The sequence below is a fragment of the Microbispora catharanthi genome (assembly GCF_006334915.2).
GTDB classification, from domain to species: domain Bacteria; phylum Actinomycetota; class Actinomycetes; order Streptosporangiales; family Streptosporangiaceae; genus Microbispora; species Microbispora catharanthi.
This window is the reverse complement of the sequence record NZ_VDMA02000003.1, coordinates 458,257-514,973: the sequence shown is the minus strand read 5'-3', so window position 1 is coordinate 514,973 and position 56,717 is coordinate 458,257. Positions and strand designations below refer to the sequence as shown.

Annotated in this window: 55 protein-coding genes (2 of these 55 only partly in view); 28 read left to right on the top strand and 27 right to left on the bottom strand. The window is 72.2% G+C overall.

Annotation, left to right across the window (positions count from 1 at the left end; all coding sequences use genetic code 11):
- The 3 genes from FH610_RS08045 to coaA all read right to left on the bottom strand — a co-directional run.
- Positions 1–631 carry the 5' portion of an ABC transporter ATP-binding protein gene (locus tag FH610_RS08045; protein ID WP_139573637.1) on the bottom strand. It extends 296 nt beyond the left edge of the window, so 631 of the gene's 927 nt are visible here — the first part of the coding sequence; it begins with the start codon at positions 629–631; the stop codon falls past the left edge of the window.
- A gap of 64 nt (positions 632–695) precedes the next feature.
- Positions 696–1,646, bottom strand: coding sequence for a DUF389 domain-containing protein (locus FH610_RS08040; RefSeq protein ID WP_139573636.1), 951 nt, complete (start codon positions 1,644–1,646; stop codon positions 696–698).
- Between the two features lie 29 nt (positions 1,647–1,675).
- The gene (gene coaA / locus FH610_RS08035) at positions 1,676–2,617 is read right to left on the bottom strand and encodes a type I pantothenate kinase (RefSeq protein WP_139573635.1); all 942 of its coding nucleotides are present in this window, start codon (positions 2,615–2,617) and stop codon (positions 1,676–1,678) included.
- Positions 2,618–2,740: 123 nt separating this feature from the next.
- On the opposite strand from coaA, the gene FH610_RS08030 reads away from it, so the two are divergent.
- Positions 2,741–3,091, top strand: coding sequence for a holo-ACP synthase (locus FH610_RS08030; protein WP_139573634.1), 351 nt, complete (start codon positions 2,741–2,743; stop codon positions 3,089–3,091).
- A gap of 30 nt (positions 3,092–3,121) precedes the next feature.
- Here the strand turns inward: FH610_RS08030 and FH610_RS08025 are convergent, their stop codons facing one another.
- Positions 3,122–3,619: a MarR family winged helix-turn-helix transcriptional regulator gene (locus tag FH610_RS08025; protein WP_240808824.1), complete on the bottom strand. Its 498-nt coding sequence runs from the start codon at positions 3,617–3,619 to the stop codon at positions 3,122–3,124.
- Between the two features lie 93 nt (positions 3,620–3,712).
- Here FH610_RS08025 and FH610_RS08020 point away from each other — a divergent pair, with 93 nt between their 5' ends.
- From FH610_RS08020 to tsaD, 10 genes are all read left to right on the top strand, one after another.
- A complete protein-coding gene (locus FH610_RS08020) occupies positions 3,713–4,567 on the top strand; it encodes a haloalkane dehalogenase (protein WP_139573633.1) in 855 nt (284 codons plus the stop codon).
- 121 nt (positions 4,568–4,688) lie between these two features.
- On the top strand, positions 4,689–6,191 hold the full coding sequence (locus FH610_RS08015) for an NAD(P)H-hydrate dehydratase (protein WP_139573632.1): 1,503 nt from the start codon (positions 4,689–4,691) through the stop codon (positions 6,189–6,191).
- Positions 6,192–6,245: 54 nt separating this feature from the next.
- On the top strand, positions 6,246–7,391 hold the full coding sequence (alr, locus tag FH610_RS08010; protein WP_139573631.1) for an alanine racemase: 1,146 nt from the start codon (positions 6,246–6,248) through the stop codon (positions 7,389–7,391).
- A gap of 24 nt (positions 7,392–7,415) precedes the next feature.
- Entirely contained in the window at positions 7,416–8,468 is a 1,053-nt protein-coding gene (locus tag FH610_RS08005; RefSeq protein WP_139573630.1) for an alpha/beta fold hydrolase, read from the top strand.
- On the top strand, positions 8,465–8,926 hold the full coding sequence (gene tsaE, locus FH610_RS08000; RefSeq protein ID WP_139573629.1) for a tRNA (adenosine(37)-N6)-threonylcarbamoyltransferase complex ATPase subunit type 1 TsaE: 462 nt from the start codon (positions 8,465–8,467) through the stop codon (positions 8,924–8,926). The genes FH610_RS08005 and tsaE overlap by 4 nt, the downstream gene beginning before the upstream one ends.
- 237 nt (positions 8,927–9,163) lie before the next feature.
- Positions 9,164–9,802, top strand: coding sequence for a hypothetical protein (locus FH610_RS07995; RefSeq protein WP_139573628.1), 639 nt, complete (start codon positions 9,164–9,166; stop codon positions 9,800–9,802).
- A gap of 2 nt (positions 9,803–9,804) precedes the next feature.
- Entirely contained in the window at positions 9,805–10,359 is a 555-nt protein-coding gene (locus FH610_RS07990) for a class F sortase (protein WP_139573627.1), read from the top strand.
- Positions 10,360–10,469: 110 nt separating this feature from the next.
- The gene (gene tsaB, locus FH610_RS07985; RefSeq protein WP_139573626.1) at positions 10,470–11,192 is read left to right on the top strand and encodes a tRNA (adenosine(37)-N6)-threonylcarbamoyltransferase complex dimerization subunit type 1 TsaB; all 723 of its coding nucleotides are present in this window, start codon (positions 10,470–10,472) and stop codon (positions 11,190–11,192) included.
- 19 nt (positions 11,193–11,211) lie between these two features.
- Positions 11,212–11,700: a ribosomal protein S18-alanine N-acetyltransferase gene (gene rimI / locus FH610_RS07980; protein WP_338104521.1), complete on the top strand. Its 489-nt coding sequence runs from the start codon at positions 11,212–11,214 to the stop codon at positions 11,698–11,700.
- 103 nt (positions 11,701–11,803) lie between these two features.
- On the top strand, positions 11,804–12,841 hold the full coding sequence (gene tsaD / locus FH610_RS07975) for a tRNA (adenosine(37)-N6)-threonylcarbamoyltransferase complex transferase subunit TsaD (RefSeq protein ID WP_139573625.1): 1,038 nt from the start codon (positions 11,804–11,806) through the stop codon (positions 12,839–12,841).
- 27 nt (positions 12,842–12,868) lie between these two features.
- Here tsaD and FH610_RS42775 read toward each other — a convergent pair whose 3' ends face one another.
- The 3 genes from FH610_RS42775 to FH610_RS07960 all read right to left on the bottom strand — a co-directional run bounded on the left by FH610_RS42775 (position 12,869) and on the right by FH610_RS07960 (position 15,670).
- Complete coding sequence (locus FH610_RS42775; protein ID WP_161627944.1) at positions 12,869–13,717, bottom strand: hypothetical protein; 849 nt, start codon at positions 13,715–13,717, stop codon at positions 12,869–12,871.
- Between the two features lie 155 nt (positions 13,718–13,872).
- Positions 13,873–15,081: a class I SAM-dependent methyltransferase gene (locus tag FH610_RS07965; protein ID WP_139573624.1), complete on the bottom strand. Its 1,209-nt coding sequence runs from the start codon at positions 15,079–15,081 to the stop codon at positions 13,873–13,875.
- A gap of 28 nt (positions 15,082–15,109) precedes the next feature.
- Positions 15,110–15,670, bottom strand: a complete 561-nt coding sequence (locus tag FH610_RS07960) for a MarR family winged helix-turn-helix transcriptional regulator (RefSeq protein ID WP_139573623.1) — start codon at positions 15,668–15,670, stop codon at positions 15,110–15,112.
- 140 nt (positions 15,671–15,810) lie between these two features.
- On the opposite strand from FH610_RS07960, the gene FH610_RS07955 reads away from it, so the two are divergent.
- The 5 genes from FH610_RS07955 (at position 15,811) to FH610_RS07935 (ending at position 20,085) form a co-directional block, all read left to right on the top strand.
- The gene (locus tag FH610_RS07955; protein ID WP_139573622.1) at positions 15,811–16,653 is read left to right on the top strand and encodes an NAD-dependent epimerase/dehydratase family protein; all 843 of its coding nucleotides are present in this window, start codon (positions 15,811–15,813) and stop codon (positions 16,651–16,653) included.
- 269 nt (positions 16,654–16,922) lie between these two features.
- A complete protein-coding gene (groES, locus tag FH610_RS07950) occupies positions 16,923–17,234 on the top strand; it encodes a co-chaperone GroES (RefSeq protein ID WP_030508383.1) in 312 nt (103 codons plus the stop codon).
- Between the two features lie 70 nt (positions 17,235–17,304).
- Positions 17,305–18,930 carry a chaperonin GroEL gene (gene groL / locus FH610_RS07945; protein ID WP_139573621.1) on the top strand — a complete coding sequence of 542 codons (1,626 nt, stop codon included), beginning with the start codon at positions 17,305–17,307 and terminating at the stop codon, positions 18,928–18,930.
- Positions 18,931–19,246: 316 nt separating this feature from the next.
- Positions 19,247–19,873 carry a sigma-70 family RNA polymerase sigma factor gene (locus FH610_RS07940; RefSeq protein ID WP_139573620.1) on the top strand — a complete coding sequence of 209 codons (627 nt, stop codon included), beginning with the start codon at positions 19,247–19,249 and terminating at the stop codon, positions 19,871–19,873.
- On the top strand, positions 19,870–20,085 hold the full coding sequence (locus tag FH610_RS07935; protein WP_139573619.1) for an anti-sigma-D factor RsdA: 216 nt from the start codon (positions 19,870–19,872) through the stop codon (positions 20,083–20,085). Before FH610_RS07940 ends, FH610_RS07935 begins: the two co-directional genes overlap by 4 nt.
- Here FH610_RS07935 and FH610_RS07930 read toward each other — a convergent pair.
- Positions 20,046–20,423 (bottom strand): DUF5319 domain-containing protein, encoded by a 378-nt coding sequence (locus FH610_RS07930; RefSeq protein ID WP_139573618.1) that lies wholly within the window; start codon positions 20,421–20,423, stop codon positions 20,046–20,048. The genes FH610_RS07935 and FH610_RS07930 overlap by 40 nt on opposite strands.
- 84 nt (positions 20,424–20,507) lie before the next feature.
- Positions 20,508–21,512, bottom strand: a complete 1,005-nt coding sequence (locus FH610_RS07925) for a helix-turn-helix transcriptional regulator (protein ID WP_139573617.1) — start codon at positions 21,510–21,512, stop codon at positions 20,508–20,510.
- A 590-nt stretch (positions 21,513–22,102) separates the two neighbouring features.
- Here FH610_RS07925 and guaB point away from each other — a divergent pair.
- Together guaB and FH610_RS07915 are read left to right on the top strand one after the other, a co-directional pair.
- Positions 22,103–23,584, top strand: coding sequence for an IMP dehydrogenase (guaB, locus tag FH610_RS07920; protein ID WP_139573616.1), 1,482 nt, complete (start codon positions 22,103–22,105; stop codon positions 23,582–23,584).
- Between the two features lie 33 nt (positions 23,585–23,617).
- The gene (locus FH610_RS07915) at positions 23,618–24,736 is read left to right on the top strand and encodes a GuaB3 family IMP dehydrogenase-related protein (protein WP_182898521.1); all 1,119 of its coding nucleotides are present in this window, start codon (positions 23,618–23,620) and stop codon (positions 24,734–24,736) included.
- Positions 24,737–24,794: 58 nt separating this feature from the next.
- On the opposite strand, the gene nagA is transcribed toward FH610_RS07915, so the two are convergent.
- Entirely contained in the window at positions 24,795–25,940 is a 1,146-nt protein-coding gene (nagA, locus tag FH610_RS07910) for an N-acetylglucosamine-6-phosphate deacetylase (protein WP_139573615.1), read from the bottom strand.
- A gap of 315 nt (positions 25,941–26,255) precedes the next feature.
- Between nagA and FH610_RS07905 the strand changes: the two genes are divergently transcribed.
- On the top strand, positions 26,256–26,984 hold the full coding sequence (locus FH610_RS07905) for a class I SAM-dependent methyltransferase (protein WP_139573614.1): 729 nt from the start codon (positions 26,256–26,258) through the stop codon (positions 26,982–26,984).
- Positions 26,985–26,986: 2 nt separating this feature from the next.
- Here FH610_RS07905 and FH610_RS07900 read toward each other — a convergent pair whose 3' ends face one another.
- The 10 genes from FH610_RS07900 to FH610_RS42765 all read right to left on the bottom strand — a co-directional run bounded on the left by FH610_RS07900 (position 26,987) and on the right by FH610_RS42765 (position 36,232).
- Positions 26,987–28,024 (bottom strand): alpha/beta hydrolase, encoded by a 1,038-nt coding sequence (locus tag FH610_RS07900; RefSeq protein ID WP_139573613.1) that lies wholly within the window; start codon positions 28,022–28,024, stop codon positions 26,987–26,989.
- Between the two features lie 8 nt (positions 28,025–28,032).
- Entirely contained in the window at positions 28,033–29,082 is a 1,050-nt protein-coding gene (locus FH610_RS07895; protein WP_139573612.1) for an LLM class flavin-dependent oxidoreductase, read from the bottom strand.
- A gap of 37 nt (positions 29,083–29,119) precedes the next feature.
- The gene (locus FH610_RS07890) at positions 29,120–29,983 is read right to left on the bottom strand and encodes a CPBP family intramembrane glutamic endopeptidase (RefSeq protein ID WP_139573611.1); all 864 of its coding nucleotides are present in this window, start codon (positions 29,981–29,983) and stop codon (positions 29,120–29,122) included.
- A complete protein-coding gene (locus FH610_RS07885) occupies positions 29,980–30,816 on the bottom strand; it encodes a CPBP family glutamic-type intramembrane protease (RefSeq protein WP_139573610.1) in 837 nt (278 codons plus the stop codon). The genes FH610_RS07890 and FH610_RS07885 overlap by 4 nt, the downstream gene beginning before the upstream one ends.
- Positions 30,794–32,128, bottom strand: a complete 1,335-nt coding sequence (locus tag FH610_RS07880) for a YcaO-like family protein (RefSeq protein ID WP_161627943.1) — start codon at positions 32,126–32,128, stop codon at positions 30,794–30,796. The genes FH610_RS07885 and FH610_RS07880 overlap by 23 nt, the downstream gene beginning before the upstream one ends.
- A gap of 55 nt (positions 32,129–32,183) precedes the next feature.
- On the bottom strand, positions 32,184–33,209 hold the full coding sequence (locus FH610_RS07875) for a TOMM precursor leader peptide-binding protein (protein WP_161627942.1): 1,026 nt from the start codon (positions 33,207–33,209) through the stop codon (positions 32,184–32,186).
- Between the two features lie 44 nt (positions 33,210–33,253).
- Positions 33,254–34,498, bottom strand: a complete 1,245-nt coding sequence (locus tag FH610_RS07870; protein ID WP_139573607.1) for a coproporphyrinogen-III oxidase family protein — start codon at positions 34,496–34,498, stop codon at positions 33,254–33,256.
- Positions 34,486–35,403 (bottom strand): SagB/ThcOx family dehydrogenase, encoded by a 918-nt coding sequence (locus FH610_RS07865; protein ID WP_139573606.1) that lies wholly within the window; start codon positions 35,401–35,403, stop codon positions 34,486–34,488. Before FH610_RS07865 ends, FH610_RS07870 begins: the two co-directional genes overlap by 13 nt.
- Positions 35,404–35,405: 2 nt before the next feature.
- Positions 35,406–35,984 (bottom strand): VOC family protein, encoded by a 579-nt coding sequence (locus FH610_RS42770; RefSeq protein ID WP_240808834.1) that lies wholly within the window; start codon positions 35,982–35,984, stop codon positions 35,406–35,408.
- Between the two features lie 86 nt (positions 35,985–36,070).
- Complete coding sequence (locus tag FH610_RS42765; RefSeq protein ID WP_157099475.1) at positions 36,071–36,232, bottom strand: hypothetical protein; 162 nt, start codon at positions 36,230–36,232, stop codon at positions 36,071–36,073.
- A 330-nt stretch (positions 36,233–36,562) separates the two neighbouring features.
- On the opposite strand from FH610_RS42765, the gene FH610_RS07855 reads away from it, so the two are divergent.
- Both FH610_RS07855 and FH610_RS07850 read left to right on the top strand, forming a co-directional pair.
- Positions 36,563–37,435 carry an ABC transporter ATP-binding protein gene (locus FH610_RS07855; protein ID WP_205825616.1) on the top strand — a complete coding sequence of 291 codons (873 nt, stop codon included), beginning with the start codon at positions 36,563–36,565 and terminating at the stop codon, positions 37,433–37,435.
- Positions 37,432–38,172 carry an ABC transporter permease gene (locus tag FH610_RS07850; RefSeq protein WP_139573603.1) on the top strand — a complete coding sequence of 247 codons (741 nt, stop codon included), beginning with the start codon at positions 37,432–37,434 and terminating at the stop codon, positions 38,170–38,172. Before FH610_RS07855 ends, FH610_RS07850 begins: the two co-directional genes overlap by 4 nt.
- 1 nt (position 38,173) lies before the next feature.
- On the opposite strand, the gene FH610_RS07845 is transcribed toward FH610_RS07850, so the two are convergent.
- Together FH610_RS07845 and FH610_RS07840 are read right to left on the bottom strand one after the other, a co-directional pair.
- Positions 38,174–38,818: a response regulator transcription factor gene (locus FH610_RS07845; RefSeq protein WP_139573602.1), complete on the bottom strand. Its 645-nt coding sequence runs from the start codon at positions 38,816–38,818 to the stop codon at positions 38,174–38,176.
- Positions 38,811–39,971, bottom strand: coding sequence for a sensor histidine kinase (locus FH610_RS07840; protein WP_139573601.1), 1,161 nt, complete (start codon positions 39,969–39,971; stop codon positions 38,811–38,813). The genes FH610_RS07845 and FH610_RS07840 overlap by 8 nt, the downstream gene beginning before the upstream one ends.
- A gap of 436 nt (positions 39,972–40,407) precedes the next feature.
- On the opposite strand from FH610_RS07840, the gene FH610_RS07835 reads away from it, so the two are divergent.
- Positions 40,408–42,168 (top strand): glycerol-3-phosphate dehydrogenase/oxidase, encoded by a 1,761-nt coding sequence (locus FH610_RS07835; protein WP_139573600.1) that lies wholly within the window; start codon positions 40,408–40,410, stop codon positions 42,166–42,168.
- Here FH610_RS07835 and FH610_RS07830 read toward each other — a convergent pair.
- Complete coding sequence (locus FH610_RS07830) at positions 42,161–44,134, bottom strand: beta-propeller domain-containing protein (protein ID WP_139573599.1); 1,974 nt, start codon at positions 44,132–44,134, stop codon at positions 42,161–42,163. The genes FH610_RS07835 and FH610_RS07830 overlap by 8 nt on opposite strands.
- A 45-nt stretch (positions 44,135–44,179) precedes the next feature.
- On the bottom strand, positions 44,180–46,315 hold the full coding sequence (locus tag FH610_RS07825) for a serine/threonine protein kinase (protein ID WP_139573598.1): 2,136 nt from the start codon (positions 46,313–46,315) through the stop codon (positions 44,180–44,182).
- A gap of 120 nt (positions 46,316–46,435) precedes the next feature.
- Between FH610_RS07825 and FH610_RS07820 the strand changes: the two genes are divergently transcribed.
- Together FH610_RS07820 and FH610_RS07815 are read left to right on the top strand one after the other, a co-directional pair.
- Positions 46,436–47,992 carry a succinic semialdehyde dehydrogenase gene (locus FH610_RS07820; RefSeq protein ID WP_139573597.1) on the top strand — a complete coding sequence of 519 codons (1,557 nt, stop codon included), beginning with the start codon at positions 46,436–46,438 and terminating at the stop codon, positions 47,990–47,992.
- Positions 47,993–48,005: 13 nt separating this feature from the next.
- Complete coding sequence (locus FH610_RS07815; RefSeq protein WP_139573596.1) at positions 48,006–49,733, top strand: GMC oxidoreductase; 1,728 nt, start codon at positions 48,006–48,008, stop codon at positions 49,731–49,733.
- Here FH610_RS07815 and FH610_RS07810 read toward each other — a convergent pair.
- Entirely contained in the window at positions 49,669–51,690 is a 2,022-nt protein-coding gene (locus tag FH610_RS07810) for a HelD family protein (protein WP_139573595.1), read from the bottom strand. The genes FH610_RS07815 and FH610_RS07810 overlap by 65 nt on opposite strands.
- A 101-nt stretch (positions 51,691–51,791) precedes the next feature.
- Between FH610_RS07810 and FH610_RS07805 the strand changes: the two genes are divergently transcribed.
- Both FH610_RS07805 and FH610_RS07800 read left to right on the top strand, forming a co-directional pair.
- The gene (locus tag FH610_RS07805) at positions 51,792–52,457 is read left to right on the top strand and encodes a TetR/AcrR family transcriptional regulator (protein ID WP_139573594.1); all 666 of its coding nucleotides are present in this window, start codon (positions 51,792–51,794) and stop codon (positions 52,455–52,457) included.
- A 39-nt stretch (positions 52,458–52,496) separates the two neighbouring features.
- Entirely contained in the window at positions 52,497–53,354 is an 858-nt protein-coding gene (locus FH610_RS07800) for a class I SAM-dependent methyltransferase (RefSeq protein ID WP_139573593.1), read from the top strand.
- 4 nt (positions 53,355–53,358) lie between these two features.
- On the opposite strand, the gene FH610_RS07795 is transcribed toward FH610_RS07800, so the two are convergent.
- Complete coding sequence (locus FH610_RS07795; RefSeq protein WP_139573592.1) at positions 53,359–53,616, bottom strand: helix-turn-helix domain-containing protein; 258 nt, start codon at positions 53,614–53,616, stop codon at positions 53,359–53,361.
- A gap of 53 nt (positions 53,617–53,669) precedes the next feature.
- On the opposite strand from FH610_RS07795, the gene guaA reads away from it, so the two are divergent.
- Both guaA and FH610_RS07785 read left to right on the top strand, forming a co-directional pair.
- Positions 53,670–55,217: a glutamine-hydrolyzing GMP synthase gene (gene guaA / locus FH610_RS07790; protein WP_139573591.1), complete on the top strand. Its 1,548-nt coding sequence runs from the start codon at positions 53,670–53,672 to the stop codon at positions 55,215–55,217.
- 107 nt (positions 55,218–55,324) lie between these two features.
- Entirely contained in the window at positions 55,325–56,545 is a 1,221-nt protein-coding gene (locus FH610_RS07785; protein WP_240808823.1) for an acyltransferase family protein, read from the top strand.
- Here FH610_RS07785 and FH610_RS07780 read toward each other — a convergent pair.
- Positions 56,484–56,717: the final stretch of a polysaccharide deacetylase family protein gene (locus FH610_RS07780; RefSeq protein ID WP_139573590.1), read on the bottom strand. It continues 504 nt past the right edge of the window; 234 of the gene's 738 nt are visible here — the last part of the coding sequence; its start codon lies off the right edge, out of view — the gene reads right to left on this strand; its stop codon occupies positions 56,484–56,486. The two genes, FH610_RS07785 and FH610_RS07780, sit on opposite strands and share 62 nt — an antisense overlap.

Sequence of the window (56,717 nt, the reverse complement as noted above, 5' to 3'; positions counted from 1 at the left end):
CGATGACGTGGTCGCACACCCGCTCGAGCTCGCCGAGCAGGTGGGAGGTGACCAGCACGCTGATGCCGAACTCGGTGCCGACGCGCCGGATCAGCGCGAGCATGTCGTCGCGGCCCTGCGGGTCGAGCCCGTTGGTGGGCTCGTCGAGGAAGACCAGTCGCGGGTCGTGGACGAGGGCCTGGGCGAGCTTGACCCGCTGCCGCATGCCGGTGGAGTAGCCGCCCATCGGGCGGTAGCGCTCCTCGTCGAGCCCGACGTGGCGCAGGGTGTCGGCGGCGCGCTCGCGGGCGGCCGTACGCGGCAGCCCGGACATCTGGGCCATGTGCACCACGAACTCGGTCGCCGATATGTCCGGGGGCAGGCAGTCGTGCTCGGGCATGTAGCCGACCACGCGCCGGATCTCCAGGCCCTGAGTGGCCGTGTCCAAACCGAGCACCGAGGCACGCCCGGAGGTCGGGGGGAGCAGGCCGAGCAGGATCTTGATCAACGTCGACTTGCCCGCGCCGTTGGCGCCCACCAGGCCGGTCACGCCGGTTCCGGCGGCGACCGTGAGGTCGTCGAGCGCCGTGACGCGGGGGAAGCGCTTGGTCAGCCCCTCGGTCGCGAAGCATGGGGTCGCGCTCGCTGTCATGATCCGACCCTACTGGGCGTGACGTCCGCCGGGCCTCCATCTGATGGAGGAACCCGCCTACGCCTCAGGTATGCCTCGTCGCGCCCGTCGCCCGACCGCCGCCATACCGGGACCACAGCGCACGCTGGAGGAACAGCGTCAGCGTGCCGGCGACGACCATCCCGGCGATGTTGACGAGAAGCTGCAGCGCCGAGCCGCCGACCTCGTCCCAGCGCCACAGCGCCAGGGCCACGGCCATGTAGCCGGCCGCGGGGACGGTGGTGACGGAGATGAAGACGCCCACCAGCGCGGAGGACTTGCCCGCCGTGATCGACAGCACCCCGGCCGCGCCGGCGAGCAGCGCCACGATGAACGACCACCGGTCGGGCGTCACGATGAAGCGCACCTCGTCGTGGTGCCGCAGGCTGTCGGGAGAGATCCAGCCGAGGCCCCGCGAGACGAGGGCACAGGCCAGGGTGACGGCGATCGCGGCCGCGAAGCCCAGGGCGAGCGTGCGGGCCGCAGTGCCGACGAGCCGCCACCGGCGGCGGAGCAGGCCGAACGAGACGGCCGCCACCGCGCCGAACTCCGGCCCGAGGACCATCGCGCCGACGATCAGGATCTGCGAGGGGATGAGGACGCCGATCGCGGCGATCTGCGTGGCGATGGCGAGGAACGCCAGGAACGCCCACGTGATGCGGCTGTCGAGGGCCACACGCTGCTCGAAGTGGTCCCACACGACCGCGTCGTCGCCCTCGCCGGGCGCCCGCTCCTCCGCCTCGGCCGCGCCCCGGGAGATCGACAGCTCGATTTCCTCGGCCGTGATCGAGCCGTCCCGCTCGAGGCCGAGCGCCTTGAGCCGGCCGATGACCGTGTTGGCGGCCTCCCTGGCGACGTCGGCGAGCACGACGTCGCCCTCCGGTTTCCTGGCCGCCTTGGCCAGGAGCACGACGTTCGTGACTCCCGGCGTACGGTCGAACACCTCGACGACCTGGTCGGTCCGCTGGAACGGGGAGATGACCCGCAGATGCAGCACGGCTGCATCCTAGGAGTGTCTGACACGACTTAGGTTCTGCGCAGCCGCACCCGTCTGACGGAGTGGCCGGAGCCCTTGTGCAGGATCAGGCCGGCCCGGCGGCGGGTCGGGGCGATGTTCTCCACCAGGTTGCGTTCGTTGATCTCCCGCCAGACGTTCTCGGCGAACGTCGTCGCCTCCTCGTGCGACAGCGCCGCGATGTGGCGGAAGTAGGACTTCGGGTCGGAGAAGGCGGTGCGGCGCAGCTTGTGGAAGCGCTCCACATACCAGGTGCGGATGTCCTCCATCCGGGCGTCCACGTAGATGGAGAAGTCGAAGTAGTCGTAGACCGCCAGGGCGTCCGGCGGAGCGGGCTGCAGGACGTTGAGCCCCTCGACGATGAGGATGTCCGGCCGGTCCACCGTCTGCGCGGCGCCGGGCACGATGTCGTATTCCAGGTGGCTGTAGACCGGCGCCTCCACCGAGGGACGGCCCGCCTTCACGTCGGCCACGAAGCTCACCAGCGCCCGCCGGTCGTAGCTCTCCGGGAAGCCCTTGCGGTGCATGATGCCGCGCTCTTCGAGCACCTTGTTGGGGTAGAGGAAGCTGTCGGTGGTGATCAGGTCGACCCGGGGGTGCTCCGGCCAGCGGGCGAGCAGCGTGTGCAGCAGCCGCGCCGTGGTCGACTTGCCGACCGCGACGCTGCCCGCGATGCCCAGCACGTACGGCGGAGGCGCGTCCTGCTCGCCGAGGAACGCGCCGACGGCCGCGCCGCGCTGCCGCGAACCGGTGAAGTGCAGGTTCAGCAGCCGGGTGAGCGGCAGGTAGATGTCGGTGACCTCGGACAGGTCGATCGGGTCGTGGACGCCGCGCAGTTCCTCCAGCTCCGCCTCGGTGAGCGTGAGCGGTGTGTTCTTGCGCAGGTCACGCCACTGCTCCCGGCTCAGCTCGACGTACGCGTCCCCATCTGCCACGACGGCAAGCGTAGCCATGGCGTTTCCGTGCCCCCACCCGGGGTCGTGCACAGCCTGTGGACAAAAATCGATGGATTACTTCGGTGCGCGGCGGGGAAGAACGTTCACTTCATGTCACTGGTCGCGCCGTACGCTGGCGCTGTGATCGTGGGCATCGGGGTGGACGTGGTCGAGGTGGCGCGACTGGGCGCGGCCCTGGAGCGCACGCCGGCGCTGCGGAGGCGGCTGTTCACCGATGCCGAGGGCGCGCTGCCGCTGGAGTCGCTGGCCGTGCGGTTCGCCGCCAAGGAGGCGGTGGCCAAGGCCCTCGGGGTTCCGCCGGGCCTGCGGCACCTGGACGCGGAGGTCGTGCGCGGCGGACACGGCCGGCCCGAGCTGAGGATCACGGGCCGGGCGGCCGAGGTGGCCCGCGACCTCGGCGTGCGCAGATGGCACGTCTCCCTGTCGCACGACGGCGGCATGGCGGTCGCCTACGTCGTCGCCGAGTCCTGAGCGGGAACGCCGGGCGAGGGTCCCGGGGAGTCAGCCGTCCCGGTGCGCGTGGTGGTCCACGATGCGGGTGAGCAGCTGGGCGAGCTGGTCGCGCTCGGCCGGGCCGAGCGGCGCGAGCACCTCGTCTTCCAGCTCGGTGAGCAGTTCGTCGAGCCGGGCGAAGCGAGCGCGCCCCCGCTCGGTCATCGTGATGACGTTGCGGCGCCGGTCCGCGGGGTCCGGCGCGCGCTCCACCAGGCCCCGATCGGTCAGCTCGTTGATGACGGAGACCAGGTCGCTGCGGTAGATGCCGGTGCGGCGGCTCAGTTCCGCCTGGCTGGCGGGGCCCGACTCCATCAGCGTCGCGAGCACCGCGTAGTGCCACTTGCGGGCGTCGGCGGCGGCGAGCCCTTCGTTGACGAGGCGGTCGGAGTGCGTCGCCGCCAGTGACAGAAGCCGGGTCGGCAGGCTCCGCAACCGGGCCGCTCCCGTCCTCCCGTCCATGCGGGGGGCCGTGGGAGGGGCCGTGTCGGGCTCGCTGCTGCTCATGCCTCCATCCTACCGATTGCGTTAGTCCGACTAACGATCTAATCTGTTCGTGCCACTAACGTTAGTCAGACAAACGAACTGTGAGGACCTCCCATGCCTTCGACCGACGTGCTCGACTCGGCCATGTACCACGAGGAGACCGGCAGCGGTGCTCCCTTCGTCTTCCTGCACGGCAACCCCGCCTCGTCCCACCTGTGGCGCAAGGTCCTGCCCGGGATCCGCGCCGGCGCCCGCCTGCTCGCCCCCGACCTCATCGGCATGGGCCGCTCGGGCAAGCCCGATGTGCCGTACCGATTCGCCGATCACGCCCGTTACCTCGACGCCTGGTTCGACCGGCTGGGGCTGGAGGACGTGGTGCTCGTCGGACACGACTGGGGCGGGGCGCTCGCCTTCGACTGGGCGGCCCGCCATCCCGGCCGGGTCCGCGGCGTCGCCTTCTTCGAGACGATTGTCCGCACGATGTCGTGGAGCGAGCTGGGCGAGGCGCCGCGCGCCCGCGCGCAGGCCATCCGAAGCCCCGAGGGGGAGCCGCTCGTGCTCGACCGGAACTTCATGGTGGAGACCGCCTTCACCGGAGGGGTGCTGACGCCGCTCGGCGAGGAGGAGATGCGGCCCTACCTGGAGCCGTATCCCACGCGCGAGAGTCGCCGCCCGCTGCTGGAGTGGGCGCGTTCGATGCCGCTCGACGGTGAGCCCGCCGACGTCGCCGAGCGCGTCCGCACGTACGGCGGGTGGCTCGCGAGCAGCCACGACGTTCCCAAACTGCTGCTCACCTTCGACTCCTCGCCGACCCTGCTCATCGGGCCGGAGATGGCCGCCTGGTGCGCGGCCAACATCGCGGGGCTGGAGGTCGAGCACTGCGGACCGGCAGGCCACCACGCGCCGGAGGACCGGCCGGAGGCCATCGCCGCGGCGATCAACGCGTGGACGGAGCGGCACGGGCTGTAGGCCCGGCGGCATGGCCTGGCCGCGCTGGAAAGACCGCCGTTTGTGCCGCGGCGGCATTTCCCCGATGATGCCCGGCGTACGGTGATCGCCATCGCCGACCCGGCAGGCTACCGTCGGACGCATGCGGACCGCCTACACCTCCGACCAGATCCGCTCCGCCGAGCTCGCGCTGATGGCGAGGCTCCCCGAGGGGACGCTGATGGACAGGGCCGCCGCCGGGCTCGCCGCGGTCTGCGCGCACCTGCTCGCCGGCTCCTGCGGCCGGGTGTACGGCTCCCGCGTGACGCTGCTGATCGGCAGCGGCGACAACGGCGGCGACGCCCTCTACGCCGGAGCCCGGCTGGCCCGCCGGGGGGCGCGGGTGGAGGCGGTCCTCGCCGGCTCGCGCACCCACGAGGGCGGCCTGGCCGCGTTGCGGGAGGCGGGCGGCCGGGCGCGTCCCTACGACGCCGCGCGGGCGCGCGAGCTGCTGGCCGGCGCCGACCTCGTCATGGACGGCCTCGTCGGCATCGGGGGCAGCGGGGCGTTGCGGGAGCCGTACGGCACGCTCGCGGAGCTGACCGCCGAGGCCGGCGGCCTGGTCGTCGCGGTCGACGTGCCGAGCGGGGTGGACGCGAGCAGCGGACGGGTCGAGGGACCGGCGGTCCGCGCGCACCTGACGGTGACGTTCGGCGCGTACAAGGCCGGTCTGCTGGTCGATCCCGGCGCCGCCCACGCGGGCGCGGTCGAGCCGGTGGACATCGGCCTGGGGCCCTTCCTGCCGGATCCCGAGGTGGCGGCGCTGACCGCCGACGACGTGGCCGACCTGCTGCCCCGCCCGGGCGCGGAGAGCGACAAGTACCGGCGGGGCGTCGTCGGGATCGCCGCGGGCAGCGACAGGTACACCGGGGCCGCCGTGCTCTCGGTCGCCGGCGCGGTGCGCGCCGGCGCGGGGATGGTCCGCTTCGCGAGTTCCGCCGAGCCGGTGCGGCTGGTCAGGGCCCGCTGGCCGGAGGCCGTCACGACCGTGCTCGATCCGTCGCTGGTGCTGAAGAGCTCGCTGGACGAGGTCGGCCGGGTGCAGGCGTGGGTGCTCGGCCCCGGGCTCGGGACGGGCTCAGAGGCGCACGCGGTGGCCCGCGCCGTGCTGTCCACCGGGGTGCCCGTGCTGGTGGACGCCGACGGGCTGACGCTGGTCGCCAAGGACCGCACGCTGCTGCGCCGGGCCGCCCCCACCGTGCTCACGCCGCACGCGGGGGAGCTGTCGCGGCTGCTCGGCGTGCCGCGCGAGCGCATCGAGGCCGGGCGGCTCGAACACGTGCGCAGGGCCGCCGCGGAGTTGGGGGCGACGGTGCTGCTCAAGGGCTCGACCACGCTCGTCGCGGAGGAGCACAGGCCGGTGCGGGTCAACACCACGGGGACGCCCTGGCTGGCGACGGGCGGCACGGGCGACGTCCTGTCGGGCATCGCGGGCGCCCTGCTCGCCGCCGGGCTGACGGGCTACGACGCGGCCTCGTGCGCGGCGTACGTCCATGGGCTGGCGGCGCGGACGGCCGCCGGAGGCGGGGTCGCGGGAGGCGGACAGGCCCCGATCGCCGCCCTCGACGTCGCCCAGGCGCTGCCCGAGGCCCTGCGTACGCTCTGACGTGCGGTGTCAGGATGGGCGCATCCACCCAGGTCCACCTGACACACTGGAAAAATGAGCTTCTCAACGGTGCGCTCCGCAACCCCGGCCGAGGCACGCGTGGACCTGTCCGCCATCACGCACAACGTGCGGCTGCTCGCCGAGTCGGCCGCCGGTGCCGAGATGATGGCCGTCGTCAAGGCCGACGCGTACGGCCACGGCGCGGCGCCGGTGGCGAAGGCGTGCCTGGAGGCGGGCGCGAGCCGGCTCGGCACGGCCCTCGTCCGCGAGGCGCTGGCGTTGCGCGAGGCGGGCGTCACCGCGCCGGTCATGTCGTGGCTCATCACACCAGGCGAGCCGCTGGACGCCGCGCTGCTCGCGGACGTCGAGCTGTCGGCCGGGGCGAAGTGGGTCGTGGACGACATCGTCGAGGCCGCCCGGCGCACCGGGCGCACCGCCCGCGTGCACCTGAAGGCCGACACCGGCAACTCCCGCGGCGGCGCGACGGCGGCGGACTGGCCGTCGCTCGTCGAACACGCGCTCGCCGCGCGGGCGAGCGGGGCCATCGAGATCGCCGGGCTGTGGTCGCACTTCGCCTGCGCGGACATCCCGGGCCATCCCTCGATCGAGAGCCAGCTCGCGACGTTCGAGGAGGCGCTCGCCGTCGCCGACAAGGCGGGCGTGCCGAGCGACGCGATCCGTCACTTCGCCAACTCGGCCGCGACCGTCACGCTGCCGCGGGCGAGGTACGACATGGTCCGCACGGGCATCGCGGTCTACGGCCTGAGCCCGATCCCCGAGCTGGGCGACTTCGGGCTGCGCCCCGCCATGACGCTGACGGCCAGGCTCGCGCAGGTCAAGCGGGCCGCCCCGGGCTCGGGCGTGTCGTACGGGCACCTGTACGTCACGGAGCGTGAGACGACGCTTGGCCTCGTCCCTCTCGGGTATGCGGACGGCATCCTGCGAAACGCGACCAACCGGGCGGAGGTGCTGGCGGCGGGCCGGCGGCGGCGGATCGCCGGGCGGGTGTGCATGGACCAGTTCGTCATCGACCTCGGTGACGATCCGGCGGAATCGGGGGACGAGGTGATCCTTTTCGGCCCCGGGGACGACGGCGAGCCGACCTGTCAGGAATGGGCGGATTCCCTGGGCACGATTACCCATGAGATCGTGACGAGGATCGGATCCCGCGTGCCTCGTGTCCATACGGATGGACGCTGAGCCGCGGCTGCGAGGAGGGCAGGCATGAGCACACGTCGCAAGGTCGGGATCGCCGGAGCGGTCTTCGGCGCGGCGTCGGCGGGAGTGGCGGCGGCCACGCTCGCCAAGAGGTACGCCGTCGGCCGCATCCGCCTGCGGCCGGACCTGGAGGCGAGTGAGCCCTTCGGCGAGCTGCACGGACGTTCGGTGACGCTCACGACCTCGGACGGCGTGAAGATCCATGCCGAGATCGACGGGGTGGAGGACGCGCCGCTGACCGTGGTGCTGTGCCACGGCTACTGCCTGTCCTCGGACTCCTGGCATTACCAGCGGCGCGACCTGCGCGACTCCTACCGGCTGGTGCTGTGGGACCAGCGCTGCCACGGCCAGTCCGCCCGCGCGCTGTCCAGCGACTGCACGATCGAGCGCCTCGGCGAGGACCTCGCGCTGGTGCTGGAGGAGCTCGTCCCGGGGCCGTGCGTGGTGGTGGGTCACTCCATGGGCGGCATGACGATCATGGCGCTGGCGGAGCGGCGGCCCGAGCTGTTCGGCGACAAGATCCGGGGCGTGTCGCTGATCGCGACCTCGGCGGGCAAGCTCGCCGAGATCACCCTCGGCCTGCCCGCCCTGGTCTCCAAGCTCGTCAACCTCGCGGTGCCGTCGGCCGTCTCGATCATGCGCAGGAGCGGCGCGCTGGTCGACCGGGGCCGCGAGGCCGGCACCGACCTGTCGTTCCTGGCGCTGCGTCACCTCGGGTTCGGCGATTCCAAGAGCGTCAGCCCCACCGTCGTGGACTTCGTCGAGTCCATGATCAGGGCGACCCCCTCCGAGGTGATCGCCGACTTCTATCCGGCGCTGATGACGCACGACAAGCTCACCGCGCTCGACGTGCTCAACAAGGTGCCCACCGCGATAATCGTGGGGGAGCGCGACTGGCTGACGCCGCTCGACCACAGCAGGGCGATGGCGGCGGCCGCGCCGACCGCGCAGCTCACCACGGTGCCGGAGACATCGCATCTCGTGCAGCTCGAACGTCCCGACGCCGTGAACGAGGCGCTGCGCGAGCTGCTGAAGCGTGCCGAGAGGGAGAACACGTGACCACGGCCGAGTTCCGGGCCACGACCGCCGAGGAGACGCGGGCGCTGGGCGCGCGGCTGGCCGCGCTGCTCGCGCCCGGAGACCTGGTCGTGCTGAGCGGGCCGCTTGGCGCGGGGAAGACGACGCTGGTGCAGGGCATCGCGGAGGGCCTCAAGGTGCGCGGGCCGATCACGTCCCCGACGTTCGTGATCGCCCGGGTCCACCCGTCCCTGTCCGGCGGACCCGCGCTCGTGCACGCGGACGCCTACCGGCTGGGCGGCACGCTGGAGGTGGACGACCTCGACCTCGACGCTTCGCTGGAGGAGTCGGTGACCGTGGTCGAGTGGGGCGAGGGCCTGGTCGAGGGCCTGTCCGACGATCGCCTGGAGGTCCACGTCGAGCGGGGCGCCGAGGGCGAGGAGCGCCGCGTACGGGTGACGGGTGCGGGTCCGCGCTGGTCGGGGCTCTCCCTCGCCTGAGCGCCCGCCGCCCGGAGCCGCCCGGAGCCGCATAAAAGGCCGCAACCCGGACTCTGACGTGGGAGAAGGACCTGCGGGGACAAGCCGGGCGTCGCCCGTACGCGATCCAGACCGGTCCGCCGCACAGTCCTTGACGCCTGTCCGCGTTCCTGTGGATCATCGGGAGCAAGGAAGATCCTCGCTCATGAGTCGGTAAGGATTTTCTGGGTAAGGGACCGGCGTGGAAGAGGTGTGCCGTTGAGCAGGATCACGCAGGTCGCCGTCGGGGGAGCCTTACTGTTCGGCGCGCTGGGCTGCACCGCGTCGGCCGAGACGGTCTCCGCCGACCCCACGATGACGCTGACCCCGGCCCTGCCGACACCGCTCGTCTCGGTCTCGCGGCAGGACGTGCGGGTGGAGCTCGATCCGAAGCGGATCGTCGGCGGGTCGACCAAGAGCATCCACATCACCGCCAGGTGCCCGCTGCCCCAGGGCGGCACGGAATATCGGGCGACCGCCCGATCCGACGCCTTCACCGGGCTCGTCACGCTGGTGGCCCCGGCGCCGCCGTCGGCCACCCCGACCGCGACCGTGCCGATGGTGCGCGGCAGCGCGACCATCAGGGCCGGGGCCAAGGCGGGCGGCTACCGCGTGCAGGTGCGCTGTGAGGCCACCAACGACATCGGCAGCGCGTCGTTCAGGATCGTCGCGCCGGAGCCCGACCACACCGAGGACCACACGAGGATTCCCACCCGGGCGCCGCACGCGGGCGGCGGCGGCACGGCGGCAGGGGGTCCCGAAGACGAGTCCGGCCTGCCGACCGGTGTCACCGTCGTCGTGCTGCTGGCCGCGCTCGGCGTCGGCGTCGGCGTGGCCCGCAGGCGCTCCGGAGCCTGACCTTGGCGCTGTCCACCCGGGGGGTGATCATCGCCGGGGTGGTCACCGGGCTCGCGTTCGCCGCGGTCGCCGGCGGCAAGGGGATGACGGACCAGCCCGCCGCCAGGTCCTCCGTCGTTCCCAAGCGGATCGACATCCCGGCGCTGCACCTCAAGGCTCCCCTGATGAAGCTCGGCCTGTCCGACGAGGGCGACGTCGAACTGCCGCCGTTCGACAAGCCGTCCACCGCGGGCTGGTACACGGGCAGCGCCGTGCCCGGCGACCCCGGCGCCTCCGTGATCATCGGTCACGTGGACACCAAGACCGCTCCCGCGGTCTTCTACCGGCTGCGCGACCTGCGCGAGGGAGCGGTCGTGAAAGTGGTGCGCAGCGACGGCAAGACCGCCTCCTACCGGGTCGACTCGGTGGAGCGCGTGCCGAAGGACGACTTCCCCGCCGAGCGCGTCTACACCGAGGACGGCCTGCGCCTGATCACCTGCGGCGGGAACTTCGACTGGTCGCGGCACGAGTACCGCGACAACATCATCGTCTACGCCTCCCGCATCCGCGCCGCCTGACGCCGTCGCCGGCCGCGCGGGGCGAGGCCGTGCGGCGACGGGGACCGAGCGGCCGCAACCGGCCCCGGGCGTGGTCGGCCGCCTCCACACAGCGACTACGCTTGACCTTCGTGCTTGTCTTGGCCTTCGACACCGCCACTCCCGCCGTCACCGCCGCGCTGCACGACGGCGAGCGCGTGGTGGCAGAGTCGACGACGATCGACGCGCGGCGGCACGGAGAGCTCCTCGCACCCGCCGTCGAGCATGTCCTGCGGGAGTCCGGCGCGACGCTCAAGGACGTCACCGCCATCGTCGCCGGGACCGGCCCCGGGCCGTACACCGGTCTGCGGGTCGGCCTGATGACGGCGACGGCGCTGGCCATGACCGCCGGTGTGCCGGCGTTCGGGGTGTGCACGCTCGACGCCCTCGCGTACTCCGCGCGGGAGAGCGGGCCGTTCCTCGTCGCGACCGACGCGCGGCGCAAGGAGGTCTTCTGGGCGCGGTACGGCGACCCGCGCACGCGGCTCGACGGGCCGCGCGTGGACCGGCCGCACGACCTGCCCGGGGAACTGCCCGTGATCGGCGCGGGCGGCGCCATGTACGCCGACGTCATCGGCGCCGAGCGGGTGCGCGGTCCCGAGCTTCCCTCGGCCGGCGCGCTCGCGGCCCTGGCGGCCGAGCACCTCGCGACGCTGAGCGAGGAGGAGGCGGCGGAGCTCGCCCGGGTGCCCGAGGGACGCGTGGATTCGGTCGAGAAGGCGCGGGAGCTGGCCGTGCTCGGCCCGCCGCGGCCCATCTACCTGCGGCGTCCCGACGCGCAGGTGCCCGGGGCGCCGAAGCGGGTGACGGCGTGATCCGCCGCGGGGGCACGTCGTGAGGCAGGCCGAGGTCGTGCTGCGCCAGATGACCCACGAGGATCTGCCCGTCGTGATGGACATCGAGCGGACCACGTTCCCCGTGGACGCCTGGAGCGAGGCCATGCTGCGCGGCGAGCTGGCCGACCAGCCGCGCACCCGGCACTACGTCGTCGCCGAGGTGGGCGACCGCGTCGTGGGGTACGCCGGCCTGGCGGCGGCGGGTGACCAGGCAGACGTCCAGACGATCGCGGTCCTCGCCGATCACCGGCGCGCCGGCGTCGGGACCGCGCTGATGGACGCGCTGCTCGCCGAGGCCGTACGGCGCGGCGCGGTCTCGGTGTTCCTGGAGGTGCGCGCCGACAACCCGCCCGCGCAGGCGATGTACGAGCGGTTCGGCTTCCGGCGGCTGGGCCTGCGAAGGCGCTACTACGACGACGGCACCGACGCCATCACCATGGTGAAGGACCTCGGGCCACGACACGGAGACATGGGGGGCGGGGCATGAGCGAGCGTAGTGAGCGAATACGTGAACACAGTGCGATTCGCGGCTGGGTCACCTGCGCGCCTCCGGCACGACGAGACTCCGAGCCGCAAGGCGAGGAGGCGGCATGAGCAGGCGTGACGAGCCGATCGTGCTGGGGATCGAGACGTCCTGCGACGAGACGGGCGTGGGCATCGTCCGCGGCCACACGCTGCTGGCCAACACCATCGCCTCCAGCATGGACGAGCACGCCCGCTTCGGCGGCGTGGTGCCGGAGGTGGCCTCACGGGCCCACCTGGAGGCGATGACGCCCACGGTCGAAGGCGCGCTGGCCGCCGCCGGGTTGCGCTTCTCCGACATCGACGCGGTCGCCGTCACCGCGGGCCCCGGTCTCGCGGGTGCGCTGCTCGTCGGAGTGGCCGCCGCCAAGGCGTACGCGCTGGGGCTCGGCGTCCCGCTCTACGGGGTCAACCACCTCGCCGCGCACGTCGCCGTGGACCAGCTGGAGCACGGTCCGCTGCCCAAGCCCTCGATCGCGCTGCTGGTGTCGGGAGGGCACTCCTCGCTGCTCCTGGTGCCCGACGTGGCGCAGGACGTGATCTCGCTCGGGTCCACGGTGGACGACGCGGCCGGGGAGGCGTTCGACAAGGTGGCCCGGGTGCTCGGGCTGCCGTTCCCCGGCGGGCCGCACATCGACCGGGCGGCCCGCGAGGGCTCGGGCACGGCGGTGGCGTTCCCACGCGGCAAGTACGACGACGGCACCCTCGACTTCTCCTTCTCGGGCCTGAAGACGGCCGTGGCGCGGTGGGTCGAGGCCCGCGAGGCGGCGGGGGAGGCGGTGCCCGTGGCCGACGTCGCCGCGTCGTTCCAGGAGGCGGTCGTGGACGTGCTCACCCGCAAGGCCCTGCAGGCGTGCGCCCGCTACGGCGTGAAAGACCTGCTGATCGGGGGTGGCGTCGCCGCCAACTCCCGGCTGCGGGCCATGGCCCAGGAGCGCTGCGACGCGGCCGGGGTGCGCCTGCGGGTGCCGCGGCCCGGCCTGTGCACCGACAACGGCGCGATGGTGGCGGCGCTCGGCGCGGACCTGGTGGCGGCGGGCGTGCACCCCTCCACCCTGGAGATCCCGGCCGACTCGTCGCTTCCGATCACCGTCGTCAACGTCTGATCGCGCGCCGGGCGGCGGGGGCGGTTCTCAGTCGGCGTGGCCGCGGGCGGGGCGCAGGAGGACCTCGGCGAGCGCCAGCATGGTCTCCTCCAGCGCGGCGAGCCGCCGGGCCACGTCGCCCCGGGCCGGTTCCATGGCGCGGGTGACCGCGTCCGAGACGGTCTCGGCGATCTGCTCACGGTCCGGCCTGCTGCGCACCGCGTCCGCGAGGGGCACGACGGCTCCCGCCGCCAAGGTGAGGTCGGCGTTCATGCCCGCGATGGTGGTGCTCATCTCATCCACGCCGGCGGCGACGTCGCCGACGCCGGCGCCCAGAGCGGTCACCCTGGCGTCCATGCCCTCGACCCCGCTCTCCACCGCCTCGATCCGGCCCCCGACCGAGTCCAGCCGTTCGACGACGACGGCCTCCAGCCGCTCGGTGCGCTCGGTGAGCGCGGCGAGGGCCTTGTCGATCCGGGTGAACCGCCCGGCGGCGGCCTCCATGCTCCCCTGGAACTTGCCGAGCCGGTGCGCGACGTCCGCCATCCGGTCGGCGAGGCCCTGAGTGCGGCCGCCGACGTCGTCCACGTGGTCGCGCAGCAGCTCCATGTGCTGGGCCAGCCCCTCCGCCCAGGCGGGCGGCCTGACCGTCATGTCGTCGAGCCGCTGGGTGATCACCTCGAGTGTCATGCCGAGGCCGCCCAGCTCGCGCTCGCGCACCTCGCGCAGCAGCCACTCCATGCCCTCCAGCCGCTGGCGGATCTCGTCGAGCACGGCGCCCTGCGTCCGCTGCTCGTAGACGTGGTCCTGGGCCGCCCGGGCGAGCAGTTCGCGCATCCGGTCGGAGATGGCGGTCTGGCTGCCCGCCTGGAGGAGGTTGTGGCTGGAATGCTCCACCGAGAATGCTCCTTCACTCGCCGAAACATCGGTTCGGCCCGGTCTCGCGCAGATGAACGAACAGGCGGACGCCCGACGGCCAACTTTAGGCCCTGACCCGCGGCCATCAGGCGTGGAATGAGAAAGGCGGTAATTGCCGGTGAATTGTTCCGATTTTATCCGTTCGTGCTGGTCACAGGCTGGCAGAGCAGGGCGAACGGTCGTTCCTCGATACGGGTGAGCACGATCACGGCGGAATTGTCACCGGAAAGCCGCAGATCCTTGCGCAGCCGTTCGACGTCGACGGCGGACCCGCGCTTCTTGATGGTGACCGCGCCGACGCGCCGTTCGCGCAGCACCGCTCTCAGCCGTTTGAGCGAGAACGGCATGACGTCGGTCACCTCGTAGCAGGGCGCCCATCCCGTGCGTACGAGACGGTCGCTCGTGATGTAGGCGATCCGCGGATCGACGAGGCGGCCCGACACGAGGGCGGCGACCTCGGCGACCAGATGGGCCCGCACCGCGGCGCCGTCGGGCTCATAGAGGTAGCGGCTCACCGGCCCGGTCTCCGCCTCCGCGCCGGACGCCGTGAGCGTGGCCCCGGACGGCAGCAGGGTGGCGCGCCGGCCGCCCGGCCCCATCCCGGTCCAGATCGCCGCCTCCTTCACCTCGCCCCGGTATGACACCCACTCGGCCTCGGCGCCCTCCGGGATGAACTCGTACGGGATGCCGGGAGCCACCTTCAGGCAGGCCGCCGGGGCGCGGGCCATCAGGTCGAGCACGACCGGCCACGTGGGGGAGTACGCCATCGGGTCGAAGGTCCGTCCCCTCGCCCCTCTTCTGGCGGGGTCGGCGAACAGCAGGCCGTATCCGCCGGGGTCGGCCAGCGCGGCGTCGCCCGTGCGGACGCCGGCCAGGCGGGACAGGCCGAGCGCCGCCGCGTTGGCACGGGCGATCTCCACGGTCAGCGGGTCGAGGTCCACGGCGTCCACCGGGCAGCCCGCCCTCGCCAGTGCGAGCAGGTCCCCGCCGATCCCGCAGCAGACGTCCAGCACGGCAGGGCCGCCCTCCGGCTCTCCGGTGGCCCGGATTCCGGCGGCCCGGATTCTGGCAGCGCGGTGTGCGGCGACCTCGGGGCGCGTGGCCTGCTCCAGCCCGTGGGGGGTGAAGTACATGACGGCGGCGTCGGGGCCGAACTTGGCCTCGGCCCGCCGTCGCAGCGACGCCTGCGTGAGCGCCGCCGCCGCCAGGTCCGCCGGGTGGCTCCGGCGCAACGCGCTCGCGGCGGCCACGGGATCGGCGCCGTCGGCGAGTATCTTCACGGCCTCGTCCAGGGCCCCGCGCCCGGTGGGCGTGAGCAGCGTGCGGAAGGCGTCCAGGTCCACGCCCGCGACGCTACCGCCTGCCCGGCGGTCAGCAGGAGCCGACGTCGCCGAGCGAGGTGAGCAGCTTGCAGAGCAGGCCGGACAGCCGCTCCCGGTCCTCGTCGGTGAGGGCGGCCAGCAGCCGCTCCTCGTTGGCCACGTGACCCGCCAGCAGGGCGTCGACCACGGCCCGGCCTTCGCCGGTGAGGGTGATCAGGACCATGCGGCGGTTGGACGGCGAGACCTCCCGGTGCACCAGGCCCTTGACGACGAGGCGGTCCACCCGGTTGGTGAGCGCCGCGGAGCTGACCATCGCGGCCGTGGCGAGATCGCTCATGCAGAGCCGGTGATCAGGGTTGGAGCGGAAGAGAGTCGCGAGCACGTCGAACTCCCACGGTTCGAGGTCGTGCCCGCCGAAGTACTCCTTGATGCCCTTCTCCAGCAGGCGGGACGCGCGGGAGATCCGCCCGGCCACTCCCATCGCCGAGCAGTCCACGTCGGGGCGCACCCGGGCCCACTGGCCGAGGATCTGGTCGACGGCGTCGCTGCCGGCGGTGTCGTCGTCGGCGGTGTCGTCGTCGGCGGTGTCGTTCGTGAGGGTGTCGTTCATCGCGCGCGCGGTCCGGGTCCTCCTCGCCGCTCCTCCTCCACTCGTCATCGTATCCGACACTTCGACGTTGAAATGTAGGCCGGAGGTGGGGTACCTTCTTCGTCGAACAGTCAAGCATCGAAGTATTTGAGGTGAAAGAGATGAAGGTCCTGGTGCTCGGGGCGACGGGGTACATCGGTTCTGCGCTGGCGGAGCGCCTCGCCGAACGCGGCCACGAGGTGGTCGCGCTCGTCCGGCCGAAGGCCCGCGACGCCGCCGTGCCGGGTGAGGTACGCCACGGCGACGTCCACGAGCCCGAGACGCTCCGCGAGGCGGTCACACCGGACATCGACGTCGTCGTGCACGCCGCCAACCCCGTCGGGGACGAGGCGGTGGACGTCGCGGCGATCGAGGCGCTCACCGGGGGCGGCGCGCGGCTCGTCTACATCAGCGGCGTCTGGGTGCTCGGCACCACCACCGAGGCGGCGGGCGAGGACGCGCCGGTGAACCCCATCCCCGCCTCCCGCTACCGTCCGCGCCTGGAAAGGCTCGTGCTGGACGCGGGCGGCGTCGTCGTCAGGCCCGGCATCGTGTACGGCCGGGGCGCCGGCATCCCCACGCTGCTCGCCTCCCCCGAGGGAGAGGGCGGCCGGTACGTCCATGCGGGCGGCCCGGTGCCGACCTGGGCGACCGTGCACGTCGACGACCTGGCGGACCTGCTCGTGGCCTCGATCGAGAAGGCCGAGCCGGGGAGCCTCTTCCACGCGATCGCCGAGGAGGCGGTGAGCGTCGCCGACGTGGCGGCGGCCGCGGGCCGTACGGGGAAGGCCGTGCCGTGGCCGATCGGCGAGGCGAGCGAGGTGCTCGGCCGCCCGTTCGCCGAGGGCCTGGCCCTGAGCCAGGTGGTGAGCGGCGACCTCGCCAGGAAGGTCCTCGGCTGGCAGCCGAGCCGGCCCGGCATCGTCGACGACGTCCGCTCCGGTTCGTACGCCTCCCGCGCCTGACCGTCGGGCATGCGCAGGATCACGCGAACGGGCGCCGACGCCGGCGCGGCGGACGGCTGAACGGGCGATCTCGAGCGGGTTGCCGCCAGATGCGTCTGACCTGCGATGCCGGTTCGTGTTGACTGTCACGCGCCACTTGCATACTGTTTCGTGTTGGCACTCTCCCAGTGAGAGTGCCAATAGCGACGAGACAGGTCTGACACCCGCGACGGCAGGCCGCTGGTCGCCTCTTCAGCTCATTCATCGCAATCTGAAGGGGAGGTCCGATCGTGACGACCGCCACCAAGGTTCCCGTTAAGCCGCTCGGCGACCGCATCGTGGTCCAGCCGCTTGAGGCCGAGCAGACCACCGCATCCGGCCTGGTCATCCCGGACACCGCCAAGGAGAAGCCGCAGGAGGGCCGTGTCCTCGCTGTGGGCCCGGGCAACTGGGACGAGGACGGCGAGAAGCGCATTCCGCTCGACGTCAAGGAGGGCGACGTCGTCCTCTACAGCAAGTACGGCGGCACCGAGGTCAAGTACGGCGGCGAGGAGTACCTGGTGCTCTCGGCCCGCGACGTGCTCGCCATCATCGAGAAGTAGTAGGCCGCGCCGGCTTGCGGAGCCCCGGGACCACGTGCCCGGGGCTCCGCGCGCTCACAAGGAGACCTGAATGCCGAAGATCCTGGAGTTCGAAGAGGACGCGCGGCGCGCTCTCGAGCGTGGTGTCAACGCTCTCGCCGACGCCGTCAAGGTGACGCTCGGCCCCCGTGGCCGCAACGTCGTCATCGACAAGAAGTTCGGTGCCCCGACGATCACGAACGACGGTGTGACCATCGCTCGCGAGGTCGAGCTGGACAAGCCGTACGAGAACCTGGGCGCCCAGCTCGCCAAGGAAGTGGCGACCAAGACCAACGACATCGCGGGTGACGGCACCACCACCGCGACCGTCCTGGCCCAGGCCATGGTCCGCGAGGGCCTGCGCAACGTGGCCGCCGGCGCGCAGCCGCTCGGGCTCAAGCGCGGCATCGACAAGGCCGCGCAGGCCGTCAGCGAGCGGCTGCTCGGCAGCGCCCGCCACGTCGAGGACAAGAAGGAGATCGCCAACGTCGCGACGATCTCCGCGCAGGACGCGAAGATCGGCGGCCTGATCGCCGAGGCGTTCGACAAGGTGGGCAAGGACGGTGTCATCACCGTCGAGGAGTCCAACGCGATGGGCCTGGAGCTGGAGTTCACCGAGGGCCTCCAGTTCGACAAGGGCTACCTGTCGCACTACATGGTGACCGACTCCGAGCGCATGGAGGCGGTCCTCGAGGACCCCTACATCCTCATCACCCAGGGCAAGATCTCCTCCATCGCGGACTTCCTGCCGCTGCTGGAGAAGATCGCCCAGAGCAAGCGCCAGCTGCTGGTCATCGCCGAGGACGTCGAGGGTGAGGCCCTGGCCGTCCTGGTGACCAACAAGATCCGCGGCACCTTCACCTCCGTCGCCGTCAAGGCCCCCGGCTTCGGCGACCGCCGCAAGGCCATGCTGCAGGACATCGCCATCCTCACCGGCGGCCAGGTCGTCAGCGAGGAGGTCGGCCTCAAGCTGGAGCACGTCGGCCTCGAGGTGCTCGGCACGGCCCGCCGCGTCGTGGTCAACAAGGACACCACCACGGTCGTGGACGGCGCCGGCGACGCCCAGGCGATCGAGGACCGCGTCCGCGAGATCAAGGTGGCGATCGAGCAGTCCGACTCCGACTGGGACCGTGAGAAGCTCCAGGAGCGTCTCGCGAAGCTGGCCGGCGGTGTGTGCGTGCTGCGCGTCGGCGCCGCCACCGAGGTGGAGCTGAAGGAGAAGAAGCACCGCCTCGAGGACGCGATCTCCGCGACCCGCGCCGCGATCGAGGAGGGCATCGTCTCCGGCGGTGGCTCCGCGCTCGTGCACGTGGCCAAGGAGCTCGACGACCTGGGCCTGACCGGCGACGAGGCCACCGGTGTCTCGATCGTCCGCAAGGCGCTGATCGAGCCCGCCCGCTGGATCGCCGTGAACGCGGGCATGGAGGGCTACGTCGTCACCACCAAGATCGCCGCGATGAACGCCGGTGAGGGCCTCAACGCCGCCACCGGCGAGTACGGCGACCTGGTGGCCCAGGGCGTCATCGACCCCGTCAAGGTGACCCGCTCGGCCGTGCAGAACGCCGCGTCCATCGCCGGCATGCTGCTCACCACCGAGGCCCTCGTCGTGGACAAGCCCGAGGAGGAGGCTCCGGCCGCCAACGGCGGTCACGGCCACGGCCACGGTCACGGCCACTGATTCCCGCGCCTTCCGCGCATCGCGCCCCGCGCCCGCCCGCAAGGGCGGACCGCGGGGCGCACGGCTTTTACGCCCCTTGCCCGTTCTGCGCATGGGACGGGCCGCCGGGGGCGAAGCCGGCTCGCGGGCAATGCGAACGACCGGCATGCTTCTTATTCCCTGTCAAGCCGTCAGGCGTATATCCCTCGTTTTGGGCATTACGGTTGGAATGTTCCAACGATCGAGTGATCAATTGATTACGGACCGTTATCGACGCGTCAATGTGACCAATCCGTAGCCGTTAACCATGACGACATGAACGATCGCGACGGGCATCATGCCTAACGTGACCGAGGGATGCGTCGCCGACGCCGCAACTGGGGTAAGGCTTGCGACGAGATCGGATGAGCCCGACCTCAGGGAACTGACCAGCCTTGCCGTAAAGGGAGATCGCACCGCGATCGAATCACTGCTGGGACACCTGCGCCCGATGGTGGTCCGCTACTGCAGGGCTCGACTGGGCAGGGTGTCCGGTCAGTACCACATCGCCGACGACGTGGCCCAGGAGGTGTGCATCGCGGTGCTGTCGGCGCTGCCGCGCTACCGCGACATGGGCCGCCCGTTCGCCTCGTTCGTCTTCGGCATCGCCTCCCACAAGGTGGCCGACGCCCTCCGCAGTTCGGTCCGCTCGGCCGTGCCCACGCAGGACCTGCCGGACGGGCCCGACGAGGGCCCCGGGCCGGAGGAGACGGTGGTGCGCTACATCGAGGCGCAGCACGCCCGCGACCTGCTCGCCCGGCTCCCGGACACCCAGCGCGAGCTCCTCATTCTGCGGGTGGTCTCGGGCCTGTCCGCCGAGGAGACGGGTAATGTACTCGGCATGTCACCAGGTGCCGTCCGGGTCGCGCAGCATCGTGCGCTCGCCAGGCTCCGGCAGCTGGCCGAGCTGGAGTCGATTGCGTGACCACGAAACGTCGTCGTACGGCTCGCCACCTCGGGTCGTACGGCGATGCCGACGTGGAGGGCGAAGTAATGCGGACGGACGCCGTCCTCGACGCGCTCGCCCGCCGCGAGCCGGTCGGCGGCACGGACGCCGCCATCCGGCTGCTCGGCGCGCTCGTCGCCGACGTGGACGGTCAGTGGCTCTCCTCCGTGTCGATCACGCCGTCCACGTAGCCCCGGGCGTACTCCCAGCTGACGTAGTCGGCCGGATCGGGCTGGTAGGCCGGCTCGTGAACCTGAGGCCGGCCGTTGTCGATCATCTGGCGCAGGTTGCCGCGCAGCAGGTCCCAGTCGAAGTAGTGCTGTTCGCCGCACTCCGGGCAGTCGAGGACCAGCCCGAGCACGCCCTGGGGTTCGAGCAGGGAACGGAAGACTTCCACGTCGGCGAGATCGGTCAGCGCCTCGTCGCGTTCCGCGAGCGTCAGCGGCTCCACGTCGTCGGGCGCTCCAAGCTCCGACGCGGGGTCGTTGGGGTCATCCGCGAACGGGTCGCGGGGGACGTCTTCCAGCACGCATCCCACCTTATGACCACGGCCCCCTCCACGAGCGAAAGTGCGCCTCATCTGCTCGTCGGGCCGTGCCCCGCGACGCGGGCGTCACAGCCAGCCGCGGCGGGCCGCCTCCACTCCGGCGTGGAAGCGGGACTGGGCCCCCAGCTCCGACATCGCCTCGGCGAACCTGGCCCGCACGGTGCGTACGGAGACCCCGAGGTGGCGGGCGATGGCGTCGTCGGACAGGCCGTGCGCGGCCAGCCGCAGCACCTGCAGCGCGTTGTTGTGCGGGGAGATCGGCGCGGCCCGGGCCCACAGCGCCTCGAACAGCGCCCGCAGCGCCCCCACCGCCACCGGGGCGTGGACCAGGTAGCAGTTGTAGGAGTGCTCGGGCAGCGGGACGCCCCACTCGGCGGGCAGCCCCGCGGTGCCGTCGCCGAGCGCGAAGAACCAGCTCGGCACCGCGTCGAGGGCGCGTAGTCCCGCGCCCGCCGCGGAGAACCGCGCGCACACCTCCCGCACGGCGGGTGCGGACACGGCGTCGAGCGCGACGACCATCCGCGGGCGCAGGATGCCGTCCGCGGCGGCCTGGATCCATTGGTCGCCGTACCCGTCCGCCAACCTGGCCATGGTGCGGCGGTCCGGCACGGCCATGACCAGCTCGGCGGGGGGCGCCTGCAGCGCGAGGCCGATCACGCTCTCGCAGAGCTCGTCCGCGCCGCTCACCGGCTCGACCGAGAACCGCCCGCTGCGCCAGTCGAGCCCCGCGTCGTAGTGGTGGGTCAGGCGCCCCGCCGCCGCGAGGACCTCGTCGATCTGGCGCGTCTCCCGGGCCATGCGGTCCAGCCTCTCGGCCACCAGCCGTCCGATCGCCGCGGCCGGGTGGCGGGCGAGGAACTCCTCCCGCCGCCGGTTCACCGCGCCGAGCCGTACGAGCCCGTTCAGGGCGTCGAGCACGTCCTCGGCGGGCCGGTCGACCGCCTCGGCGAGTTCGGTCAGCGTGGCGCGGTGCAGCCGCAGCATGGCCGTGTAGAGGGCCGCCTGGTCGGTGGAGAGGCCGAGGCTTTCGAACGGGTCGGCCGGGGAGGCGGCGTTGCGCGTCGTACTCATGCTCGCTCCGTCGGTGATCACACTGGTCGCACGGCGCCGATGGCACCGCACCGGTCGCGCCGCGCTGATCGCATTGGGCGCACTCGATCCACTGGCTCGCCGGCCCCTGGGAGAAAACGTTTCCCAGCGTCCGGTGCGCCGACTTCCGCCCCATCCCCGCCTCGCTTCGAGTCGCGAGAATAGCTCGGATTTTCCGCGCTGTCCGTCCCGTTCACACATTTGGCAGGGCTGAGCGTGGCGGCTTTTGTATGGATGTGAGGGGTCGGCATTTGTTTCGGGCGTAGTTTCGAGAGACAGGAAATGCATCTTTGTGCAGTTGCACGTTACGCCATTGCGCGTGGACGCTGCGTGACGCATTCTTGACCCAGCGTTAGCCGGGAACGCCCCGTCTGCCGGGCGCGGAGGGGGGCTCGACGGGCGTGGCGGGCGCGACGCGGGGAAGTGGGGGGACCGGAAGCCGGTCCCCCCACTTTTTGTGCCCTCCCCCTTGACAGGTCTGCCGGATGCGGTTTGGGGCGCCCACTAGACTGACCTCGGGTCTGGCGAGGGACCCACGCGCGAGGACCCACAGCGCAGGAGGGGTGCAGCAGATGGCCAAGTTCACCGAACCGGGACTCACGTTCGACGACGTGCTACTCGTTCCGGCATATTCGGACCTGCAGCCGGGGGAGGCCGACACGACGACCCGGCTGTCCCGCACCATCACGCTGCGCATCCCGCTGGTGTCGGCCGCGATGGACACGGTCACCGAGGCGCGCATGGCGGTCGCGATGGCCCGGCAGGGCGGCATCGGCATCCTGCACCGCAACCTCTCGATCGAGGAGCAGGCGCAGCAGGTCGACCTGGTCAAGCGGTCGGAGGCGGGGATGGTGACCAACCCCGTCACCTGCTCTCCCGAGGACACCCTCGCCGACGTCGAGCGGCTGTGCGCGACCTACCGGATCTCCGGGGTCCCGGTCACCGACGCGGACGGCGTGCTCGTGGGCATCGTCACCAACCGCGACATGCGGTTCGAGAGCGACCAGAGCAGGGCCGTGCGCGACGTCATGACCCCGATGCCGCTGGTGACGGCGCCGGTGGGCGTCGACCGCGACGAGGCGTTCCGGCTGCTGCGGCAGAACAAGGTCGAGAAGCTCCCGCTCGTGGACGAGGCCGGTCGCCTGCAGGGCCTCATCACGGTCAAGGACTTCACCAAGAGCGAGCAGTACCCGCTCGCGACCAAGGACGCCGACGGCCGCCTGATGGTCGGCGCGGCGGTCGGCGTCGCGGGCGACGCCGAGGAGCGCGCCATGACGCTGATCGAGGCGGGCGCGGACGTCATCATCGTCGACGTCGCGCACGGGCACTCGCGCGGCCTGTGCGACATGATCGCCAAGATCAAGGCCAACGGCCGGGTGGACGTCATCGGCGGCAACGTCGCCACCCGCGCGGGCGCGCAGGCGCTGGTCGACGCGGGCGCCGACGCGGTCAAGGTGGGCGTCGGGCCCGGCTCGATCTGCACCACCCGGGTCGTCGCGGGCGTGGGCGCCCCGCAGCTCACCGCCATCTACGAGGCCGCGCTGGCGTGTGGCCCGGCCGGTATCCCGGTCATCGGCGACGGCGGCCTGCAGTACTCGGGCGACATCGCCAAGGCGCTGGCCGCCGGGGCCGACACGGTCATGCTCGGCTCGCTGCTGGCCGGCTGCGAGGAGTCGCCCGGCGAGCTGATCTTCATCAACGGCAAGCAGTTCAAGTCGTACCGGGGCATGGGATCGCTGGGCGCGGTGCGCAACCGCGAGCGCGGCGGCGCGTCGTTCAGCAAGGACAGGTACGCGCAGGCCGGGGTGTCCGGGGAGGACAAGTACATCCCCGAGGGCATCGAGGGCCAGGTGCCCTACCGCGGCCCGGTCGCGGCGGTGGCCCACCAGCTGGTCGGCGGCCTGCGGCAGGGCATGTGGTACACCGGCTCCCGGACGATCGAAGAGCTGCACGAGAAGGCGCAGCTCATGCCGATCACCGCGGCCGGGCTCAAGGAGAGCCACCCGCATGACATCCAGATGACGGTCGAGGCTCCGAACTACCACGGGCGCTAGGTCGTACCGGAAGAAACGGAAAGAACAGGCGATATGACACAGGTGGAGATCGGGCGCGGCAAGAGCGGGCGGCGTGCCTACGCGCTGGACGAGATCGGCATCGTGCCCTCCCGGCGCACCCGTGACCCGGAGGAGGTGTCGATCTCCTGGCAGATCGACGCCTACCGGTTCGACTCTCCGCTCGTGGCGAGCCCGATGGACAGCGTCGTGTCGCCGCAGACGGCCATCGAGATCGGGCGCCTGGGCGGCCTCGGCGTGCTCGACCTCGAAGGGCTGTGGACCCGCTACGAGGACCCGGCGCCGCTCCTGGAGGAGGTCGCCACCCTCGACCGGGCCGCCGCGACCGCGCGGCTGCAGGAGATCTACACCGCGCCGATCAAGGACGAGCTGATCGGCCGGCGCATCGAGGAGATCCGCGCGGCCGGTGTCACGACCGCCGTACGGCTGTCGCCGCAGCGCACCGTGCAGCACCACAAGGCCGTGATCGACGCGGGCGTGGACATCTTCGTGATCCGCGGCACGACGGTCTCCGCCGAGCACGTCTCCGGCCGGGCCGAGCCGCTCAACCTCAAGCAGTTCATCTACGAGCTCGACGTCCCGGTCATCGTGGGCGGCTGCGCGACGTACACGGCGGCGCTGCACCTCATGCGGACCGGCGCGGCCGGCGTGCTGGTCGGCTTCGGCGGCGGCGCCTCGCACACCACCCGCAACGTGCTGGGCGTGGTCGTGCCGATGGCCACCGCGATCTCCGACGTGGCCGCGGCCCGCCGCGACTACATGGACGAGTCGGGCGGCCGCTACGTCCACGTCATCGCCGACGGCGGCATGGGCGGCTCCGGCGACATCGCCAAGGCGATCGCCTGCGGCGCCGACGCCGTCATGGTGGGCTCGCCGCTCGCACGGGCCAGCGAGGCCCCCGGCCGCGGGTTCCACTGGGGATCGGAGGCCCACCACCCCGAGCTGCCGCGCGGCAAGCGGGTCGAGTTCGGCACGATCGGCACGCTGCGGGAGATCCTGCACGGCCCGTCGTCGCTGGCCGACGGCTCGATGAACCTGCTCGGCGCGCTGCGCCGCACGATGGCCACCGCCGGCTACTCCGACCTGAAGGAGTTCCAGCGCGTCGAGGTGGTCGTCGCCCCGCCGCAGCGCTGAGCCACTGCCAGGGAGGGCCGGGCCCGGCGGGCCCGGCCTTCGGCTTTCCTGGGATCGGTCAGGGGTGGCGGACCCAGGCGCCGCGCTTCATCACGCCGCCGACGCTCAGGTCGTCGTCGAGCACCACGAGATCGGCGTACTTGCCGACCGTGATCGAGCCGATCTCGCCGTCCAGTCCGAGGACGCGGGCGGGAGTGAGCGAGGCCGTCAGCGCGGCGTCCACCAGTGAGCGCCCGACCTCCCGCACGGTGCGGCGGAAGGCCACGTCCATCGTGAGCGTGCTGCCGGCGATCGAGCCTCCTCCGGGGGTGTCGGAGGCGAGGCGGGCCACCCCGTCCACGACGTCGACGGTCATCGGGCCGAGCGGGTAACGCCCGTCGCCCATGCCCGCCGCCGCCATCGCGTCGGTGATCAGGGCCGTACGGCCCGCGCCCGCGGCGTGCATGGCCAGGCGCAGCATCGCCGGGTGGACGTGGACGCCGTCGTTGATCAGCTCGACGGTCACCCGCTCGTCCTGGAGCAGGGCGGCGATCGGTCCGGGTGCGCGGTGGCCGAGCGGCGGCATCGCGTTGTAGAGGTGGGTGGCCACCGTCGCCCCGGCGTCGATCCCCTCGATCGTCCGCTCATAGGTCGCGTCGCTGTGGCCGAGCGCGGCGACGACGCCCTCGGCGGCGGCGTCCCTGATCACGTCGAGCGCGTTCGGCAGCTCGGGCGCGATCGTCAGCATCCGGACGTGACCCCGCCCGGCCTTCACCAGCGCCCGGAACTCCGCCACGTCGGGCTCGCGCAGCAGCGTGGGCTCGTGCGCGCCGCAGCGCGACCTGGCGATGTAGGGCCCCTCGAAGTGGATGCCGGCAAGCAGGCCCTGCTCGCACAGGTCGGCGAGCGCCGAGGCGGCCCGCGCGAGCGTGTCGGGCGCGGCGGTGACCAGGCTGGCCACGAGGGTGGTCGAGCCCCGGCTCAGATGAAGGGCCGCGGCCGCGGCGGCGGTCTCCGGATCGCCGTCGGGGAAGCTCCCGCCCGCGCCGCCGTGGCTGTGGATGTCGACGAAGCCGGGGACGACGGTGCGCCCGCCCAGGCCGAGCCCGTCGCGCGGGGCCTGCCCGCGCCCGATATGGGTGATCCTGCCGTCCTCGATGGTGAGCCAGCCGTCGTGGACGCCGTCGGGAGTGACGACGCGGGCATCGGAGAGAGTCACGCTCATGCCGCCATCCTCCCGCGTCCGGCGCGTGCCCGCGGCTCCGGGTCCGGCGGCTCCCGCCGTACGCGGGTGTGCGCCAAACGGACGGTCATCGCAGCAGAAAGCACCCATTGGATCGATAAGTCCTCAATGGGCGCGAATAACGGTCGAAAAGCTATATCACCCTCATGAGGAGAGCCGGAAAGAGCACGTCACGCACCCAGGGGGACGGCATGCCACGGCACTCCCGCGCACGTCAAGGGGCATCGATCGGGAAACCCGGATCATTCCCCCGAGAAACCCTGTACATGACAGGTAAGTCAGAGGTAAGAACTAACGGTGGTAAATCCGCGTGCGAACTATGGGGTGGACGCCCCCGGCGTGCTGGCCGGACTGACCCTGGGCGGCATCGCCGAGCTGGCACTCGCCGCCGTGCTCTTCGGGATCGGCTGGCCGATCCCGGCCGTCGTGCTCCTCGTGGGCGGGATCGTGCTGGTCGTGGGCGCGGCGCTGTTCGCGCACACGACCCTTCGCGGGAAGTTCGAGGTCTGGGACGCCGAACTCGACCGGCTCGGGTTGAAGGGGGACGAGCAGGCCCTCGACCTGGGCTGCGGCCGCGGCCTGGTGCTGCTCAAGGCCGCGGCGCGGCTGTCGTCCGGCAGGGCCACCGGCATCGACCTGTGGTCGACCAGGGACCAGTCGGGCAACAACCAGGACGCCACCTGGGCCAACGCGCGCGCGGAGGGCGTCGCCGACCGGGTCGACCTGGTCACCGGCGACATGCGCGACCTCCCGTTCGACGACGCCACGTTCGACCTGGTCGTCTCCAGCCTCGCGATCCACAACATCCCCCAGGAGGAGGGCCGCGCGGAGGCGGTGCGCGAGGCCTTCCGCGTGCTCAAACCGGGCGGCCTGCTGCGGATCGCCGACTTCCGCAACGCCCGCCGATACGCCGAGGTGCTCACGGAGTGCGGCGCCGCCGACGTCGAGGTCCACGACCTCGGCTGGAGGTTCTGGTACGGCGGGCCGCACGCCCGTACGTCGATGGTCGCCTGCAGGCGTCCCTGAGATCAGGGGCCGGTGGGGGACAGCCCGTCCAGCCAGCCGCGTACGGCGGCGAAGAAGTCCCCGGCGTTGCGGTGCAGGTTGAGCGCGTGCCCTGCCCCGGTGAGCACGAAGGTCTCCAGCCGGGCCTCGGCCGGATAGAACCAGCTCTCCCAGGTCTTGACCGCGGCGGCGTCGGTGCACTGCAGGTATGGCCCGTTGCAGAACAGGTCGTCGTGCTGCCCCACCGCGACGAAGACCGGGACGCGGACGGCGCCGGAGATCGCGGGATCGCCTGCCTCCGCGAGCGTCGCCTGCTCGCCGCTCGTCATCGTCGCCTTCGTCAGCTCCAGGACCGCGGGCATCGCCGGCGAGGCGTCCGCCGTGTCGAGGAACAGCCCGGCCCTGCTGCCCTGCTGGGTCGTCAGGTAACCCGACGGCGGACGCCTCGGCCCGAGGACCGGGTCGTCCGCGGCGGGCACGATGGCCTGGTTGAGCGCGTCAAGCTTGGGCCCGACCGAGTGGACGAAACCGCTCGCGACCACCGCGTCGAGGTCGCCGTGCCGGGCCGCGTCGGTCACCAGGACGCTGGAGCCGAACGAGTGGCCCACGCCTATCACCCGGCCGTAGGCGTGGCCGTCGACCTTCCCCGCCCGCAGCAGGCCCACCACCTCGTGGATCGCCTCGACCTCCGTGCTCAGCGTGACGTCCTGCGCGGGCGGGCGATCGCTGAGGCCGCTGCCCGGCCGGTCGAGGGCGAGCACGGCGTATCCGGCGTCGGTCATGTAGCGGACGTACGGGGGGGAGTGCGCGTCGGCCGGGGTGAGCCAGTACGCCTGGTCGAAGGTGGCGCCGGCGAGCAGCAGTTGCAGGGCGGCCGGGGCCTGTCCGGACGGGCGGCACAGCGTCCCCCTGAGCGTCGTCTTCTGGGCGGCCAGGGTGACCGGCACGGACACCAGACGGCATCCGGCGGCCGAGGCCGCGGCGGGCCGCGCGGGCAGGCCGGTGAGGAGCAGCAGCGCCGCCCCGGCCAGCAGGGCGCGCACGAACACGTTCTTGGTCATCACAACCCCTAGAGGCTCGGGAGCACCTTGTCCAGGAACCGTTCGAGACTCGCCACGGCGACCTGCCCGGGCACGGCGCCGAAGTCCATCTGCCACAGGAACCCGTCGACGCCCAGCACCTCGGCGATCTCCTCGACGCGCTCGGCGACGGTGGCGGGGGCGCCGACGACGGCGCTGCCCATGGTCCGGAACGTCGCGGGGTCGAGCGCCCGGATGGCCCGGCTCATGCCCGTGTAGCCGGTGTAGTCCGCCGAGGCGGCCGACAACCAGGACTCGGTGGCCGACGCCCACACGTCGAGGTAGGCCCGGAGCAGCGGGTCGGCGGTCCGCCACGCCTCCTCGTCGCTGTCACCGACGTACAGGGGGAGGCTCGCCACCACCTGGGGGGAGCCCGGGTGCCCCGCCTCGGCGTACGCCTCGCGGTAGACGGCGATGTGGTCGCTCATCTCGGCGAGCGGCGTGAGCGCGGGGGTGACGAGCAGGTTGTGGCCGCTCTCGCCGATCCAGGCGAAGCTGGAGCGCGAGCGCACCGCCGCGACCCACACCGGCGGGTGGGGGCGTTGCACCGGCCGGGGCAGGATCGTCACGTTCTCGAACCGGAAGAACGGCGTGTCCACGCTGACCCGTTCCTCGGTCCACAGCCGCAGCACGGTCTCCACCGTCGCGGTGAAGCGCTCCCTGCTGCCGTCCATCGGCACCTGGAACACCTCGAACTCCTGGGGCAGGTAGGCGCGGGCGAAGCCGACGTCGAGCCGTCCCCCGCTGATCGCGTCGACCATCGCCGCCTCGGAGGCGAGCCGTACGGGGTGGTGGAAGACCGGCAGCACGCAGCCGGTCATCAGCCGGATCCGCGTGGTGGCCGCGGCCACCGCGGACAGGAACGCCAGCGGGCTCGGGCAGTAGCCGCCGTAGGCGCCGAGGTAGTGCTCGGTCATCTTCACGTGGCTCATGCCGCCCTGGTCGGCGAGGCGGCTCAGCAGCAGCACGTCGCGGAAGTAGTCGTCGGGCGCCTTGGTCGCGGGCGCGCAGTCGGGCAGCAGGGACAGGCCGTGGAACATGTGCGGTCCTTTCTCCAAGTCAGGTCACGGCGATCGGTCAGGCCACGGCGAACAGGAAGAAGGTGACGTGCGCCACCACGAGGGGGATCAGCACCGGGTAGTGCCAGAACAGGACGCTGTGCGTGACGCCCATCACGATCGCGCCGACCACCGGGAACATCGCGGCGCGCCAGGAGGACATCAGGAAGACCTGCATGACGGTGAAGAGCAGGCAGGAGATCCCTATCGCGAGGACCGGCCCGGCCTCGCGCAGCCACGACAGCACCAGCCCGCGGAAGACGACCTCCTCGCTGCCGACCTGCGTGGCGGTGAGCGCCAGCGCGAGGGGGAGGGAGACCACCTCCATCGTCTTGAGGTGGTGCCTGATCCAGCCGCCGCGCGACAGGCCGAGCCACTGCCGCATGCGCTCCCCGCTCTCCACCGCGCCGTCCACGGCGCCCCCGGCGGTCGCGGGCGCGGTCCGCGCGCCCCTCACCTCGCCCCGCGCCCCCCTCCGCACCCCGTTTCGCACCCCGCCCGCCACGGAACCGGCGCGGCGCCGGCCCGCCGCCTGCACGCCCTCGATCAGCACGCGGCACAGCAGCGACCCGAGCGCCACCTCTCCGACGCCGATCGCCGCGCCGAGCGCGATGAGGCCCGGCCGGTCGAAGCCGGCGGCGAACCGGGTGAGGTCGATCCCGGTGACGAGGACGAGGACGGCGACGACGAGCACGTGGCTCGCGCCGGCCGCCGCCAGTTCGAGGACGCTGCCACGCTCGCTGGCGTCCCAGCGGCGGCCGAACGGCAGCAGGTGGGCGGCCCGGCGGCACAGGGCGAACAGCGCGCTCTTGGCGTACTTGTAGTACAGGACGACGAACACCGTCAGAACGAGCGCCTTCAGCGGCCAGGGCAGGTCGTTCACGCGGGCGCCCCCCACATGCCCCGGGCCGGGGTCCGCCGTGCCACCGGCTCGCTTCGCCGGTAGCGCCAGACCCACACGTTGAACACGACGTGGGCGACGACCGCCGCCAGCACGTTGCCGGTGAGCAGCGTCGCCGCGCACGCCGCCGCCGCGAGCGGGGTCTTGGCGAGCACCTGCACCCAGCCGAAGAAGACGTGGGAGCAGGCGAACACCGCCGCCGCCAGGACCAGCGCGCCGGCCTCGAGCCGTACGCCGGGGAGCAGGAGGGCGAGCCGGGTCAGCAGGCCGCGGAAGACCAGTTCCTCCCCGACGGCCACCGCGACCAGCAGTTCGAGCCGGACCCGCAGGTCGCCGCCCGTCGGCGCGTAGTCGTTGCGGGCGCGCACCAGGCCGGTGCGGCGGCGCTCGGACACCCGGGTGCCCGACGCGGCGAACCCCGCCGGGCGCGCCGCCGTCATCCGCTGCGGCGCCGGGCGGGCCGCAGCGGGGCGTGCCGTACGCCAGGCCGTGGTGATCGCCAGGTCGACCCGGACGATCAGTAGGCCGAGCACCGCCCCGAGCACGGCGCCCGCCGGCAGCCCCCACCAGCCGGCCGGGTGCCCGGGCACCGGCAGCAGCGCCGAGCCGGGGCCGAGCAGCACCGCCCCCGCGGCCACCAGCGCGCCCATGAGCAGCACATGCACGCCGAGGAGCGGCAGCCGCCGTACCCATGCCCACCGGGTGTGCAGGTGGGCCGCGAGCGTCAGGCACGACAGGGACAGCAGGGCCAGCGCGGTCAGCGCGTACGCCCTGGTGTCGGTGAGGGGGGCGTCAGGGATAGGGGTGGGGGTCATGGCGGCGGAATCCTCCGTACGCGGCGAACCGCGCGTGCGCCGCGGGCGGGGCGCTGGGCAGCGGCAGGGTCACGAGGTCGGGGCACCAGAAGCGGGCGACGACGAACCCGAGGTCGGCGACGTCCACGGTGGTGAAGTCGGCCGCGTAGAGGCGCTTGCCGGTGGCGTGGAAGGCCCGCACGAGGTCGCGCGCACGGGCCCCGGCCGGCCGTTCGTCGTCGGGCGGCAGGTCGTCGGCCGACGCGTCGTCGCAGTCGCCGAACCTCTCCTCGACCACCCGCGCCCCCTCGGGGGTGGCGGCGAGGGAGACGTTGGATTCGAGGTCGAAGATGTCCTCCCGCACGGCGGAGCCCTGCTCGAACCGCTGCTGCAGCGCGGACCAGACCGCCAGGCCCCGGACGCCCGCCGCCTCGAGCAGCGCCCGGTACATGGCCCGTTCGAGCACGCCGTCGATGCCGAGACCGACGGCCACGGCGGGCAGGCGGCCGTCCGCGCTGCGGATCAGGCAGGCGACGGTGAACCCGGGCAGGTCGGCGCTGGGGAGCAGGTGGAACTCCGGCTGGTCGCCCCGCACCTCGAAGGAGCCGCCGATGACCCGTTGCAGCGCCGCGGTCCTGGCCCCCGGCCGGAGCCGCGTCGACCGGCTGCCGCCATACCAGTGGCTGAGCGCCGCGTCGATCTGCACCATCTCCTCAAGAGCGTTGAGCGCGGCGCGGTCGGGGTCGGTGTGCGCGGCGGTTCCGGTGGACACCGCGGGCGCGAGCCAGGGCTCGCCCCTCGTGTCCTGGACGACGTAGCCGACGAGCAGCAACTGGGCCGGGACCCAGCAGTCGCGGCCGTCGCCCAGCCGGGTGGCCCGCACCCAGCCCAGCACGTCGCCGTCCCGCCGGGGCCGGAACGGGAACCCGGGACGGCCGTACTGCTCCGCGCCGTACGGCTCGGCGGGACCGGCGTCCCAGTGCTCTCCGGCCGCGGTCAGCTCCTCGGCCGTCGCGTAGCGGATCGGGAACCGCCCGCTCACCGGGGCGATGTAGCCGCCGTACCGCTCCACCACCTCGCCGAGCGTCCTGATGTGCGACTCGAAGGGGCGCAGGCCGTACCCGCCGATGTGATAGGCGCCGATCTTCGGCGCGGGCAGGCCGCGCAGCACGTGCACGCCGGTGAGCTCGCCTCCCGCCACCATCAGCCGCGGGCCGCCCCGCTGTCGCTGCAGGAAGCCCATGGACGGCATCAGGCCGCACAGCGGGGAGTGCATCCGGGCCCGCAGCCGCGCGGTGAACTGGTCGGGGGCCTCCACGACACGCGGGGCCATCACGTCATGCGGGGCCAACGCGTCATGCGGGGCCGTCAACGATGGGGTCGTCACGTCAGGCATCGATCCACCGCCGCACGTCGAAGTACAGCTCGGTCGCCTCCCGCTCGGGCACCGGTCCGCAGGCCCGGCAGCCGGGCAGCCGCAGCACCTCGGAGTACGCGATCTCCATCGTCGGCACGTAGATGCCCAGGACCTTGCCGAGTGTGGTGGTGGTCCCGGTCAGCGCCAGGTTGAGCGCCTCCAGCCCGACGTGCCCGGCGACCAAAGCGCGCAGCGCGTCGAGGGTGGGCGGCTCGCCGGCCCGTATGGACCGCCGGACGAGGGCGTCCTTGTACCGCTGGTAGGCGGCCGACTCCCGCAGGTTCATCAGCACCCGCGTCTCGAAGCAGGCGAAGCAGGCCGAGGCCGGCGGGGAGAACGCGGGGCCGATCAGCAGCATCGGGCCGTCGACGGCCGCCTGGATCCACGGCGTGCGCAGCGCCAGCGCGACCCGGTTGAGCACGCTGAGGCGCAGCGGGTGCGGCTCCTCGGCGACGTGGACCAGCACCTTGCCGCGCCACGGCTCGAACCGCTCGGTGAACCGCTCGAAGGTCAGCCCGTCCTCCAGCGCGACCGGATCGGCCTCCAGCAGGGCGCGGTGCAGCGGGTCGTCCTCACCCGCCACCTCCACACCGCCCGGCAGGCTGCCGTCCAGCACCCGGGCCGTCGCCGCTGCCAGCGCGTAGCCGCCCAGGACGACCACCGGCGGGGCGGGAGCCTCGGTGGTGTAGGCGCCGGTGCTCTCCAGATAGCTGTCCAGCGCGGTCTCCGGCGCCCGCGCGATCACGCCGAGCTGGTCGAGGTGGTCCACGAGGGCCTCGACCTCGGCCCGGGTCACCCCGTTGGCCTTCGCCACGTCGGCCCTGCTGGCGGTGCCGTCGAGGCCGCGGAGCAGGCCGTACAGCCGGCCGGTCCTGGCGTGGTCGGTCAGGGTGTAGGAGCGCACGTTCCAGACGCCGTGGCGCAGTTCGACGGTGTCGGCGTCGTGGGCCACGATGCTGAAGGACGGTTTGATCCTGACGTTCTTGCTCTGTTGCATCGGCGGTGTCATTCGGGGCCATTCCTCTCTCAGGGTCCGTGCCGTCAGCCCAGCAACGCGGCCGTCCGGGGGAGCTCGGGCGACCCGTGCCCCCCGCCCGCCGCGATCCCCGCGAACTGCAGGTCGATGAAGGCGTCCGCGATCTGGTCGCGGCGCAGCCGCACGCCGTCGGCGTCGGAGCGCACCTCGGCCACCCGTTCCAGGAAGCCGAGCAGGTGACGGCAGGGCCCGAGCGCCAGTACCTCGTCCAGATCGGTTCCCGTGCGCTCCCGCCACAGGTCGCGCGAGGCGCCCTCGAAGGTGGTCAGCGACTGGTAGAGCAGCCGGGCCGCGATGGCAGGCGAGGCGGCGGGGTAGCGCTCGTCGAAGTGCAGCGGGTCCCGGTTGTAGGCGGACAGGAAGCCGCGCCGGTGCGCGAGGTATTCCCCGCCGATCAGCGAGGTGGCGCCGGAGCCGAAGCCGGCCCAGTCCATGCGGAGCTGGAAGTAGGCCAGGTCGCTGAGGCAGCGCCGGTGGCCGAAGTGACTCATCGCGTACTCGGGGAACCCGGCGTCCACGAGCAGCGCGGCGGCCCGCCCGTAGGCCGCCTTCTGCTCGGAACGCAGGATCTCCGTGGTGCCCCGGGTCACCTGCCGGCGCAGCACCGTGCCGTGCGCGGGCCGGTACGGGTAGAGGGCGACGTGGGTGACCGGCAGGTCGAGGGCGGCCCGTACGGAGTCGGCGGCCTCCTCCACGCTCTCGCCCGGCAGCCCGCAGATGAGATCGATCGAGCGGTCGTCGAAGCCCGCCTCGGCCGCCAGTTCGACGGCGCGTCGCGCCTGCGCCGCGTCGTGGCTGCGGCCCAGCGTGCGCAGCCGCCGTTCGTCGAAGGACTGGACACCGCTGCTCCAGCGCCGGAAGCCCACGTCGCGGAAGGCCGCCAGCTTCTCCGGGGTGAGGCTCTCCGGACTGCACTCGATGGTCGCCTCGTCCATCCCGCCGGACAGGTCGAACACCTCGTGCAGCGCGGCCCCGATCCGCGCGATCTCGTGCTCGGCCAGGATGCTCGCCGTGCCGCCGCCCCAGTACATGATGGCGGGGCGGTAGCCGCGGCCGGTCAGGTCCGCCCCGCGTTCCCTGATCTCCCGGCAGAGCGCGTCGATGTACGCCCGCCTGGGCGTGTCGGCGGGGCGCAGCAGCAGCTCGGCGGTGGGGATCTCGGTGACCCAGTCGCAGAAGTGGCACTTCGAGCTGCAGAACGGGATGTGCACGTAGATCAGCAGCGGCCGGGCGTCGCTCATCCCGGCCATCCGACGAAGATCGTGTGCGCGACGAAGGACAGCACGCCGTCCAGCCCGAGCGCCTCGTTGGTCAGGTCGTCGACGTAGCTGGAGCAGTCGGTGGTGCCCAGGCCGAACCCGGTCGCGGTGAGGTGCATGTTCTGCGCGATGCCGCCGCACTCGTGCAGGACGAAGCGCATGCCCCGCGGGCCGTACTTGCGCATGGACCGCCAGGGCCGGGCGACGAGGAGGACGACCGCGGCCGCGCTCTCGACGGAGATGATCCCGCCGGGAATCGCGAACGAGTCGCGAAGCCGGTCCGCGGTCGCCCGGTCCCCGGTGCGGACGAGCACGTCCTCGACCGGGCTGTAGCGATAGGTGCCGACGGGCAGCTCCGGCACGTCGAGCGCGGCGAGGTGGATCTCCACGGGATAGAGGCCGCCGCCGCTCGGCACCGCGCGGAACCGATAGGTGGCGGTGCCGCCGCGCATCAGCTCGCCGTCGGCCTCCCCGGTGATCCCGCCGCCGAACCGGATCATCGTGCCGAGCTCGGCGAGGGCCACGGGGTCGCCGGTGTACCTGCGCACGCTCCGCCGCCGGGCGACGGCCTCGTCCAGCGCGATCGGCACCTCCAGCGGTGCGGGCAGCTCGACGACGTCCGCCTCGGGCGCCGACTCGTGGTCGATCACCGACAGCGCGGTCGCCATCACGTCCCCGAAGTAGTCCGCGCCCGAGAGCTGGGCCTCCCGGTCCCAGGGCGCGAACCGGCTGGCGACGATGAAGTCCTCGGCGGGCCGGGGGAAGCGCGCCTCGCCGAGGTTGTCGTAGCGGGCCTGGTGGGTGCGCAGGCCGACCGTCTGCAGGTCGGGGCTGAGCAGCCGGTAGGCGCTGACCCCTGCGCTCGCCTCGGCCAGTTGGGGATCGGTGTGCTCCACGCTCACTCCTGGAAGATCTCGCTGGGCGGGGGGACCTTCCGGTTCAGGGCGATCGACTGGTCGACGAGCTGCTCGGCGGTGACCGGAGTGGCGTACTCGCCCAGCCGGAAGGTCGCGTGCGCCCACTCGCTGAACTCCACGAGCCCGAACCTGTTGCCGTCGGCGTCGGTCACGCTGGCGCCCCGCCCCATGGAGTCGCCGGCGTCCCCCCGATAGAACGGGCTGTCCCGGAACTGCTCCTGGAACTCCGGCTTGACCTGCTTGGGCAGCGGCAGGTCGTACGGGCCCGCCGTCACCTGGCCGCCGGCCTCCGCGATGGTCTTGAGCATGGCGTCGAGGTCGGCCACGTGGAAATAGACCGTTATCGCCTCGCCGGGAAATCTGCGCTTGTCGACCGTGAGCAGGATGCCGTCGCTGGACACCGGGGCGTGGTAGGAGATCTCGTACGAGAGGGATCGTGCGAGCGGCATTCCGAGCAGCGCCTGGTAGAACTCCACACCGCGCGCCACGTCGTCCACCGGAACGTTGATGAGAACGGGCTTGGGAATGGCGGAAACGTCTATTTCCCGCTTGGCTTCCATGGCTGTCACCGCGTTTTCCTCGGTATTTCTCCGTGAATTTCGGGAGGGCGGGGCCCGGGGCGTGAGCCGCCGGGCCCCGCTTGTCGCTACGGACGCGCGATCGTGCCGCAGGAGCTGGACGTGCAGCCAGCGCAGCAGGATGAGGCGCCCGGGACGACGACGCCGAACCCGGCGCCGGTCAAACCGGCGCCGAGCGGCTGAGCGGTCATGCTCCGGTGGTCGACCGTGGCGGTGCTCTCGAGCTTCATGCCGTAGTTCACCCCCTCTCGGCATGACGGAGACCCGGGAGATCGAAGACGCGGATTCATGCGAGCCCGGGCGCCGCGCTCCGACCCAGCAAAAGGTCCCTTTCTCCGGATCGGACTCACCGATCATCACACGCGAGAATTCGGTGTCAATGATGAGAATCCGCGCGGGGCGATGGTGACAAAACTCACCAGAAAACGGTGCGGAAAAGGTTCTCCCGGAATACACGCCGGCGTCGTAGCGTGCGTCAGTGGACTTCGCCCCGACGAACCCGTTTTCGGGAGGCCGCGACAGCGATGACGCCTGAAACCCGGCACGTGAGCATCAGGGACGTGACCTTCAGCTACGGAGCGGTGCGGGCGCTGGCCGGCGTGACCCTGGGGATATCCGCCGGAGAGGTCGTCGCGCTGCTGGGACCGAACGGCGCGGGCAAGAGCACGCTCACCCACGTCATGCTGGGGCTGCTGACCCCGGGGATCGGCCGGGCCGACCTGTTCGGCATGCGCCCGCAGGACGCCGTCGCGCGCGGACTGGTGGGGGCGATGCTGCAGGACACCGGGTTGATGCGCCATGTGACCGTCCGCGAGGTCGTCGGCCTCGTCGCGGCGCAGTACGGCAGGGCCGCTCTGACCGGGGGGATCCTGCGCGAGGCCGGGCTGGCGGACCTGGGGGCGCGCCGGGTGAGCAGGCTCTCGGGCGGTCAGCGTCAGCGGGTCAAGTTCGCCCTGGCCATCGCCGGAGACCCGCGGCTGCTCTTCCTCGACGAGCCCACCGCCGCGCTCGACGTCGCGGCCCGCCACGCGTTCTGGGAGGACATCCTGGAACGGGCCGGGCGCGGCCGGACGATCGTCTTCGCCACGCACTACATGGAGGAGGCGGAGGCGTACGCGAACCGGATCGTCGTGCTGCAGGGCGGGCAGATCGTGGCCGACGGCCCGGCCAGGCAGATCATGTCCAGGGTGAGCGACGTCACCCTGCGGTTCACCGACCCGGAGGCGCGGGAGGAGGAGCTCGCCCGGCTGCCGGGGGTGCTGCGGGTGAAGGGCGACCCGGGGGACCGCTGGGAGCTGGTCACCTCCGACCAGGACGCCACACTCGACGCCCTGTACGGCGCCTCACGGCGAGGGGTGCGGGATCTGGAGATCATCCGGGGCTCCCTCGAGGACGTCCTCATGGCCCTGGCGAAGGAGACGGGACTGCCATGACCCACTACATCAGGCTCGACGTGGTCAGCATGGTCCGCAGCGGCTACTTCCTGGTCTTCTCCGTGCTGTTCTCGGCCGGCTTCTACGTCATGTTCACGAAGCTCTTCACCGTGTCGGGCTGGACCTCCGCACCGGGGTTCGCGGCGACCTACATGATCGCCCTGGCGGTCTCCGGCGCGTTCTACGCCGCGCTGACCGGCGGCGGAATCCGGCTGGGCGAGGAGCGCGGCAGCGGGTGGGCCCGTCAGCTCACGCTCACCCCGCTGTCCCCCCGGCGGTACGTGCTGGGCAAGCTCGTGGGCGCCTGGCTGCTCGTGCTTCCCGCCCTCGCGGCGATCTTCATCCTGGGCGCCCTGCTCAACCAGGTGCGGATGCCGCCGGACCGCTGGGCGCTGGTGCTCGCCGCCTCCTGGGGCGGCAGCGTCTGCTTCGCGGTGTTCGGGGTGGCGATCGGGCTGCTGGTCGCCGGAGAGGCGACCCAGTTCGCCTGCCTCGGCGTCTTCTTCCCGATGGCGATCCTGGGCGGGCTGTGGTTCCCCACGTCGGCGTTCCCGCAGACGGTCAGGCAGGTCAGCGACTACCTGCCCACCAGTGCGCTCTACCACCTGGCGATCACCGCGGAGCGGGGATCCGGAGAGGTCGCCACGCCGCTGCTGGTGCTGGCCTGCTGGACCGCGCTGGCGCTCGTGGTGGCCCTGGCCCGGCTGCGCCCCGAGGCCCTCAGCCCCGCCGGCTGACTCAGAGCCAGTCGTTGGCGGCGGCGATGCGTACGGCCTCGTGGCGGTTGCGCGCGCCGGTCTTGTGGATGGCCCGGGTGATGTAGTTCCGCACGGTGCCGGTGCTGAGGCGCATGGCCCTCGCGATGTCGGCGACCGTGAGGACGTCCTGGGCGTGGCGGAGCACCGCGACCTCCTGCGGAGTGAGCGGGCACGGTTTGGCCAGGGCGATGCGGGCGGCGAGGCGGTCGTCGATGACGAGCTCGCCGACCGCCACCCGCCTGATCGCGGCGACCAGCCGGGCGGTGGAGGTGTCCTTGACGAGGTAGCCGCAGGCGCCCGCGGCGAGCGCGGCGCGCAGGGCGCCCGGCTCGCGGAACGCCGAGAGGATCAGGCATCTGGTGGCGGGAGAGCGTCTGCGCAGCCCCGCGACCACCTCCACGCCGTTCGGGACGTCCTCCTGGCCGGCCGCGCCGTCCGACGGCAGGTGCAGGTCGACCAGCGCGATGTGCGGGCGCGTCTCGGCGGCCAGCGCCAGCGCCTCCTCGACCCCGCCCGCCGCGCCGACCACCCGCAACCCCGCGTACGCCGAGAGCAGGAGCCCCAGGGCCTCCCTGACGAGGTCCTGGTCCTCGGCGATCAGCACGTCCAGTGGCGGTTCAGTCATGCGGGCGTCCCCCTTCGACGAATCTCGCTGTCACGCGTACGCCGCCCTCCCTGGACCGCGAGACGACCAGTTCCGCACCGGCCTGCTCCAGCCGTTCCCGCAGTCCGGTGAGGCCCGCGCCCGGCACCAGGGGCTCCTTCGGCCGTCCGTCGTCCTCGACCGTCAGCCGGCCGGCGCCGAAGATCACCCGGCAGGTCCGGGCGCCGCTGTGCTTGGCGACGTTGGTGACGGCTTCGCGCAGGAACCAGGCGAACGGCGCCCTCTGGTGCGCCCTCACCGGACGGCCGAAGACGGCGAGGTCGATCCCCGCCCAGCCCAGCAGCTCCCTGGCCTCCTCCAGCTCCGTCACGATGTCCGGGGAGCGCATCTCCTCGACCACCGCCAGAGTGTTGTTCAAAGCGGTGCGCGCCAGCGCCGCGATGCGGCGCAACTCCTCGCCCGTCGAGGTCTCGGGGTCGTGCTGCGCCGCGACCTCGGCCCTCATGATGAGGGCGACCAGGTCGCGGCCGACCAGATCGTGCAGGTCCCGGGACAGCCTGCGGCGCTCGCGCTCGCCGGCCAGCCGCTCGGACGCCTTCTGGGTCTCCCAGCGGGTGATGGCGAACTCGATGACCTGGTGGATGCCGCTCAACGTCACGGCGAAGACCGCGAGCTGGGTCACCAGGATGGCGAGCCGCATCGGGGCGAGCCCCCGCAGGAGCCCGGCGCACACCATGACGAGAACGAAGCCGCCGGCGGACACCAGCCCGAGCCAGGGGCCCTGAGTAATGACGAGGCAGGTGAGGACATAGAACGGCAGATAATAAATCCAGCTCTCCGGCAGAACCGCCAGGAGGGCGAGTCCGCTGACGACCACGCCCAATAGCGCCCAGGGCGTGTGGAGCCGTTCCGAACGCGGTATCGAGCGGCACACCACCCGGGTGTAGGAAGCCATGAAGACGGCGAGCCCGCACCCTGCGACCGCGCACTTCCACGGCCCGGGCCGGTCCCGCAGGAATTCGGGCGGCAACGTGAGCACGAGCAACAGAAATGCGATCGTGAACAGGCGTATGCCCCGGTAGAGGGCGGCCGAGGGCGCGGCGCCGGTTCGGGAGCGCTCCGCCGCCGCACGCCGGTCGCCGTCTCGCTCACGATGCCCGGTGGAGAGAGCCACCGGATTTCCCTGGAATTTCTTCCCGCGTTCACGTGGCTCCGACCTCGACAACACCCGCCACCACCCGTCACGCGTCGCCACTGCTTGGTGAAGGCGATTCGGCACTTCTCGCCGAGCGCTATTACCGCTTTCGCCGCGCGCGCTGACCCGGACCCCGCGACACGAGTTGATTACATGTCGGAAAGCGTGTCAACCGGCCGTTTTCGCGCAATCACCCGCGTGTCGGACCCACCTGCTGTGATCACAGGACGTCCCGGTGCGGGCACGCACCGTGTGGTGGCGCGCCTCGCCGCCGTACGGCGAGGGGGCTGCCCCGAAGTGTTCACCGACTGATTACGGAGATCCTTGGGAAAGGCGACGGAAAAGATGGATTCGCGGGTAGCTACTCACGGGTAGATTTACTCGGAAGAGGCGAAAGCGGTACAGAAGGAGCCATATGACGGCGAGGATGGGGACGGCGAAACTCGGCCCGGCAGAACGTACCGCCGCCCTGGCGCGGATGGAGGCGCAGGAACTCGACGTGGTCGTGATCGGCGGCGGCGTGGTGGGCGCCGGCGTCGCGCTCGACGCCGCGACCCGCGGGCTCTCTGTGGGCCTGGTCGAGGCGCGCGACTTCGCCTCCGGCACGTCGTCCCGGTCGTCCAAGCTGATCCACGGCGGGCTGCGTTATCTGGAGCAGCTCAACTTCGACCTCGTCAGGGAGGCCCTGCGGGAGCGGTCGCTGCTGCTCAAGCGGATCGCGCCGCACCTGGTCAGGCCGGTGCCGTTCCTGTTCCCGCTCACGCACGCCGGCTGGGAGCGGCCGTACATCGGGGCGGGGCTCGCGCTCTACGACACGCTCGGGCTGTCCTTCGGCCTCGCCCGGGGCGTGCCGGGGCATCGTCACCTGACCCGCCGCCAGGCGCTGCGGGTCGCCCCCTCGCTGCGCAGGTCGGCCTTCACCGGCGCCGTGCAGTACTGGGACGCCCAGGTCGACGACGCCCGCTTCGTGATGACCACGCTGCGCACCGCCGCGACGTACGGCGCGCACGTCGCCTCCCGGGTGCAGGCGGTCGGCTTCCTGCGCGAGGGGGAGCGGGTCACCGGGGTGCGCGTGTGCGACCTGGAGACCGGCGCCGAGCTGGACGTGCGGGCCCGCCAGGTCGTCAACGCGACCGGCGTGTGGACCGACGACATCCAGCAGCTCGTCGGCGGCCGGGGGCAGATCCACGTGCGGGCGTCCAAGGGCATCCACCTCGTGGTGCCGCGCGACCGCATCCACTCGCTCAGCGGGCTCATCATGCGCACCGAGAAGTCGGTGCTGTTCGTCATCCCCTGGGGCCGGCACTGGATCATCGGGACCACCGACACCCGCTGGAACCTCGACAAGGCCCACCCCGCGGCCTCGCGGGCGGACATCGACTATCTGCTCGACCGGGTCAACTCGGTGCTCTCGGTGCCGCTGACCAGGGACGACGTCGAGGGCGTGTACGCCGGGCTGCGGCCGCTGCTGGCCGGGGAGTCGGAGGAGACCTCCAAACTCTCGCGCGAGCACGTCGTCACCCACCCCGTGCCGGGGCTGGTCATGGTGGCCGGCGGGAAGTTCACGACGTATCGGGTCATGGCGGCCGACGCCGTGGACGCGGTCGCGCACGGCCTCGACCAGCGCGTGCCGCCGTCCTGCACCGACCAGGTGCCGCTCGCCGGCGCGGAGGGCTACCAGGCCCTGTGGAACTCCCGCCACCGCATGGCGCGCTCCTCCGGGCTGCACGTGGCGAGGATCGAGCACCTGCTGGAGCGGTACGGCTCGCTGATCGACGAGGTGCTGGCGCTCATCGAGAAGGACCCCTCGCTCGGCCGGCCTCTCGACGGCGCGGACGACTACCTGCGCGCGGAGATCGTGTACGCGGCGACGCACGAGGGCGCCGGGCACCTCAACGACACGCTGACGCGGCGCACCCGCATCTCGATCGAGACCTTCCACCGGGGAAGCGCGGTCGCCCAGGAGGCCGCCGAGCTCATGGCCGGCCCGCTCGGCTGGGACGCCGATCAGGTCAAGCGCGAGGTCGAGTACTACACCAAGCGGGTCGAGGCGGAGCGGGCCTCCCAGGAGCAGGACACCGACCAGGAGGCCGACGCCATCCGCCTCGGCGCGCCGGAGATCGTCCCCGTCGCGCCCCCGCGTGACCTCGCGAAGGCGCCGGGGAACATCAGCTGAAAGGGATCCACGCGCGGTCGGCCAGCGTGGCGGCGTCGCTGACCTTGAGGCCGGTGTCGGAGACGGTCCACAGGTCGTCGCCGATGACGAGAGAACGGCGGATGCCCTGGTCGGCGGGGGCGAAGTCGCTCTTCGCCGGCGGTCGCGGGTGGGTCACGACGCCCAGCTTGGTGATCTCGCGGTCGCCGACGCGCAGCGCGAGCGCCGCGCTGCCCGCGATCCCGCCCTCGGCCCAGTTCTGGAGCGGGAGCACGGCCAGCCCGGTGGCGGGCCAGTAGAGGAAGGCGTGCGGGTCCCACTCGGCCTCCGAGCCGGACTCCTTCTGGCGGAACCGCGACAGCACCGCGGGCGCGGCGGGGTCGCCGACGTCGAACAGCGAGATCTGCGTGCCGAGCACGCGGCCCGCCTCGCTCGCCTCCTGGCCGATGCCGATGAGCCGCCCCTCGCCCGCCGGGTGGAGATAGGCGGAGAAACCGGTGATCTTCAGCTCGCCGGTGACCTTCGGCGCGGCCGGATCCCGCAGGTCCAGCGTGTACAGGGGGTCGGTCTGGCGGAACGTCACCACGTAGCCGAGGCCGTCCATGAACCGCACCGAGTAGATCCGCTCGCCCTTGCCGAGGCCCGTGACCGAGCCGGTCTGGGCGAGCGTGCCGGCGTCGAGCACGTAGACGCCGCTCTCGCTCGTGCCCGGGCTCGCGCTCGCGTCGAACACCTCGGCGCCGCTGGTCGTCGCCACCCGCAGGTGACCGTCGTACTCCGACAGGGAGTACTGGTTCAGCAGCCGTCCCGGCACAGAGCCCGACGTGACGTAGCGCGGGGCGCCGGGGGCGGAGACGTCGAAGCGGTGCACCTCCGTGCGCTCGGGCGGCACCGCCGGGGTGGCCGTGGGCGCGGCGGCCGACGAGCCGGGCACCGGCATCACGTCGATCGGACGAGCCGCCCACCAGCGGGGATTGCTGGTGACGTAGAGGCTGCCCGCCGTTCCGTACACGGTGTCGCCGTCGGCCGCGACCGCGATCGGCGTGAGCGGGCCGAACGGCGTGGCGGCGGCCAGGTCGATCGTGTGGATGGTCAGCATCGAGGTGCCGGTGAACTGGTCGGGGTGGCTCACCTGGTCGCAGCCGACCCGCTCGGTGCGGCTCGCGCCGCCGGACTCGACGTCGTACGACGGCAGCCACGCGTCGGCGGGGGCGGACAGCACGGCCTTACGGTTGCCTTCGAGCAGCTCCTTCTCCGATTCGTCCTGCTTCGGCGTCGGGAAGGCAATCTCCGGCTGGGACCGGACGACGAGCCGCACCGTGGAGCCGACCTGCCGGGCGTCGATGTGCTGCCCGTGCACGGTCATCGCGCCGAGGACGCGCGGCTCGCCGGACAGGTCCACGAGCACGTACCTCGGGCCGCTCGGACCCGGCAGGCGCTTGGCCATCGCCCCGAACGGGACGATCCCGCCGCCCTGGAACAGCACGAGCGCGCGGTCGCCGTGGACCAGCAGGTCGGCCTGGGCCCACGACTGGTCCTCGGCGACGAGCCGCAGCGTCCCGGCGACCTTCCGGGTCTTCGCGTCCACGACGCGCAGCACGCCCCTGGTGACCGTGATCACCCGGTCGCCGTCGGTCTTGACCAGGTCGGGCTCGTCCACGCCCGCCTCGTGCGTGTTCGTGGCCGAGTACGACTGCTGCTCGGGCGTCGCGCGCTTGGCGGCGGCGACGTCGGAGCGGGCCGCGTAGAGCATGGCGTCCCCGAAGCCCCAGGGGGTCACGTTCCGCGCGGCCGCCTGCCGCAGCCCCTCCGTCATCTCGTCGCAGCCGGCGTACGCGACGAGCCGCACCCTGCCGGTCAGATCGGTGCCGGTCAGGTTCGTGTGAGGGGGCGGGAAGTCCTGTGTCGTACGGCCACCCGCGCAGCCCGTGGCTCCCGTGGCCAGCAGCGCGGCGAGAATGCCCGCCGTACGAATCGATGTCCTCATGCCCCCAAGACGGACCGCCGCCGGGGGCGGTTCACCGCGTGCGGCTCACGAGGGCCTGAACCTCAGGTTGACAATCAGATCGTCCACCGCCTCGTCACTGGCCTGCATGAGCGCGCGTACTATGCCGCCCGTCATGTCGAGGATCACCATCGCGTTCTTGTCGCCGTCGCCGTTCTCCCAGCAGACGACGTGCCGCTCGTCATACCAGCCCACGAACCGAGAGCATCCGGACGCGATCCGCAGTTTCTCCCGCCCCGTCGCGTGATCCCAGACGCACAGATCCGCGTCGTCCTGCGGGCAGCCGCTGGCGAACGAGGTTCCGGACGGGGAGAACAGGAACTGGGCGATGTCGTTGAACATGGTCGGGCCGGTGATGTCGCGGACCGCCTTCCCACTCAGATCGAAAAAGCGCAGGCCCTTGGTCCGGCCACTGCGGAAGAACGCGACCACTCCCTCTTCGTCCGCGTCCCACCCGAACACCGATTCCTTGATGGCCGGGTCGTCGACCTCCACGATCTTCGCGGTCCGCCGGGCGGCGTCGACCACGATGAAGCCGGTGGTGATCCGGTCCTTGCCGGAAGGCTTCCTGATGCTCAGCAGGACCTTGCCGCCGTCCCGGGACCACTGGAAGAAGTCCGCCACCTTGGGCTGGCGCACTGTCTTCACCTTGTGCATCACTCCGGTTCTCAGCTCGATGAGATCAACGGACGACGTGCCCTTGTAGAAGTAGACGGGTATGCCCAGCCCGTACGTGCCGTCCGGCGAGACGGTGTAGTCGAGATAGCCGTCCTTCTTCTTGAACGGTGCGGACATCGAATCCCTGACGTACGTGTACTCCGCCGCGTCCGTGGTGAAAGACGTGACCGACACCGGGTCGTCGGGATGCTCATAGAGAGTGGCCGCCACGCCGGGCAGTTTCGTCTTGGTCAGGCCTGTCCTGGGGACGGTGACAGGCGGAGTCGAGGCCGCGGCGGGCGTCGAGCCGCCCCCCTGCGGTGTGTGGGCCGCCGGCGGCGGCGTGAGAGAAGTGACCACCCTGGCCGCCTCGGCGCCCGTGCCCTCCCGGTCGCCGGAGCGGAGCAGGAGGCCGGCGGTGATCGCGGCGATCACGGCGACCACCGCGGCGATCTTGATCCGGTGGCGATCCGCTCGGCCGCCCGGCTCGACGGCCGATTCGATCTCCGTCTCCCGGCCTCCGCCGGCCTCGACCGGACGCGCGCCGGTGCGGGCATCGGGCCGCCGGCCCGGAGCGGACCGTGACCACACGGGGGTCTCGGATGGAGGGGGCGGCGGCCCTTCGGCGTCCGGCTCGGCCGCGCCGGTGACGGTCTCCGGCCGCGGGCCCTCGCCATCGGGGACGACGCCATCGGGGGTGTATTGCTCCAACAGGGCCACGATGACCTGCTGGGCGGTCGGCCGCTGTGCCGGGTCTTTCCTCAGGCAGGAGGCGACCAGATCCCGCAACGTGCCGTCGATGCCGCGGATCTCTGGCTCGGCATTGAGGATCCGGTTGATCACGGCGGGCAGGGATGCACTGCCGAACGGGGAGTTTCCGGACGCCGCGAACACGATCGTGCTCGCCCAGGCGAACATGTCCGTGGCAGGGCCGATGTCCTTGTTCAGGAACTGCTCCGGCGCCATGTACGCGGGAGTGCCGATGGGCACCGAGGTCAGCGACGAGGTGGCGTCCAGCGCGCGGGAGATGCCGAAATCGATGACTCGCACCCCGTCGGGTCCCATGAGCACGTTCGGCGGCTTGAGGTCGCGATGCACGATTCCGGCTTTGTGAACGGCCGCCAGGGCGGTGGCGACACCGATGGCGAGACGGTAGAGGGCGTTCCCCCTGACGGGACCTGAGGAGGCGACGCTCTGCTGGAGCGAGGGGCCGTCGATGTATTCGCTGACGATGTACGGCCGGTCGGACTCCATGCCGGTGTCGAGGATCTGTGCCGTGCAGAAGGCCGCCACACGTTTGGCCGCCGCGACCTCCCGCAGGAAGCGCTCGGTGGTGACGGTGTCACCGGTCAGATCGGCACGGATCCATTTGACGGCGACGGGTTCGCCGGTCGGACCGGTGGCGTGGTAGACGATGCCCTGTCCGCCCGTACCGAGACGGCCGGTGAGCATGTACTGGCCGATGCGCTGGGGGTCGCCTGGTCGCAGAGGTGAGATGTCCGGCACGTACTCGATTTTGCTGGAACGATGCGGCGGCGAGGTTGTTTCCGGCCAGGACGCCCTTTGCCCGGCGCCTCCAATTACCTACCGGTAGCCACGAGCGGGGCTCCGGAATATTCTTCCGCCATGGGTGCCATGAATCGGACGCTCGACGCGGCCATGGTCGACCGGATCCTCACGCACGTCTCCTCTGAGGGCAAGACGAGAGAGATCGTCGCGCCGTTCACCGGCGAGGTCCTGGCCGAGGTCCCGATCTCCACCCCCGCGGACGTCCGCGCGGCGTACGCCAGGGCGAGGGCGGCGCAGGAGGCCTGGGCGGCGCTGCCGGTCCGGGAACGGATCACGCCCTTCCTGCGGCTCCACGACGCGATGCTCGACCGCCGCCAGGAGCTGCTCGACATCGTGCAGTGGGAGACCGGCAAGGCGCGGCGCCACGCGTACGAGGAAGTGGCGGACGTGGCGGGCTGCACGCTGTACTACGCGCGGCGGGCGCCCGGGCTGCTGGAGCCGCAGCGCAGGCAGGGCATCTTCCCGATCGCCACCCGTACGGCCGAGCTGCGCCACCCCAAGGGCGTTGTCGCGGTGATCAGCCCGTGGAACTACCCGCTGGCCCTCGGCGTCACCGACGTGGTCCCCGCGCTGATCGCGGGCAACGCGGTCGTGCACAAGCCGGACACCCAGACCCCGCTGTCCACGCTGTGGACGATCGACCTGCTGGCCGAGCTGGGCATGCCGCGCGACGTCTGGCAGGTCGTGCTCGGCGATCCGGAGGACGTCGGCGACCCGCTGATCGACGGCGCCGACTACGTCGCGTTCACCGGCTCGACGCGCGGCGGGCGCAAAATCGCCGAGGAGGCGGCCAAGCGCCTCATCGGCTGCTCCCTCGAGCTCGGCGGCAAGAACCCGATGATCGTGCTCGACGACGCCGATCTCGACGTGGCCGCCCAGGGCGCGATCCGGGCCTGCTTCACCAACGCGGGCCAGCTGTGCATCTCGATCGAGCGCCTCTACGTGCACGAGGCGATCGCCGACGCCTTCCGCGACAAGTTCGTCCGGGCGGTGGAGAACATGAGGATCGGCCCCGGTCTCGACTGGGACGTGCAGATGGGCTCGCTCACGTCGCAGAGGCAGCTCGACGGGGTCTCGGCGCACGTCGAGGACGCCGTCGCCAAGGGCGCCACGGTGCTGACGGGCGGCAGGCCGCGCCCCGACCTCGGCCCGTTCTTCTACGAGCCGACCGTCCTCGACGGCGTCGGCGAGGACATGGCCGTCTGCAGGGACGAGACGTTCGGGCCGGTCGTGTCGCTCTACCGCTTCAGAGACGAGGACGAGGCGGTCCACGCGGCCAACGACACCGCGTACGGGCTGAACGCCTCGATCTGGACCAGGGACGTCGCGCGGGGCCGCCGCCTCGCCGCCCTGATCAAGGCGGGCACCGTCAACATCAACGAGGGGTACGGCTCGGCGTACGCCTCCTATGACGCGCCGATGGGCGGGATGAAGTCGTCCGGGCTCGGCCGCCGCCACGGGACCGAGGGCCTGCTGAAGTACACGGAGGTCCAGACGGTGGCCAGCCAGGCCACGTGGCTGGGCTTCGAGCCGATCCTCGGCATGACCTACGACAAGTACGCCGACACGCTCGCGGGGCTGCTCAAGACGATGAAGCGGCTGCACCTCAAGTAAGAAAGGCGGGACGTTGGACTACGACGTCGCGGTGATCGGGTCGGGGTTCGGCGGGAGCGTGACCGCGCTGCGGCTCACCGAGAAGGGCTATTCGGTCGGCGTCCTGGAGGCCGGCCGGCGGTTCGACGAGAAGACCCTGCCGAAGACCTCCTGGCGGGCCGGGGACTTCCTGTTCGCGCCCGCGCTCGGCCTGAAGGGCATCCAGCGCATCCACGTCCTGCGGGGCGCCAACGGCGTGATGGTGCTGGCCGGCGCGGGGGTGGGCGGCGGCTCGCTCGTCTACGCCAACACCCTCTACGAGCCGCTCGACCCGTTCTTCCGCGATCCCCAGTGGGCGCACATCACCGACTGGAAGGTCGAGCTCGCGCCCTACTACGACCAGGCGAGGCGGATGCTGGGCGTGGTGGACAACCCCACGGTCACCGCCGCCGACGAGGTGATGAAGAAGGTCGCCGAGCGGATGGGCGTCGGCCACACCTTCCATCTCGCCCCTGTCGGGGTGTTCTTCGGCGAGCCCGGCGTCGAGGTGGACGACCCCTACTTCGGCGGCGCGGGGCCGCGCCGCCGCGGCTGCACCGAGTGCGGCGAGTGCATGACCGGCTGCCGCCACGGCGCCAAGAACATGCTGATCAAGAATTACCTCTATCTGGCCGAGAAGGCCGGGGCGAAGGTCCACCCGGAGACCACCGTGACCGGTGTGCGGCCCATCGAGGGCGGCTACGAGATCACGGTGAGGCGAACGGGACCGTTCGGCCCCACGCGCACGCTGACCGCCGGGCAGGTGGTCTTCGCCGCGGGGACGTACGGCACGCAACACCTGCTCCACCGGCTCAGGGCCACCACACTGTCCCGAATCTCGCCCCGGCTCGGCGCGCTGACCAGGACGAACTCCGAGGCGCTGCTCGGCTTCGAACGCCTCACCACGAAGGGCGCCAAGCTCAACCGCGGCGTGGCGATCACGTCCTCGATCCATCCGGACGCCGAGACGCACATCGAGCCGGTCCGGTACGGCGACGGCTCCAACGCCATGGGACTACTGCGCACGCTGCTCGTGGACGGGGGCGGGCGGGCGCCGCGCTGGCTGAAGTTCATCGGCGCGGCCCTGCGGCGGCCCCACCTGCTGCCCCGGCTGTTCAACCACCGCAGGTGGTCGGAGCGCACGGTCATCGCCCTCGTCATGCAGGCCAAGGACAACTCGATCACGCTCTCGCTGAAGGGCGGGAAGCTGCGGGCGGGCCCGGGCCACGGCGAGCCGAACCCCACCTGGATCCCCGCCGGGCACGAGGCCGTCCGCCTGGCGGCCGAGGAGATCGGCGGCCTTCCCGGCGGCTCCTGGCTCGATCTGTTCGACATCCCGGCGACGGCGCACTTCCTCGGCGGCTGCGCGATCGGCGACTCTCCCGAGACCGGTGTGATCGACCCCTACCACCGGGTCTACGGCTACGAGGGCCTGCACATCGTGGACGGCTCGGCCGTGTCGGCCAACCTCGGCGTGAACCCCTCGCTCACGATCACGGCCCAGGCCGAGCGCGCGATGGCGCTGTGGCCGAACAAGGGCGAGGCGGACCCGCGCCCCGCCCTCGGCTCCGCGTACGTGCGGCTCGGGCCGGTCGCGCCCGTGCGGCCGGTGGTCCCCGCGTCGGCGCCGGGCGCGCTGCGCCTGCCGATCGTGGGCATCACGTCAGGGCGGACGGCAGCGGACGGCGGTGCACCACGTCGAGACGGGACACCGCGCGGGTGAGCGCCACGTAGAGCCTGCCCAGCCCGCGCTCCTCGGCCGCGACGATCTCGGCGGGCTCGGCCAGCACGACGTGGTCGTACTCCAGGCCCTTGCACAGGGTGGCGGGCACCACGGAGATCCGTACGGACGGGTCGGGCGTGGGGCCGTCGGCGACGGCCAGACCGGCGTCCGTGAGCGCGGCGCGCAGGCGGCCGGCCGACGCGTCGGCGGCGATGACGCCGATCGAGCCCTCGTGGCCGAGCGCCTCGACCACCGCCGTCACGACCGCCGGGTCGTCCCCGCGCAGCACCCGCAACCGGCCGTCGCGCCGGAAGGACCGGGAAGGCGGCACGTCCACCGCGAGCTCGGCCAGCAGGCGGTTGGCGAGCTCGACGACGGCGGCGGGCGTGCGGAAACCGGTGGTGAGCGCCATGACCGCGGCCTCCGGCTTGCCCAGGTGCGCCATCTGCTCGCCCCAGCCGCGGGCGGCCCACGGGGTCGTGCCCTGCGCCAGGTCGCCGAGCACGGTGAGCGAGCCGTGCTCGCTGCGCCGGGCGACGGCCCTGCACTGCATCGGCGACAGGTCCTGCGCCTCGTCGACGATCACGTGGCCGTATCCCCGCGGGCGCTCGACAAGGCCGGCGAGCTCGTCGAGCAGGATCAGGTCGGCCGTCGTCCAGGAGGCGCTCCGGTAGGTGCGCGGCGGTCTCGCCCAGGTGATCGCCGCCCGCTCGGCCGTCGTGAGCACGCCCTCGGCGGCCTCCGAGCAATCACTGAGCACCTCGAACAGCACCTCCTCGGGGCGTACGGCCGGCCAGAAGGCGTCCACGGCGGCGGTGACGGCCCGGGTGGTCCGGCGCGTCCACGCCGTGTCGATCGTCCGGCCGCGGGCCTCCGCCCGGCTCCGCGCGAGTGACGCCACGCGGGCGATGACGCGCTCGCGGCCCACGCCGTACGGCATCGCCTCGCACCGGGTCTCCTCGACCACGTGGCGCAGTTCGTCCTGCGAGACCCGCCAGCGGGAGGAGCCGTCGGCCACGGCGAGGGGCTCCGCAGGCTCGCGGACGCGCCGGTGGAGCGCCCTGCGCAGCACCTCGGCCATGCGCACGTCGTGCTTGACCACCGCGGCGTCCGTGCCGTCGATCCCCTTGACCGGGACCCGGGCGAGGAGCGCGTCCAGCGTGGTCTGTTCGACGTCGACCTCGCCCAGGGCCGGCAGCACGGCGGAGATGTAGCCGAGGAAGGCCCGGTTCGGGCCGAGCACGAGCACACCGCCGCGCGACAGCCTCTTGCGGTGGGCGTAGAGCAGGTAGGCGGCGCGGTGCAGGCCGACGGCGGTCTTGCCGGTGCCCGGCCCGCCCTGGACGCACAGCGACTCCTCCAGGTCGGCGCGGACCAGGTCGTCCTGCTCCGGCTGGATGGTGGCGACGATGTCGCGCATCGGTCCGACCCGGGGGCGTTCGATCTCGGCCGTCAGGATGCGGCCCGCGCCGCCGCGGCCCACTCCGGGGTCCACTCCGCGGTCCACCCGGCGATCCAGCCCGCGATCGAGGTGTTCGTCCTCGAAACCGGTCAGCTCGCCGCCGGCCCAGCCGAAGCGCCGCCGCACGGTCACGCCCCGGGGATCCCGGGCCGACGCCTGGTAGAACGTCCGCGAGACCGGCGCCCTCCAGTCGATCACCAGAGGCCGGCCGCCGCTGCCGGCGGAGACGTGGCGGCGGCCGATGTGGTAGCGCTGCCCGGCGTGCTCGCTCACGTCCGGGCCGAAGTCGAGGCGCCCGAAGAACGGCGGCCCTCCGTCGTCCTCCCCGAGCTCCTTCGCCAGGCTCTTCAAGTGGCGGCCCAGCCGCTCGGCGCTGTAGCGGTCGCCCGCCACGGTCTCCCCGATGACGACGTTGTGCCGGGCGCCGTCCAGCATCCGGCGCAGGCCCTCCCTGCAGCGTTCGACGTACGCCTGCTCCTCCTCCAGCGGGGTCATCCGCCGTCTCCTTCCCCCGGTTGCCGTAGGGGCATGGAACAGCAACTCGGTTAAAAATGCAACCGGGTTAAGTTTTCTTGCGATGCTGCTAGCCTGTGCCCATGGTCGAGGGGCTGCGGACGCGGAAGAAGGAGCGGACCCGCCAGGCCATATCCGAGGTCGCGATCGCGATGTTCCTGGAACACGGCTTCGACCGGGTGGGCGTGGCCGAGATCGCGGCCGCGGCGGAGGTCTCCAAGCCCACGCTGTTCCGGTATTTCCCCTCCAAGGAGGATCTGGTCCTGCATCGGATCGCCGACCACAGGGGAGAGGCGGCGGCCGTGGTGCGCGCCCGCCCGGCCGGGCGGACCCCGCTGGACGCGCTGCACGACGCCTTCATGGCCGGGCTGGACGCCCGCGAGCCGACCACCGGCCTGTGTGACCACCCGGCGGTGCTGGCCTACCACCGCCTCGTGTTCGACACCCCCAGCCTGGCGTCCCGCGTGGCCGAGTACGCCGCGGCGGACACGGAGGCGCTGGCGCAGGCGATGAGCGAGGCGGCGGGTCCCGCGCCCCGCGCTCCTGGGAGCACGTCCCATCCCGTGCCGCGCCTGACGTCGCGCCTGGTGGCCGCGCAGTACGTCGCCGTCCGGCAGATCCTGGCCAGGGACAACTACGCGGCGCTGGCGTCCGGCCGGACGGCGGGCGAGGTGTACGGCGAGGCCGTCGCCGCCGCCGGCACCGCCTTCGAACTGCTACGGCACGGCGCGCGGGCGCACGGCCTGTGACCCATCGCCAAGATCGCTGAGGCGGTTTACGCTCGACGGGTGCAGACCGAGGGGCCCAGCAGGACCGCGCTCCACACGGCGGCGGCGCGCGCCGCGCACCTGATCGTCGACGGGGAGCCGGTCGTCTTCCGCGACCCGTTCGCGTACGCCCTGCTGGGCGAGTGCGCCGAGCACTACGTGCGCCCGCACCGCGAGATGGGGGACCACCCCGTCGTCGCCGGGCTGCGCGCGGCCGTGGTCACCCGAGGCCGCTACGCCGAGGACCGCCTGGCCGGCGCCGTACGGCGGGGCGTCCGCCAGTACGTGATCCTCGGCGCGGGGCTGGACACCTACGCCTGCAGGTCGGCCTCAGGTCCTGTGGAGGTCTTCGAGGTGGACCACCCGGACACGCAGTGCTGGAAACGGGAGGCGATGGCGCGTGCGGGCCTCCCGGCGCCACACCGCCTCACGTACGTCCCCGTGGACATGGAGGCCGGGGAGTGCCCCGTCGACCGGCTCGTCGCGCACGGGTTCGACCTCGCCCGGCCGGCGTTCGTGAGCTGGCTCGGCGTGACCGTCTATCTCACCCGCGAGGCCGTCGCGCGTACGCTGGCCGGGCTCGGCCGCCTCGCCCCCGGCAGTGAGATCGTCATGGACCACATGCTGCCCGAGGCTTTGCGCGGCCCGCGCGCCCGGGCGTACGCCGAGACCCTGATGCCGCTGGTGGCGGGCGGCGGTGAGCCCTGGCTGACGTTCCTGAGCCCGCGGGAGGCGGCGGACCTGCTGGAGGAGCACGGCTTCGAGGTGGTCGAGCAGGTCCCGGAGTGCGACGCCGCCGGCCCCGCACTCCGGGAGCGTCCGGACGCCCTGGCCGGCAGCGGGATCTCGGTGATCACCCGCGCCCGCCGGAGGGACTGACGGGTCAGCCCCCGGCGCCGGGTGAGCGCAGGGTCTCGCGGCAGGTGTTGTCGCGGACCACGGCGAGCAGCGAGCAGAGCGTCTCCACCTGTTCCGGCGTCAGGCCGCGCGCCAGTCTCCGGTGGACCTCCTCCTCGACGCGGCGAAGCCTCGGGCGCAGGGCGTCGCCCTTCGGGGTCGTGCTGACGATGCTGAGGCGCCGGTTCGTGGCGCACGGCGAACGAGGGCGCCGGCTGCGGCACGCCCGGGCGGGCAGCGTCACCGCGCCGATAGACTGGCGTTACCGCCTCGCTGCCTTCTTGGGGGTCCTTTCCAGTGTCTGAGTTCGACACGGTCCTCGTCGTGGACTTCGGCGCGCAGTACGCGCAGCTGATCGCGCGACGGGTGCGTGAGTGCCACGTCTACTCCGAGATCGTCCCGTCGTCGATGCCGGTGTCGGAGATGCTGGCCAGGAAGCCCAAGGCGATCATCCTGTCCGGCGGCCCTTCGTCGGTGTACGCCGAGGGTGCCCCGCCGGTTCCCGACGGCCTGTTCGAGACCGGGGTGCCGACCTTCGGCATCTGCTACGGCTTCCAGGCCATGGCCCGGGCGCTCGGGGGCGAGGTCGCCAGGACCGACTCCGCCGAGTTCGGCGGGACCGCGCTCAAGGTCCTCCAGGAGGGCCTGCTGTTCGCCGGCCTGCCCGTCGCGCAGACCGTCTGGATGTCCCACGGCGACTCCGTGGTCGGCGCCCCCGCGGGGTTCGCCGTCACCGCCGCCACCGCCGCCACCCCCGTCGCCGCGATGGAGGACCCCTCGCGCGGCCTTTACGGCGTGCAGTTCCACCCCGAGGTGCTCCACTCCGAGCACGGGCAGCAGGTGCTCAAGCACTTCCTCGAGGCGGCCGGCTGCCGCCCCTCGTGGACCATGCTCAACATCGTCGAGGACGCCGTGGAGGCCGTGCGCGCCCAGGTGGGCGACGGCCGGGCGATCTGCGCGCTGTCGGGCGGCGTCGACTCCGCCGTCGCCGCCGCGATCGTCCAGCGGGCCATCGGCGACCGGCTGACCTGCGTCTTCGTCGACCACGGGCTGCTGCGCAAGGGCGAGGCCGAGCAGGTCGAGCGCGACTTCGTCGAGGTGACCGGCGTCAAGCTGCGCGTCGTGGACGCCTCCGAGCGCTTCCTCAAGGCGCTGTCGGGCGTCACCGACCCGGAGGAGAAGCGCAAGATCATCGGCCGGGAGTTCATCCGGGTCTTCGAGGACGAGCAGCGCGCGATCCTCGCCGACGGGCCGGTGGACTTCCTCGTGCAGGGCACGCTCTACCCCGACGTGGTCGAGTCCGGCGGCGGCACCGGCACCGCGAACATCAAGTCGCACCACAACGTGGGCGGGCTGCCCGAGGACCTCAAGTTCGAACTGGTCGAGCCGCTGCGCACGCTGTTCAAGGACGAGGTGCGGCGGGCCGGCGAGGAGCTGGGCCTGCCCGCGGCGATGGTCTGGCGCCAGCCGTTCCCCGGGCCCGGCCTCGGCATCCGGATCATCGGCGAGGTCACCCGCGAGCGCCTCGACCTGCTGCGCGAGGCCGACGCCATCGCCCGCGAGGAGCTCACCCGCGCCGGTCTCGACCGCGACATCTGGCAGTGCCCGGTCGTGCTGCTCGCCGACGTCCGCTCGGTCGGCGTGCAGGGCGACGGCCGCACCTACGGGCATCCCGTCGTCCTGCGGCCGGTGACCTCCGAGGACGCCATGACCGCCGACTGGGCGCGGGTGCCGTACGACGTGCTGTCGCGCATCTCCACCCGGATCACCAACGAGGTCCGGGAGGTCAACCGGGTGGTCCTCGACGTGACGAGCAAGCCGCCGGGCACCATCGAGTGGGAGTGACCCGCGGATCATCGATCGGGGATCGGTAAGCGGGGATCGGTAAGCGGGGATCAATGAGTGGGGATCAATCGGAATGATCCCGGCCGTGCCGGATAGAGTGGCGCGGTGTGATTGCCACTCACCCCGTCACCGATCGGTCAGGTGCGAAGGTCACCCGGCTCGCGTGGCTCGACGCCCTGCGGGGGATCGGCGCGATGGCGGTGGTCGCCGAGCACGCGCTGCCCTGGCTCATGCCGTCGCTGCGTCCCTACTGGTTCAGCCTCGGCATGTACGGCGTGCTGGTCTTCTTCCTGGTCAGCGGGTACATCATCCCCGCGTCCCTGGAGAACAGAGGCGACGTCGGGGCGTTCTGGGTCAGCCGGGTGTTCCGGCTGTACCCGCTCTACCTGCTGGTGATCGCCGCCGTGCTCGTCATGGCGTTCTGGGTCCCGGTGCGCCAGGAGGTGCCCCGGCATCCGTCGGCCGTGGCCGCGCACGTGAGCATGCTGCTCGACGTCGTCCACACCGGCGCCCTGGCCGACCCGATGTGGACGCTGTCGTACGAGATGGTGTTCTACCTGCTGGTGACCGCGCTGTTCGTGGGCGGGGCGCACCGGCGCAGCGGGACGCTGGCGATCGCCTTCGGCGTCGTGGCGGTCGCCGCCGGGCTGGTGCTTTCGGCGCCGCTGCTGCCGGGGCCGTGGCCCGCCGTCGCCGCCTGCGTGGCGTTCCTCGCCGGTCTGGCCTGCCTGATCACCGGCCGGTTCCGCACGGTCGCGGCGTACGCGCTGGGCCTGATGGCACTCGTGCTGCTCGTCTTCGGCAGCTTCGTGCCGTGGTTCGGGGCGGCCATCCTCGCGGTGATGTTCACGGGGACGGCCCTGTACCGCTGGGAGCGGGGCACGGGCGGGCTCGGCCCGGTCGTGGCCGCGGCGGCCCTGGTGGCCGCCGCGCCGGTGTGGTCGATCCAGGCGGGCTGGTGGTGGGTGCAGCCCGACGTGTGGATCACCACCATCGTCCTCGCCGGCGGGACGTTCGCGCTCGGCATGGTGCTGCGCGGGCGGCGCGTCCCCGGCGTGCTGACCTGGCTCGGCCTGATCAGCTACTCGGTCTACCTGGTGCACCACCCGCTGCTCAAGTATCTGAACGCGCTCGCCGGCGACCTTCGGTCGCTCACGCCGACCGGCCAGGCGGCCGTCGCGCTCGGCTATCTCGTGGCGCTGCTCACACTGAGCTGGCTGACCTATCGCTTCGTGGAGGCGCCGGCCCAGGCGCTGGGCCGCAGGATCACTCGACGGCGGTCGTCGTCTCCATCCCCGACCGGTCGGGATATACCTGTCCCGGGGTGAGCTCCTGGCCCTCGAGCAGGGTGGACACCGTCACGAAGCTGTAGCCCTCCGCGGTCAGCGTCTGGAGCACCTCGGGCATCGACTCGACGGTCTCCTTGATCGTCTCGTGCATCAGCACGACCTCGCCCTCCCCGGCCACATCCAGGGCCCGGTTGGTGAGAAGGTCCACATG

Coding starts and splice junctions, on each gene's coding strand:
- FH610_RS07875 (WP_161627942.1), bottom strand. CDS start 33,209: ATGCAACAGAGCAAGAACGTCAGGATCAAACCGTCCTTCAGCATCGTG.
- FH610_RS07885 (WP_139573610.1), bottom strand. CDS start 30,816: ATGACCCCCACCCCTATCCCTGACGCCCCCCTCACCGACACCAGGGCG.
- FH610_RS07830 (WP_139573599.1), bottom strand. CDS start 44,134: ATGAGGACATCGATTCGTACGGCGGGCATTCTCGCCGCGCTGCTGGCC.
- FH610_RS07845 (WP_139573602.1), bottom strand. CDS start 38,818: ATGACTGAACCGCCACTGGACGTGCTGATCGCCGAGGACCAGGACCTC.
- FH610_RS07810 (WP_139573595.1), bottom strand. CDS start 51,690: ATGACCCCGCTGGAGGAGGAGCAGGCGTACGTCGAACGCTGCAGGGAG.
- FH610_RS42770 (WP_240808834.1), bottom strand. CDS start 35,984: ATGGAAGCCAAGCGGGAAATAGACGTTTCCGCCATTCCCAAGCCCGTT.
- FH610_RS08005 (WP_139573630.1), top strand. CDS start 7,416: ATGAGCACACGTCGCAAGGTCGGGATCGCCGGAGCGGTCTTCGGCGCG.
- FH610_RS07960 (WP_139573623.1), bottom strand. CDS start 15,670: ATGAACGACACCCTCACGAACGACACCGCCGACGACGACACCGCCGAC.
- guaB (WP_139573616.1), top strand. CDS start 22,103: ATGGCCAAGTTCACCGAACCGGGACTCACGTTCGACGACGTGCTACTC.
- FH610_RS07820 (WP_139573597.1), top strand. CDS start 46,436: ATGGGTGCCATGAATCGGACGCTCGACGCGGCCATGGTCGACCGGATC.
- FH610_RS07895 (WP_139573612.1), bottom strand. CDS start 29,082: ATGTTCCACGGCCTGTCCCTGCTGCCCGACTGCGCGCCCGCGACCAAG.
- FH610_RS08020 (WP_139573633.1), top strand. CDS start 3,713: ATGCCTTCGACCGACGTGCTCGACTCGGCCATGTACCACGAGGAGACC.
- FH610_RS07925 (WP_139573617.1), bottom strand. CDS start 21,512: ATGAGTACGACGCGCAACGCCGCCTCCCCGGCCGACCCGTTCGAAAGC.
- nagA (WP_139573615.1), bottom strand. CDS start 25,940: ATGAGCGTGACTCTCTCCGATGCCCGCGTCGTCACTCCCGACGGCGTC.
- FH610_RS07850 (WP_139573603.1), top strand. CDS start 37,432: ATGACCCACTACATCAGGCTCGACGTGGTCAGCATGGTCCGCAGCGGC.
- tsaD (WP_139573625.1), top strand. CDS start 11,804: ATGAGCAGGCGTGACGAGCCGATCGTGCTGGGGATCGAGACGTCCTGC.
- FH610_RS07955 (WP_139573622.1), top strand. CDS start 15,811: ATGAAGGTCCTGGTGCTCGGGGCGACGGGGTACATCGGTTCTGCGCTG.
- groL (WP_139573621.1), top strand. CDS start 17,305: ATGCCGAAGATCCTGGAGTTCGAAGAGGACGCGCGGCGCGCTCTCGAG.
- coaA (WP_139573635.1), bottom strand. CDS start 2,617: ATGGCTACGCTTGCCGTCGTGGCAGATGGGGACGCGTACGTCGAGCTG.
- FH610_RS07880 (WP_161627943.1), bottom strand. CDS start 32,128: ATGGCCCCGCGTGTCGTGGAGGCCCCCGACCAGTTCACCGCGCGGCTG.
- FH610_RS07900 (WP_139573613.1), bottom strand. CDS start 28,024: ATGACCAAGAACGTGTTCGTGCGCGCCCTGCTGGCCGGGGCGGCGCTG.
- FH610_RS07805 (WP_139573594.1), top strand. CDS start 51,792: ATGGTCGAGGGGCTGCGGACGCGGAAGAAGGAGCGGACCCGCCAGGCC.
- FH610_RS07835 (WP_139573600.1), top strand. CDS start 40,408: ATGACGGCGAGGATGGGGACGGCGAAACTCGGCCCGGCAGAACGTACC.
- FH610_RS08015 (WP_139573632.1), top strand. CDS start 4,689: ATGCGGACCGCCTACACCTCCGACCAGATCCGCTCCGCCGAGCTCGCG.
- FH610_RS07870 (WP_139573607.1), bottom strand. CDS start 34,498: ATGGCCGGGATGAGCGACGCCCGGCCGCTGCTGATCTACGTGCACATC.
- FH610_RS08025 (WP_240808824.1), bottom strand. CDS start 3,619: ATGAGCAGCAGCGAGCCCGACACGGCCCCTCCCACGGCCCCCCGCATG.
- alr (WP_139573631.1), top strand. CDS start 6,246: ATGAGCTTCTCAACGGTGCGCTCCGCAACCCCGGCCGAGGCACGCGTG.
- FH610_RS42765 (WP_157099475.1), bottom strand. CDS start 36,232: ATGAAGCTCGAGAGCACCGCCACGGTCGACCACCGGAGCATGACCGCT.
- FH610_RS07915 (WP_182898521.1), top strand. CDS start 23,618: ATGACACAGGTGGAGATCGGGCGCGGCAAGAGCGGGCGGCGTGCCTAC.
- FH610_RS07940 (WP_139573620.1), top strand. CDS start 19,247: ATGCCTAACGTGACCGAGGGATGCGTCGCCGACGCCGCAACTGGGGTA.